This is a genomic window from Streptomyces maremycinicus (genome assembly GCF_001184025.1).
GTDB classification, from domain to species: domain Bacteria; phylum Actinomycetota; class Actinomycetes; order Streptomycetales; family Streptomycetaceae; genus Streptomyces; species Streptomyces maremycinicus.
Window position 1 is genome coordinate 56,870 of sequence record NZ_BBYG01000026.1, and the last position, 47,422, is coordinate 104,291.

Sequence of the window (47,422 nt, forward strand, 5' to 3'; positions counted from 1 at the left end):
GGCTCCTCCTCGCCCTCAGCGCTCTCTTCGGTCTCCCCGGTCGCCGCGACCGGCACGCCCACGTCATCGGATTCGTCGGACTCGTCGGACTCGCCCGAGGCGTCGGAGTCTTCGGCCGTGGCCTCGTCGTCCGCCTCCTCGACCGCCCCCCGGTCCTCGCCCTCGGCCGCCGTCCCGGCGTCCTTCGCGCCCTCGAAGTCCGCGCTGTCGTCGGTGTCCTCGAAGTCCTCGAAGTCCTCGACAGCGTCGGACTCCCGCACGGCGACCACTCCGGTCGACTCCGCGTCCTGCGCCGCGCGCGCGGCGGGCAGCGCGGGTGTGGGAGCCGCCTCTATCTCGAGCAGCCGGCGGCCCTCCAGGGCGCTGGCCCGCTCGGTCTCGGCCGTGGCGTAGCGGCGCAGCAGCGCGGCGTGCTCGTTGCGCAGGCCCGCCAGTTCGGTGCGCTTGGACCGCAGGCGCTGCTCCAGCTTGACGCGCAGCTCACGTGATTCGTCGAGGTCGCTCTCCAGTTCGGCGACCCGTTCCTCGAAGCGCCACTCGTCACTGGCACGCGCGCGTGCCAGATCGGCGACCTGTTTGCCGGCCTGCATGTCCCAGCGGCGCATCACGTACGCGCCGAGGATCGCCGTCGCCGCGGCGGCCGCGGCCAGACCTCGGAGCACCATGGGCTCCGTGAACACCCAGGGACCGAAGGCGCAGACAAGGGAAACGCCTGCGATAGCCGAGGGAGGCAGCAGCCTGTGCAAAGGCGGGGAATGGCGGTGACGTCCACGTGGCATGGCCAGAAACTTACCGCGCGTAGGCGAATGTTGGCGCCCCGCCCCGCAAAAACACGGTCATACCGAAGTCTTCACAGGGCATCAGGAAACAAGGCGGTCACGGAATTCGACAAGTAGCAAGATCATTTCTTGTCGAGGCGGACCGGACAGCCCTCTCGGACCCCGCCCGAGCCGCCCGACATCACCGCCTCCGACGCCCGACGACCGCGCCCCCGGATCCGCTGCCGCCCCGCCCCGGCACCCGACGACCGCGCCCCGGACGCCCGCCGCCGCCCCTCCTGACGTCCGGCGCACCGACGTCCGGCGCACCGTCGTCCGGCTCCCGCGACCGGACGCCGCTCAACGATCGCTCAGCCGCCCGCTGAGCCACTCCAGAGTGGGCGGGATCTCCCGCCGCCAGGTGTTGAAGTTGTGCCCGCCGCTTTCCAGGATGATCGACGAGATCCGGGTCGTTCCCGTGGCCTTCGCCAGCCCTATGAACTTCTGTGTGGCCTTGTAGTTGGATTCGCCGATCCTGCTGCTGGTGACGAGCAACGAGGTGGCCGGAGCGGAACGATTCTTCAGAAACCAGTGCAGATCGGCCTCGTTGCGCAGGGTCGCGTTCCCGTGGAACAGGTCACCCGTGGTCGGATCGCTCGGCGCCCTGTAGTACGCCGACAGGCCCGCGCCCGCCGCGTAGACCTCCGGGTGGTGCATCGCGAGCTTCAGCGCGCAGTAGCCGCCCGTGGAGTCCCCGACGATGCCCCAGCTGCCGGGCTTGCGACCCACCCGGTAGTGGGCGGTCACGGCGTCCGGCAGATCCCTGGCGAAGAACGACTCGGTCTGCGGGCCGCCCGGGATGTCCACGCACTCGGTGTCGCGCGGCGGCGCCACGGTCGGCCGCAGCATCACCAGGATCATCGGCTGCATCCGTCCGTCCTTGGCGAGTTGCCGCGCGGTGCGCGGGTAGTGCAGTTTGTCCACGAGCGCCTCCGCCGTTCCGGGGTAGCCCGTGAGGACGACGGCCGCGGGGAACGTACGCGTGCGGTACCGCGGGTCGAAGTACTCCGGCGGCAGGTACACGTACGCCGGCGTGGCTATGCGGGTCGTACGCCCGTTGACGGCGACCTTCTGGATCTGTCCGCCGTACTGCGGACGCCCGCTGCCGCCGCCGTCCACGCGCCGGGTGTCGACGACCCGCAGCGGCCCCGCCGGAGCGCCACCCGCCCCGTGGTCGACGACCACGCCCTGGTCGGTCTCCCGGCCGAACAGGTCCGCCCAGCTGGCGTAGAAGCCGAACGCCTGGTTGGCGGTGAGACCGACCGACACGAACAGCGCCAACTGGGTGGCGAGCAGCAGTCCGACCCGTCCGCTGACGGACCGCCAGCCGGTCCGGGCCAGCCGTGGCCACAGCCACACCGTGCCGACGAACAGCAGTACGGCGAACAGCACTGACAGCAGCAGCGTTTTGTCGCTCGTGAGCCCCATGCGGTGGTTTCCTGCCTGCTCTCCGTCCGGGATCGCGCCCGCTCCCCCGACTCCTTCGCGAGGGCTTGTCCCGGACTTTCCTTCGCCTTTTCAGTGGCTTTGAGGAGACGAGTGAACCTCTCTCCTCAAGACACCGTCCTAGAGGGCGCAATGTCGCCGGATGCCCGAATCGGGCCCGGGTCCAAGGTCTCTCGCGGAACTACGGGATGCGATGTCTGTCACTCAAGATGGGGAAATGTCGGGTGGGGTTCCGCACCGATCAAGCCGGGTGCGGCAGATAGTGCGAGGTCCGCGCCCCGAGTCGGTTCCCGCCCTCGTCGCCAGAGCCTGCGCCCTGGTGGGTCTGCTGGACGTCGCCGCGGGCGTCTTCCCGCGCTTCCGGCACAGCCGTATGCATTCCTTCGCCGAGGTACTGCCGGGCTCCTTCGGACCGTTCGCGGCCGCGCTGTCCCTCAGCGCGGGCGTCCTGCTCCTGCTGCTCGCCCACGGCCTCAGGCGGGGCAAGCGGCGCGCGTGGCGCGCGGCGGTGGTGCTGCTCCCGGCGGGCGCGGTGGCCCAGTTCGTGTACCGGCACTCGATCGTGGGCGCGCTCATCTCCGTCGCGCTGCTGGCACCGCTGCTGCTGCACCGCGACCAGTTCGCGGCGCTGCCCGACCCGCGCAGCCGCTGGCGCGCGCTCGCCAACTTCGTCCTCATGGGTGCCGGTTCCCTCGGTCTGGGGCTGGTCATCGTCAGCGTCCACCCCAACCGCCTGATCGGCGACCCGAGCCTGGCCGATCGCATTACGCACGTCCTGTACGGCCTCTTCGGCTTCGAGGGCCCGGTCGACTACCAGGGCAACACCTCCTGGACCGTCGCCTTCTCCCTCGGTGCCCTCGGCTGGATCACCGCGGCCACCACGATCTACCTCGCCTTCCGCCCCGAGCACCCGGCCGCGCGCCTCACGGAGGAGGACGAGGTGCGGCTTCGTGCCCTGCTGGACAAGCACGGCCGCCGCGACTCCCTGGGCCACTTCGCGCTGCGCCGCGACAAGGCCGTGGTCTTCTCCCCCAGCGGCAAGGCGGCGGTGACCTACCGCGTCGTCTCGGGCGTGATGCTCGCCAGCGGCGACCCCATCGGGGACGTCGAGGCGTGGCCCGGCGCCATCGAACGCTTCATGGACGAGGCGAAGGCCCACTCCTGGACGCCCGCCGTCATGGGCTGCTCGGAGACGGGCGGCGAGGTGTGGACCCGTGAGACCGGCCTCGACGCGCTCGAGCTGGGTGACGAGGCGGTGGTGGACGTAGCGGATTTCTCCCTGGCCGGACGCGCGATGCGCAACGTGCGCCAAATGGTCAAGCGCATCGAACGCGCCGGTTACGAGACCCGCGTACGGCGCGTCCGTGACCTCGGTGAGGCCGAGCTGGAGCGCATCCGTCGGGCCTCCGAGGACTGGCGTGGCACCGACACCGAGCGCGGCTTCTCGATGGCCCTGGGCCGCGTCGGCGACGCCGCCGACGGGGACTGCCTCATCGCCACCGCGCACAAGGCCGACGAGGTCCCCGGCGAGTACGGCGACCTGAAGGCGATCCTGCACTTCGTGCCCTGGGGCCCCGACGGCGCCTCCCTGGACCTGATGCGCCGCGACCGTTCGGCCGACCCGGGCATGAACGAACTCCTGATCGTCGCCGCCCTCCAGGCCGCCCCGAAGTTCGGCATCGCGCGTGTGTCGCTCAACTTCGCCATGTTCCGCGCGGCGCTGGCCCGCGGCGAGAAGATCGGCGCGGGCCCGGTCCTGCGGGCCTGGCGCGGGCTGCTGGTGTTCCTGTCGCGCTGGTTCCAGATCGAGTCGCTGTACAAGTTCAACGCCAAGTTCCAGCCGCGCTGGGAGCCCCGTTTCGTCGTCTACCGGGCCTCCGGCGACCTCCCCCGCATCGGCTTCGCCGCCATGCAGGCCGAGGGCTTCGTCAACCTCGCCCTTCCGATGCCGCGCTTCCTGCGCCGCCGTTCCACCGCGGCACGCGTGTGCACGCACGCGGTGGCGGAGCGGGACGTACGGGCGGCGTAGCCGCGGCGCCCCCGGCCGGCTGGCGTCGCCGCCCGCGGCACCCGGGACCGGCCCGGGGGAATGTTCCGCCGCCTCGCGGCCCCGGGGCTCGCACCCGGGCCGCACCGCGGCGCGGCCCCCTCCTGGGCCTACGCTGAACGCATGAGCAAGCAGAGCGGACGCGGGCGCGTCGTCGGCCTTCCGGAATGGGACCGCTGCGCGGTCATGGGGGTCGTCAACGTGACCCCCGACTCCTTCTCCGACGGCGGCCGCTGGTTCGACACGACGGCCGCCGTCAAACACGGCCTCCAGCTCGTCGCCGAGGGCGCGGACCTCGTGGACGTCGGCGGTGAGTCCACCCGCCCCGGTGCCAGCCGGGTCGACGAGGCCGAGGAGCTCCGCCGGGTCATCCCCGTGGTCCGCGGCCTCGCCTCCGAGGGTGTCGTCGTCTCCGTCGACACGATGCGCGCCTCCGTGGCCGCCCAGGCCCTCGCGGCCGGCGCCGCGCTCGTCAACGACGTCAGCGGCGGTCTCGCCGACCCGGCGATGATCCCGGCGGTCGCGGACACGGGCGCCCCCTTCGTCGTCATGCACTGGCGGGGCTTCCTGGAGGGCGGCAACGTCAGAGGCGTCTACGCCGACGTCGTCGCCGAGGTGGTGGACGAGCTGCACGCGCGCGTGGACGCCGTCCTGGCGGGCGGCATCTCCCCCGACCGCGTCGTCGTCGACCCGGGTCTCGGCTTCTCCAAGGAGGCCGATCACGACCTGTCCCTGCTGGCCCACCTGGACCGGCTGCACGCCCTCGGTCACCCGCTGCTCGTCGCGGCCTCCCGCAAGCGGTTCCTCGGCCGTGTCCTGGCCGGCCCGGAGGGCGCGCCGCCGCCCGCGCGCGAGCGCGACGCCGCCACCGCCGCCGTCTCGGCCCTCGCGGCGGAGGCGGGCGCCTGGGCGGTCCGTGTGCACGAGGTCCGCGCGACGGCGGACGCGGTACGGGTCGCCCGTGCCGTGGAACAGGCGCGCGAGGAGGGCGGCGCGCCGGGCGCGGGCGCACCCCGCCCGGCGCACACCGCCACGGGCGGACCCGGCTCACCGGACGCACCCACCGGCGGGCCCGGCACGAACGGCGCGGAAGGAGCCCGGTGAGCGCCCCCCACACCGACGTCGAGCAGGTCGAGGCGGCCAACACCGCCTTCTACGAGGCACTGGAGCAGGGCGACTTCGACGGAGTGTCGGCGCTCTGGCTCACCCCGGCCGACCTGGGCGTGGACGAGACGTACCACGACCCGGCGGACGTCGGCGTGGTCTCCTGCGTGCACCCCGGCTCGCCGGTGCTCACCGGCCGGGGCGAAGTGCTGCGGTCGTACGCGCTGATCATGGCGAGCACCGACTACATCCAGTTCTTCCTCACCGACGTGCACGTCTCCGTCACCGGCGACACGGCGCTGGTGAACTGCACCGAGAACATCCTCAGCGGCGGGCCCGCGCCGGAGGACGGCGAGGAGCTCGGGCCGCTGGTCGGCCAGCTGGTGGTGGCGACGAACGTGTTCCGCCGCACCTCCGACGGCTGGAAGCTGTGGTCCCACCACGCCTCCCCGGTCCTGACGGAGAACGAGGAGGCCGACGGCCCCGAGGACTCCGAGGGTGACGAGAACCCCTCCTGAGCGGGTAGGCGGTCCACAGGAGGGAAGCAGGAAGCCCTGGGGTGCCCCACAGGGACCAAGAAGTGGTTGGAATCACGAACCCGTGGGTAGGGGCGGCTACCAGCCCGTGAGCAGCCGGGTTCCGCGAGGAGAACGCCCGGTGAAAAGTCCTGGCTCCGGACCGGCCCGGCGTGGCCGGGGCCCGGGACTGTCGGTGCTCGCGGGTAGATTCGTTCGAGGCCGGGGTGCCGACCGCACCCGGACGCACCGGCCGAAACCGACGATTGCAGGAGTGATTCGCGTGGATCGTGTCGCGCTGCGCGGCCTCAAGGCCCGCGGGTACCACGGCGTGTTCCCCAAGGAACGCGAGGAGGGCCAGACCTTCATCGTGGACCTCGTGCTGGGCCTGGACACCCGACCGGCCGCGGCCGACGACGACCTGGCGAAGACCGTCCACTACGGCATCGTGGCGGAGGAGGTCGTGGCGGTCGTCCAGGGCGACGCCGTCGACCTCATCGAGACGCTCGCGGAGCGCATCGCCCAGGCCTGTCTGAAGCACGAAGGGGTCCAGGAGGTCGAGGTCTGCGTCCACAAACCGGACGCCCCGATCACGGTCCCCTTCGACGACGTGACCGTCACCATCACCCGGAGCCGAGTATGACCGCGTTCTTCACCGAGGGTCAGAGCGACCCGACCGTACAGCCGGTACCCGCCTCCGTCGTGGAGAAGGTCGACGCCGCCGACACCACCCTGCACAACCCCCAACGGGCCGTGATCGCCCTCGGCTCCAACCTCGGCAACCGTCTGGAGACCCTCCAGGGCGCCATCGACGCCCTGGAGGACACCCCCGGCGTCCGGGTCAAGGCCGTCTCCCCGGTGTACGAGACGGAGCCGTGGGGCGTCGAGCCCGGCAGCCAGCCCTCGTACTTCAACGCGGTGGTGGTGCTGAAGACGACCCTCCCGCCGTCCTCCCTGCTGGAGCGGGCGCACGCGGTCGAGGAGGCCTTCCACCGGGTGCGGGAGGAGCGCTGGGGCGCGCGCACCCTCGACGTCGACATCGTCGCGTACGCCGATGTCGTCGACGACGACCCGCAGCTCACCCTCCCCCACCCCCGCGCCCACGAACGCGCCTTCGTCCTCGCCCCGTGGCACGACGTGGAGCCCGAGGCCCAGCTGCCCGGCCGCGGCACGGTCGCCGGTCTGCTGGACGCCGTGACCCGCGAGGGCGTCGCGGCGCGCAAGGACCTGGAACTCCACCTGCCCGAGTAGTCGTTAAGGTCGACAGGACCACTGCCCGCGGGATGTCCATGCCCGCGGGCTCGGGGGAGTTGAAGGGACACCGTGAGAGAGCTGCGCATCAGGGTGCTGGCCGGCGTGTTCGGCGTGGCCGCGATCCTGTCCTGGGCCGGCGCCCGCCTCTGGAACTCGATCGGGACCCTGCCCAGCGTCCCGCTGGCCGCGCCCATCGTCCTCGCCCTGATCGCCGTGGTGCTCACCGCCACCGCGCTGTCGCTGCGCGCCCGGCTCAAGGCCCAGCGTGAGCGCCGCCCCGACGCCAAGGGCGTCGACCCGCTGATGGCGGCCCGCGCGGTCGTGTTCGGCCAGTCCAGCGCCCTGGTGGCCGCCCTCGTCTCCGGCATGTACGGCGGGACGGGCGTCTTCCTGCTGGAGTCCCTGGACATCCCCGCCCGCCGCGACCAGGCCATCTACGCCGGTTTCTCGGTCCTGGCGGGCATCGCGGTCATAGCGGCGGCCATCTTCCTGGAGCGCGTCTGCAAGCTGCCCGAGGACGACGACCAGGACAAGGGAGCGGCGTCACCGGCGTGACGGCGTGACGCTCCACCCGGGGCGCGGGCAGGCCCACCCCGCGCGTGGCAGCTCCTCAGCGGGCCATGACGGTGCGCGGCGGGCCCGTCAGCGGGCCATGATCAGGCTCATCGCCTCGTTGCGCGTCGCCGCGTCGCGCAGCTGGCCCCGCACCGCCGAGGTGATGGTCTTGGCGCCGGGCTTGCGGATGCCCCGCATCGACATGCACATGTGCTCGCACTCGATGACGACGATCACCCCGCGCGGCTCCAGGATCTCCATCAGGGAGTCGGCGATCTGCGTGGTGAGTCGTTCCTGCACCTGCGGACGGCGCGCGTAGACGTCCACCAGCCGGGCCAGCTTGGACAGGCCGGTGATCTTCCCCGAGGTGGACGGGATGTACCCGACGTGGGCGACGCCCCTGAACGGCACCAGATGGTGTTCGCAGGTGCTGAACACCTCGATGTCCTTCACGAGCACCATCTCGTCGTGCCCCAGGTCGAAGGTCGTCGTCAGCACGTCCTCGGGCTGCTGCCACAGACCGGCGAATATCTCCTTGTACGCCCGCGCAACCCGCGCCGGCGTCTCCCGGAGGCCCTCGCGGTCCGGGTCCTCGCCGACCGCGATCAGCAGCTCGCGTACGGCGTTCTCGGCGCGCTTCTCGTCGAACTCGCCGATGGCGCCCTCGCCGTCCAGCGTCACGGGGTCGGTCATGTGGTGCCTCGTTCCTGTGCGGGTCACGCGTGTGGGTCACGCGCCTCGTCGCGGCATCGACAGACGTCAGACGAAAATGCCGCGCCCCCCAGGCTAGAACCTGGGGGGCGCGGCATCCATTCCGGGCCTGGTGGGGCACCCGGGAGCCTGATCAGCTCTCGGGGCGGTCCTCCGGGGCCGGCTCGGTCACCGGGGTGGGTTCCACCGCGGTGGACTTCGCCGTGGAGATCGCCGGCGTCGCGCCGTTGGCACCGTTCGTCAGCGCGAGCTCCCTGGGGGAGAGCACCGGCGGACGGGTGGACGGCGTACGCCGCGAGGAGCCGGTCCAGGCGGGCCTCGCCGGACGCTTGACGATCGCGGAGAAGACCTCGGCGATCTGCTCCTTGTTCAGCGTCTCCTTCTCGAGCAGCTGAAGCACCAGGTTGTCGAGGACGTCGCGGTTCTCGACCAGGATCTCCCAGGCCTCGTTGTGCGCGTTCTCGATGAGCTTCTTGACTTCCTCGTCCACCAGCGCGGCGACCTCTTCCGAGTAGTCGCGCTGGTGAGCCATCTCACGGCCGAGGAACGGCTCGGTGTTGTCGCCGCCGAACTTGATCGCGCCCAGACGCTCGGTCATGCCGTACTGGGTGACCATCGCGCGGGCCGTGGCGGTGGCCTTCTCGATGTCGTTCGCGGCGCCGGTGGTCGGGTCGTGGAAGACCAGTTCCTCGGCGGCGCGGCCACCCAGCATGTACGCCAGCTGGTCGAGCATCTCGTTGCGCGTGGTCGAGTACTTGTCCTCGTCCGGCAGGACCATCGTGTAGCCGAGGGCCCGTCCGCGCGACAGGATCGTGATCTTGTGGACCGGGTCGGAGTTCGGGGAGGCCGCCGCGACCAGGGCGTGTCCGCCCTCGTGGTACGCGGTGATCTTCTTTTCCTTGTCCGACATGATCCGGGTCCGCTTCTGCGGGCCCGCCACGACGCGGTCGATGGCCTCGTCCAGCGAGTGGTTGTCGATGAGCTTCTTGTCGCTGCGCGCCGTGAGGAGCGCCGCTTCGTTCAGCACGTTCGACAGGTCCGCGCCGGTGAAGCCCGGGGTACGGCGGGCGACGGCCGACAGGTCGACGTCCGGGGCGACCGGCTTGCCCTTCTGGTGAACCTTGAGGATCTCCAGACGGCCCTGCATGTCCGGGCGGTCGACCGCGATCTGGCGGTCGAAACGGCCGGGCCGCAGCAGCGCGGGGTCGAGGATGTCGGGCCGGTTCGTGGCGGCGATGAGGATCACGCCGCCCTTCACGTCGAAGCCGTCCATCTCGACGAGCAGCTGGTTCAGCGTCTGCTCGCGCTCGTCGTGACCGCCGCCGAGGCCGGCGCCGCGATGGCGGCCGACCGCGTCGATCTCGTCGACGAAGACGATCGCCGGGGCGTTCGCCTTGGCCTGCTCGAACAGGTCACGGACCCGGGAGGCACCGACACCGACGAACATCTCGACGAAGTCGGAACCCGAGATCGAGTAGAAGGGAACGCCCGCCTCACCGGCGACGGCACGCGCGAGAAGCGTCTTGCCGGTACCGGGCGGGCCGTACAGGAGCACGCCCTTGGGGATCTTGGCGCCGACGGCCTGGAACTTCGCCGGTTCCTGGAGGAATTCCTTGATCTCGTGGAGTTCCTCGACCGCCTCGTCCGAGCCCGCGACGTCGGCGAAGGTCGTCTTCGGGGTGTCCTTGGTGATGAGCTTCGCCTTGGACTTCCCGAAGTTCATGACTCGGGAGCCGCCGCCCTGCATCTGATTCATCAGGAACAGGAAGACGACCACGATGAGGACGAAGGGGAGCAGGGACAGCAGGATCCCGACGAAGGCGTTCTGCTTCGTCGGCGAGACTGTGTATCCGTCCGGGATCTGCTTGTCCTGGTACTTGGTCTGAAGCGTGTTGGCAATGGTCACGCCCTGGTCGCCGATGTAGCTCGCCTGGATCTTCGAGCTGTCCTTGACCTTTTCGCCGTCCTTGAGCGTGACCTTGATGGTCTGCTCGTCACCGGTGGTGAGCTTGGCCGACTCGACCTTGTTGTCGTTGATCGCTGCAATGACCTGGCCGGTGTCCACCGTCTTGTAGCCGCCGGACGAGCCGACGACCTGCATCAACACGACCACGGCAAGGACGGCCAGCACGATCCACATGACCGGCCCACGGAAGTATCGCTTCACGTCCATCCATACGGAGCGGTGTCGCCCCGTCCCTCCTGCCATAGTGAGTTTGATAAGACAGTTCTTCTGACGGTACCCCAGCTTTGTCGCGCGGAGCCGCACGGGACGGCTGGCGCACCCGTCTGCATGCTCCAACGGCGAAAGGCCCGCCGGGGTTCCCGATCTTCGTACGGGGCTTGGGCCCTTCGGGTCTCAGCCGCCGTAGACGTGGGGCGCGAGCGTACCCACGAACGGGAGGTTGCGGTACTTCTCGGCGTAGTCGAGGCCGTAGCCGACGACGAACTCGTTGGGAATGTCGAAGCCGACCCACTCGACGTCGATGGCGACCTTGGCGGCCTCGGGCTTGCGCAGCAGCGTGCACACCTTGAGGGTGGCGGGCTCGCGCGAGCCGAGGTTGGAGATCAGCCAGGACAGCGTCAGACCGGAGTCGATGATGTCCTCGACGATCAGGACGTGACGGCCCTTGATGTCGGTGTCCAGGTCCTTGAGGATCCGTACGACCCCGGAGGACTGGGTGCCCGCGCCGTAGGACGACACGGCCATCCAGTCCATGGTGACGGGGGTGGACAGGGATCGGGCGAGGTCGGCCATGACCATCACGGCGCCCTTCAGGACACCGACGATGAGCAGGTCCTTGCCCGCGTATTCCGCATCGATCTTCGCGGCCAGTTCGACCAGCTTCGCGTCGATCTCTTCCTTGGTGATGAGCACCTCTTTGAGGTCGGTGCCCATGTCTTTCGCGTCCACCCGCATCACTTTCGGTTGTCCCACCGGCCACCGGGACCGCCCACGACCACGTAAGCGGTCCTGCCGGAGGGCCCGGATTCAGCCTTGCCGAATCACCAGTCTGCCACCCTGGCGCTGAGCGACGACTTTGCCGGGGAGATTGATGACCCCCTGGCCGCGCCAACCGGTGATCAGCCGGTCGACCTCCTCGATGTGCCGGGCGAAGAGGGAACCGGCCGGAGCGCCCGCCTCGATGGCGGCGCGGCGCAGGATCCGACGGCGCACGGCGGGCGGCAGGGCGTAGAGCTTGGCGCACTCCAGGAGACCGGCGGCGTCCCGTACCGAGGACTCGGCCTGGCCCGCCCAGGCGTCGAGGGCGTCGGCGTCGTCACGGGACAGCTGGGCCGTACGGGCGAGCGCCTCGACGACGCCCTTGCCGAGCGCCTTCTCCAGTGCGGGCAGTCCCTCGTGGCGCAGCCGGGAGCGGGTGTAGGCCGGGTCGGCGTTGTGCGGGTCGTCCCAGACGGGCAGGGACTGGACCATGCAGGCCTTGCGGGCGGTCTGCCGGTCGAGCTGGAGGAAGGGGCGGCGGTAGCGGCGGGCGGCCCCCGGGCCGCCGGAGACGGCCGCCATCCCGGACAGGGAGCGGATGCCGGAGCCGCGGGCGAGGCCGAGGAGGACGGTTTCGGCCTGGTCGTCGCGGGTGTGGCCGAGCAGGACCGCGACTGCGCCGTGCCGGACGGCGGCGTCGTCGAGGGCTGCGTAGCGCGCGTCACGGGCGGCGGCCTCGGGGCCGCCCTCGCGGCCCACGGTCACCGCCGTGGCCTCCACGGGGTCGAGGCCGAGTTCGCGCAGCCGCAGGACGACTTCCTCGGCGCGCAGGTCGGAGCCGGGCTGGAGGCCGTGGTCGACGGTGACACCGCCGGCCCGGATGCCCAGCCGGGGCGCCTCGAAGGCGAGGGCGGAGGCGAGCGCCATGGAGTCGGCGCCGCCGGAGCACGCCACGAACACGAGCGGCGGTGCCGGTCGCTCGCGGGAGTCCGTCTCGGGGGCGGGATGGTCGTTGAGGATGTCGTGGAGTACGCGGCGGACCGCCAGGCGTATCGCCGCGACCGCAGGATGGGGACCCACTGTCCGGTTCCCTTCATGAAGTTTTCGGGGTGAACCCGAGGTTCAGTCACGCAGAGTGTGTAGATGGTGACAGAACCCGGCCGTTCCCCGAGCATTGCACGCCTGCCCAGGGCTCACGGTCCCTCGGACGGGTGATTGAAGGGGCGTTCTCCTGCCGTCGGCCGGATTCGGTTCACCGTGTTCGTGGCCACCGTCTTTCCGGCGGGTTCCTCACTCGGCCTTGCGGTGCACGCGCGCGACCCACTCCGCCGGCTTGGCGATCTCGGCCTTGGTCGGAAGTGTGTTCGGGGAGGTCCAGACGCGGTTGAACCCGTCCATGCCCACCTCGTCGACGACGGCCCGTACGAAGCGCTCGCCGTCCCGGTACTGCTTGAGCTTGGCGTCCAGGCCGAGCAGCTTGCGCAGGGCGATGTCCAGTCGCGAGGCGCCCTTGGCGCGGCGCTGCTGGAACTTCTCACGGATCTCGGCGACGGACGCGACGACCTCGGGGCCCACTCCGTCCATGACGAAGTCGGCGTGTCCCTCCAGGAGCGACATGACGGCGGTGAGGCGGGCGAGGATCTCGCGCTGGGCGGGCGTCTGCACCAGTTCGACCAGGGAACGGCCGCCGTCGTCCTCCTCGCCCTCGGGCCGGCCGCCGGCGAGGGACTGGGCCGCGTCCCTGACCCGCTCCAGGAACGTCATGGGATCGACGTCGGTCTCGCCGAGGAACGACTGGATCTCGCCCTCGAGATGGTCGCGCAGCCAGGGCACGGCCGAGAACTGGGTGCGGTGCGTCTCCTCGTGGAGGCACACCCAGAGCCGGAAGTCGTGGGGCTCCACGTCGAGTTCGCGTTCCACGTGGACGATGTTCGGCGCGACGAGCAGCAGCCGCCCGCCGCCGTTGGCCCCGGCGGGGAGTTCGCGGGTGGCGGGGGCGAAGGTCTCGTACTGGCCGAGGACGCGGGAGGACAGGAACGACAGCAGCATGCCGAGTTCGACGCCGGTGACCTTGCCGCCGACGGCGCCGAGGACCGCGCCGCCGGGGGTGCTGCCGCGCCGTTCCTGCATCTTGTCGAGGAGGGGTTTGAGGATCTCGCGGAATCCCGCCACGTTCGCCGCCACCCAGCCGGGGCGGTCGACGACGAGGACCGGGGTGTCGTGGATCTCCTCGGTGCCCATACGAGTGAAGCCCCGGACGTGTCCCTCCGAGGCTTTGGCGTGTCGGCGCAGTTCCGCGACGACGGCACGGGCCTCGTCACGGCTGACCTCCGGTCCCGGCCGCACGAGCCGGGTCGCGGTCGCCACCGCGAGATTCCAGTCGACCATCCCCGAAGAAGCAGCGCCACCGATGCTCGTCATGCGTCAACCGTACGTGAGCACCGCCGTCGGGGGCAGGCCGCGGACGACCGGTCAGGGAGATGTCAGGGTCCGGGCCGGGGGCGGCCCGGGGGTGCCGGGGCCGCGCCCCCTCAGCGGCAGCCGCATCCCGCCAGCGCCGTCGCCGCGCGGTCCAGCGCCGCCTGGGCCGCCGCCGGGTCGCTCGTGCCGGCCGCCAGGAGCGCGAACGCGAGGAGGCGGCCGTCCTGGTCGACGACCGTGCCCGCGAGGGTGTTCACGCCGGTCAGGGTGCCGGTCTTGGCCCGGACGACACCGGCCGCGCCCTCGGTGTAGCGGCTGGTGAGGGTGCCGGTGAAGCCCGCGACGGGCAGGCCGGTGAGGACGGGCCGCAGCTCGGGGCGGGCGGCGTCGCCGGCCTTGACCAGGAGAGCCGTCAGGAGGTTCGCCGTGAGCCGGTCCTCGCGGTCGAGACCGCTGCCGTCCTTGATCCGGACGCCGGTCAACGGCAGCCCCAGCTTCTTCAGTTGCGCCTGGACGGCCTTGCCGGCGCCGGCGAAGTCGGGGCGGCCGCCGGTCGCGACGGCGGTCTGGCGGGCGAGCGCCTCGGCGATGTCGTTGTCGCTGTTGGTCAGCATCCGTTCGACCAGGACGGACAGCGGGGGCGAGGAGACCGTGGCGAGGGTCTGCGCGCGCGTGGTGGCCTTGGAGGGGCCGGGGGCGGAGGTCTTGACGCCCGCGGCCGCCAGGAACTCGGCGAACCGGCGGGTCGCGTCGGCCGCCGGGTCGCTCACCCGGGCCGTCGGGCCGCTGGTGGAGTCGTCGGTACGGCCCTCGTCCGCGGACAGGGCGGTGACCGGGGCGAGGTTGGGGTTGACCCCGATGGGGTGAATCCGGGTTCCGGCGAACAGCGTCGTGTCGTACGAGAGCGTCACCTCGGTGAGGCCGCGCTTCTTCAGCGCGGCCGCCGTGGAACGGGCGAGGGCGCGCAGGTCGGCCCAGCCCCCGGCGTCCGCGCGGGCCGTGAGGGTGGGGTCACCGCCGCCGACGAGGACGACCTCCCTGGTGTCGGGTTCCAGGGCGGCGCGGGTGGTGAGGCGGTGCTCGCCGCCCATCGCGGAGAGCGCGGCGACCGCGGTGGCGATCTTCGTGGTGGACGCCGGGGTCAGCGCCTGGTCGGCGCCGGAGCCGTACAGCCGCTTGCCGGTGGCCACGTCGACGACCACGGCGGTCCGCCGGGCTCCGAGGGCCGGATCGCCCAGGAGGGGGCCCAGGACGCCCGCGAGGCCCGTACCGGTCGGAAGACCGTCGGAGGCGGACTTCACGGCGTTGGTGGCGGCGCCCAGGCCCGTGAGGACGGAGGCGGCGCTCGGCGCCGGCCGCGGCGCTCCGGCCGCCGTGTCGGAGGTACCGGACGAATCGTCCGTACGGCCGTGATCTGTGCCACCCACCCGTTCCAGGGCGACGGCCCGGTCCCGCTCCGCCGTACGCTGACCGGTGGAGTCCCAAGGACCGGCGGCGGTCACCACACCGGCGGCCAGTGCCAGCCCGGCGGTCGCCGCACCCGCGGTGTACTGCCAGGACCTGGCGTTCGGACCGGCCTTCGTGATCCGCTCGAGCTGCGGCTTCGCCGCCTGTGTGAGCCGTGCGACCTGCGGCTTCGCGGCCGCCGTCACCCGTGCGAGACGAGGTCGTACGATCCCTGCGGCCCGTGCCAGACGCGGTCGTACGGCGTCCGTTACCCGCACCACGTGCGGTCTCGCGGCCCGCCAAAGCCTCAGCTCTGGCACGAACACCAGCCCCTTTCGCGATCACACAGCAGCGTGAGGGACACTTAACCACCAGAACTATGTGCTGATCATGGAGGAGCCACCGGTGGAGTTCGACGTCACGATCGAGATCCCGAAGGGTTCGCGGAACAAGTACGAGGTGGACCACGAGACCGGTCGGATCCGCCTGGACCGTCGACTCTTCACCTCGACCGCCTACCCGACCGACTACGGATTCGTCGAGAACACTCTCGGCGAGGACGGCGACCCGCTGGACGCGCTGGTCATCCTGGACGAGCCGACGTTCCCGGGCTGCCTGATCCGCTGCCGCGCGATCGGCATGTTCCGGATGACGGACGAGGCCGGCGGCGACGACAAGCTGCTCTGCGTCCCGTCGACCGACCCGCGCGTGGAGCACCTGCGGGACATCCACCACGTGTCGGAGTTCGACCGTCTGGAGATCCAGCACTTCTTCGAGGTCTACAAGGACCTGGAGCCCGGCAAGTCCGTCGAGGGCGCCGACTGGGTCGGCCGCACCGAGGCCGAGGCCGAGATCGAGCGGTCCTACAAGCGTTTCAAGGACCAGGGCGGCCACTGAGGCCGTTGTGGCCTCTGTCGCCTGATGTCACCGGAAGGGCCGCACGCGTACGCGTGCGGCCCTTCCGGCCGTCTGTGCGCATACTGAGGCCTACGGAAGGTGTCGTTCAGGGAGCGTTGCTGAGTGTCGGAGGCGGAGGACCGCAAGCCGCAGTCGGACGAGGCGAGGAGTGGCTTCGACCCCGAGATCACGTCCGAGTTCGCGATCCCGGCGGGGCTGGCCGCCCCCAGAACCGGCGGTGAGCCGGAGACCACGTCGGAGTTCGCCGTCCCGACCGGGCTGGACGTGAGCCCGCCCGCCGCCGCGGAGGGCGAGGGATCCGCGTTCAGCCCGCCGAGCACCTACAGCGCGCGCCAGGCCCCGACGGCCTTCACACCGGCCGAGGGCGTGCCGGTGGTCAGCCTGATCAAGGACCTGCCCTGGCAGGACCGGATGCGCACGATGCTGCGGATGCCGGTGGCCGACCGGCCCGCGCCGGAGCCGGGGCCGAAGGCGGAGGAGGGCGGTCCGGCCGTCCCGCGCGTGCTCGACCTGACCCTGCGCATCGGCGAGCTGCTGCTCGCGGGCGGGGAGGGCGCCGAGGACGTGGAGGCCGCGATGTTCGCGGTCTGCCGCTCGTACGGGCTCGACCGCTGCGAACCGAACGTCACCTTCACCCTGCTGTCGATCTCGTACCAGCCGTCCCTCGTGGAGGACCCGGTGACGGCGTCCCGGACGGTCCGCCGCCGGGGCACCGACTACACGCGCCTGGCGGCCGTCTTCCGGCTCGTGGACGACCTCAGCGACCCGGAGAGCCACCTCTCCCTGGAGGAGGCCTACCGGCGGCTCGCGGAGATGCGCCGCAACCGGCATCCGTACCCCGGCTGGGTGCTGACCTCGGCGAGCGGGCTGCTCGCCGGCGCGGCCTCGGTGCTGGTCGGCGGCGACCTGGTCGTGTTCGTGGCGGCGGCGCTCGGCGCGATGCTCGGTGACCGGCTGGCGTGGCTCTGCGCGGGGCGCGGGCTGCCGGAGTTCTACCAGTTCCTGGTCGCCGCGATGCCGCCGGCCGCGATAGGCATCGCGCTGACCCTGGGGCACGTCGACGTGAAGGCGTCCGCGGTCATCACCGGTGGGCTGTTCGCGCTGCTCCCGGGACGGGCGCTGGTGGCGGGCGTCCAGGACGGCCTGACCGGCTTCTACATCACCGCGGCCGCGCGTCTGCTGGAGGTCATGTACTTCTTCGTGGGCATCGTGGTGGGCGTGCTGGTGATGCTCTACGTCGGAGTGCAGCTCGGCGCGCATCTCAATCCGGACGCGGCCCTGGGCATCACCGAGCGGCCGCTGTGGCAGATCGGCGCGTCGATGCTGCTGTCGTTGACCTTCGCGGTGCTGCTCCAGCAGGAACGGTCCACCGTGCTGGCCGTCACGCTGAACGGCGGCGTGGCGTGGTCGGTGTACGGCGCGATGCACTACGCCGGGGAGATCTCGCCGGTCGCCTCCACGGCCGTCGCGGCGGGCGTGGTGGGTCTGTTCGGGCAGTTGCTCTCGCGCTACCGCTTCGCCTCCGCCCTGCCGTACACGACGGCGGCGATCGGGCCCCTGCTGCCGGGCTCGGCGACCTACTTCGGGCTGCTGGCCATCGCGCAGAACGAGGTGGACGCGGGCCTGGTGTCGATCACCAAGGCGGCGGCGCTGGCCATGGCCATCGCGATCGGCGTGAACCTCGGATCCGAGATCTCGCGGCTGTTCCTGCGGATCGGCTCCGCCGAGAAGCGGCGGGCCGCCAAGCGGACGCGGGGCTTCTGAGCCCCGCGCCCCTCCCCCGGGTCTAGTAGCCCTGCCCCTGGCCCTGGTTGTCGTAGGGGTAGCGGCCGTTCTGCGGAGCCCCGTACGGCTGCTGCTGGGGCTGCGGCTGCTGCGGCCAGTCGTCCTGGGGGTACTGCTGCTGCGGGTACGGCTGCTGCTGGCCGTAGTAGTCCTGCTGCCCGCCCGGGTGTTGCCCCTGGTTCTGGCCCTGACCCTGGCCGCCCTGGCCCTGGTGCTGACCCTGACCCTGACCCTGACCCTGGCCCTGGCCCTGCGGGTGTCCCTGGTGGCGGCCCTGGTTGCCGTACCGGTACTGCTCGTCGTACTGGTCGATCCGGCGGAGCTGGGTCGTCGCGTCGTCCATGACCGGGGCCTGCTGGTGCGGCCGCTGCTCGTGCGGCTGGTGCTGTCCGGGAGTGTGCGACGAGGGCTCCTGGGGGTCCTTCTTGGCCTTCGAGCGGGCCCGCAGGAACTCGATGATGATCGGGACCACGGAGACGAGGACGATCAGGATGAGGATCGCCTCGATGTTCTTCTTGACGAAGTCGATGTTGCCCAGCCAGGAACCGAGCAGCGTGACACCCGCGCCCCACAGGACGCCGCCGATGACGTTGAAGACCAGGAACGAGCGGTACCGCATGCCGCTGACGCCGGCGATGATCGGCGTGAACGTCCGCACGATGGGCACGAAGCGGGCCAGGACCAGGGACTTCGGGCCGTACTTCTCGAAGAACTCGTGCGCCTTGGTGACGTTCTCCTGCTTGAACAGGCGGGAGTCCGGCCGGTTGAAGAGCGACGGCCCGACCTTCTTGCCGAACATGTAGCCCGCCTGGTCGCCCAGGATCGCGGCGACGCAGATCAGCGCGACCGCACCCCACAGGGGGAAGTCCAGCTGGTTCGACGTGATCAGCAGACCGGCGGTGAACAGCAGGGAGTCGCCCGGCAGGAAGAACCCGATCAGCAGGCCGGACTCCGCGAAGACGATGAGCAACAGGCCCCAGAGACCGAAGTTGTCGAGCAGGTAATTGGGGTCCAGCCAGCTCGGTCCGAGGGCGATCGTCGTCACGGTTCCGGGCTCCTGAGGGGTGGGAGAAGGTACGGCGTCCATGGTGCAGCCGCACAAAGCTATCAACGCAATGTGTCCGCCCCAGGTTCCACGCATGCCTCCGGGATGCACTGTGGGCCCGCTGGGACGAAGCTGTGAGCCATGGGCATCGAAGACTACGGCGGCGGGCAGGGCCCCGAGCCGGACGTACTGGTCGTCACCACCAACGACGTACCCGGGTTCCGGGTGCAGCGGGTCCTCGGCGAGGTCTTCGGGCTGACCGTGCGCTCACGGCACCTGGGCAGCCAGATCGGCGCCGGCCTCAAGTCGATGATCGGCGGTGAGCTGAAGGGTCTGACGAAAACCCTCGTCGAGACCCGCAACCAGGCCATGGAACGCCTCGTCGAGCAGGCACGCGCGCGGGGAGCCAACGGCGTGCTGATGTTCCGCTTCGACGTGACGGAGGCGGCGGAGGTGGGCACGGAGGTGTGCGCCTACGGGACCGCGGTGGTCCTGGTCCCGGAGTGACGCCCGGCCGGGTCCCCGCCTGACCGCGAGGACCCGCCAGGGCCTGCCAGGTCCCTCCAAGGCCTGGGACGGCCCGACAGGGCCTGCGGGGACCCGCCAGGGCCGTCCTGCGCCGTCCTTCCGCCCGGCCCGCGACCCGTCCTACGCCGTGCGGCGGGCCGCGTTCGCCCTGATCGCCTCCTCGAGGTGCTCGGCGAGGCCCGGCCGCATCGCGTCGTAGAACGCCTTGAAGCGCTCGTCGGAGACGTACATCTCCCCCAGACAGCGGTGCATGTCGTACGGGCAGTCGTAGAACCACCTGCCGATGTGCTGCCGGTGTTCCTCGGCCATGTCCATGGCCGCCACCCCGGCCGGCGGCTCACCGTCGGCCATCAGGCCCGCGTAGCGCTCGCTCCAGTCGGCGACCTCGGCCTGGAGACGCTTCCAGTCCTCCTTGGTGTAGCGGGCGGCGCGGCGCTGCGACTCCGCGTAGGCCTCGGTGCCGCCCCAGCGCTGCTCCGCCTCCTCGGCGTACCGCTCGGGGTCCTTGTCGCCGAAGACCTCGAACCTCTCCTCGGGTGTGAGGTCGATACCCATCTCGCGTGCCTCCATCGCGTGTTCCACGGCCGCGGCCATCTTCTCCAGCTGCTCGATCCGGGCGGTCAGCAGTTCGTACTGGCGGCGCAGATGCGCTCGCGGGTCGGCCGCCGGATCGTCGAGCAGGGCCGCGACGTCCTCGAGCGGGAAGCCGAGCTCGCGGTAGAACAGGATCCGCTGGAGCCGGTCGAGGTCGGCGTCGTCGTAACGCCGGTGCCCCGCGTGGCTGCGCCCGCCGGGGACGAGCAGACCGATGTCGTCGTAATGGTGCAGCGTGCGCACCGTGACACCGGCGAATCCGGCGACCTGTCCTACGGAGTAGCCCACTTCGTCCGCTCCTTCCTCGGTACGCGCTCCACGGTGCGTCCTGACGTCACGTGAGGTGCAAGGCGATTCGGCCGCGGTGGCCGCCGTCCGGATGTCATGTCCGTTTTGCCCGCTTATCGTGAGCCCGTGGCCCAGGACACCGCACAGCAGCAGCCCAGCGTTCCGGCGCACCCGGCACGAGCCCTGCTGCCGTCGATCCTGCCCGCTCTCGTCATCGGCGTGCTGGCGAGCCTCGTGCTCCTGCTGGTGGAGGGGGCGGCCGAGCAGCTCCAGGACGTGCTGTGGCAGAACCTTCCGGACGCGCTGGGTGTGGGCAGGTACTCGGTCCTCTGGATGATGGTCATGCTCGTCTCGACCGGCGTGCTGGTGGGGCTGGTGGTGTGGAAGGTGCCGGGGCACGCAGGTCCCGACCCGGCCACGATGGGGCTGGACGCGCGCGTGCTGCCGCCGGTGGTCCTCCCCGGGCTGCTGGTGGCGACCGCGCTGATGCTGGCGGGCGGGCCGAGCCTGGGCCCGGAGAACCCGATCATCGCGGTGAACGTGGCGGTCGTCTTCTGGCTGGGCCACCGGCTCCGCCCGCGGACGCCGGGCGAGGCGTGGGTCGTCCTCGCGGAGGCGGCGACCATCGGCGCGCTGTTCGGTACGCCGGTGGCGGCGGCGCTGCTGATCTCCGAGGCGCTGGCGGGGCGCCAGACCAGGGGTCCGCTGTGGGACAGCGTCTTCGCGCCGCTGGTCGCCGCCGCGGCGGGCGCGATGACGACCACTCTGGTGGCCCATCCGAGCTTCGACATGCATCTGCCGCCGTTCGGACAGCCCGGCTGGGACGATCTGCTGGCGGCGGTCGTGGTCGCGTCGGCGGGCGCGCTGCTCGGCATGTGCGGCGTCTACGCCTTCCCGTACCTGCACCGCGCGTTCTCGCGGCTGCGGCACCCGATGCTGATCCTGCCGGCCGGCGGGGTCGTGCTGGGGCTGCTGGCGGCCGTGGGCGGCCATCTGACGCTCTTCAAGGGGCTGGACGAGGTCGCGGAGCTCTCCGCCGACCCCGACGGCTGGACGGCCGGGCAGTTCGCCACCATGACGGTGGTGAAGATGGCCGCGCTGGTCGTCGCCGCGACCTCCGGTTTCCGGGGCGGGCGCATCTTCCCGGCCGTGTTCGTGGGCTCCGCCCTCGGCCTCACCGCCCACGCGCTCGTGCCGGGCGTCCATCCGGCGGTGGGCGTGGCCACGGGCGTGCTGGGCGTCCTGCTGGCCATCACCCGCCAGGGCTGGGTGAGCCTTTTCGTCGCGGCCGTCCTGGTCGCCTCGCCCTCGATCATCGCGCTGCTGTGCATCGCCTCGCTGCCGGCCTGGCTGCTGGTGACGGGACGGCCGCAGATGCAGTTGCGCGAGGACGGAACTCCGGTCCGCTGACACCCGTTCGATCCTTCAGGAGGCAGTCCATGCCGTTGCACAAAGGTCCCCAGAAGCCCGACGAGCGCCCCTTGTCCGTCAACCCCTTCTACGGCGAGGCGAATCCGGTCAGCGGCATGCTGGAGGCGCCGCCCAAGCACCGGCTGCCGGACGGCCCGACCCCACCGAGCGCGGCGTACCAGCTGGTGCACGACGAGCTGATGCTGGACGGCAACTCACGGCTCAACCTGGCCACCTTCGTCACCACCTGGATGGAGCCGCAGGCCGGTCTCCTGATGGCGGAGTGCCGGGACAAGAACATGATCGACAAGGACGAGTACCCGCGCACCGCCGAGCTGGAGCGGCGCTGTGTGGCGATGCTCGCCGACCTGTGGAACGCGCCCGACCCGTCGGCGGCCGTGGGCTGTTCGACGACCGGTTCGAGCGAGGCGTGCATGCTCGCCGGGATGGCGCTGAAACGGCGGTGGGCGCAGCGTGCGGGCGACCGCTACCCGGGGGCCCGGCCGAATCTCGTGATGGGCGTCAACGTCCAGGTCTGCTGGGAGAAGTTCTGCAACTTCTGGGAGGTGGAGGCCCGGCTGGTCCCCATGGAGGGGGACCGCTTCCACCTCGACCCGCAGGCCGCGGCCGAGCTGTGCGACGAGAACACCATCGGGGTCGTCGGCATCCTCGGCTCCACCTTCGACGGGTCCTACGAGCCGATCTCCGAGCTGTGCGCGGCACTGGACGCCCTTCAGGAGCGGACCGGACTCGACGTCCCGGTGCACGTGGACGGCGCTTCCGGCGCGATGATCGCCCCCTTCCTCGACGAGGACCTGGTGTGGGACTTCCGTCTCGCGCGCGTGGCGTCCATCAACACCTCGGGGCACAAGTACGGGCTGGTGTACCCGGGCGTCGGCTGGGCGCTGTGGCGGGACAAGGAGGCCCTGCCGGAGGAGCTGGTCTTCCGGGTGAACTACCTGGGCGGTGACATGCCGACCTTCGCCCTCAACTTCTCGCGGCCGGGCGCCCAGGTCGTCGCGCAGTACTACACGCTGCTGCGGCTGGGCCGCGCGGGCTACCGCGCGGTGCAGCAGACCACGCGGGACGTGGCCCGGAGCATCGCCGACCGGGTGGAGGCGCTCGGCGACTTCCGGCTCCTCACCCGGGGCGACGAACTGCCGGTGTTCGCCTTCACGACGGCCCCGGACGTGACCTCGTACGACGTCTTCGACATCTCGCGGCGGATGCGTGAGAGCGGCTGGCTGGTGCCCGCGTACACCTTCCCGCCGAACCGGGAGGATCTGTCCGTCCTGCGGGTCGTGTGCAGAAACGGCTTCTCGGAGGACCTCGCCGACCTGTTCGTGGAGGACCTCAACCGGCTGCTGCCGGAACTGCGCCGGCAGTCGGGTCCGCTGACCCGGGACAAGAGCGCGGCGACCGGGTTCCACCACTAGTCCGTGTCCGCGTGGCCGGGGGCACGGAAGTCCGTGTTCGCGTGGTCGGGGGCACGGAAGTCCGTGTCCGCGTGGTCGGGGGCACGGAGCCCGGCCCCCGGCCACGCGAGCCCGTCGTCCGCTCGGCTCAGTGGCTCATGCGGGTGAACCTGCGGACCGCCAGGGGGAAGAAGATCGCCAGGAGGGCCAGGGGCCAGGCGACGGCCGCCCAGATGTGGGCCGCGTCGGGGCCCGCGGCGCCGAACAGGTCACGGGTCGCGGTCGCCGTCCGGGACATCGGGTTCCATTCGACGGCCGTACCCAGCCAGCCGGGCATGGAGGTCGGGGCGGCGAGGGCGTTCGAGAGGAAGCCGACCGGCCAGACGAGGATCTGCACGGCCTGTACCATCTCCGGTTTCCCGGCCACCAGCGCCAGATGGATGCCGATCCACAGCATCGCGAAGCGGAAGAGCAGGAGCAGCCCCACGGCGGCCAGGAAGGAGCCCGGGCCTCCCTGGGGACGCCAGCCGAGCGCGAGGCCGACGGCGATCAGCACGGCCAGGCCCACGGCCGACTGGAGCATGTCGGCCGCCGAACGGCCCACCAGGACCGCGCCGTCGGCCATCGGCATGGCGCGGAACCGGTCGATGACCCCCTTGTTGAGATCCTGGGTGACGGCGAGCATCGTGCCCTCCAGGCCGAAGGCCATGGTGAGCGCGAGCATGCCCGGCATCAGGTAGTCGAGGTAGTCGCCGCTCACCCCGCGGCCGCCGCCCACCAGGTAACCGAACATCAGCAGCAGCATCACGGGAAAGACGAGCCCGACGACCAGCCGCCCCGGCTGCCGTGCCCAGTGGGCGAGTTCGCGCCGGGTCATGGTCCAGGAATCGGTCAGCGCGTACGTAGTCACACGGTCTCCTTCGTACGGTCGTCGTGCCCGGTCAGGTGCAGGAACACCTCGTCCAGCGTGGGGCGGCGCAGGGCCACGTCCTCCGCCTCGACGCCGGCCTCCTCCAGCGCGCGGACGACGGCGGAGAGGGCGGCCATGCGGTCGGTGACGGGGGCGCTGAGCAGGCGGCGATCAGGGTCGACGGTGACGTCCGCCGCGGGCAGCGGCAGCAGTGCGAGGGCGGCGCCCAGCAGGCCCGCGTCGCGCAGGACGACGTCGATGCGGTCGCCGCCGGTCAGCGCCTTCAGTTCGTCGACCGTGCCGTCGGCTATCACCCGGCCCCGGTCGACGACGGAGATCCGGTCGGCGAGCTGGTCGGCCTCCTCCAGGTACTGGGTGGTGAGCACGACCGTCGTCCCGCCGCCGACCAGTGAGCGGACCGCGGACCACACCTCGGCGCGCCCGCGCGGGTCGAGGCCGGTGGTCGGCTCGTCCAGGAAGAGGACCTCGGGGTCGGTGCCGTCCCGGTTGCCGATGAGGGAGGCGGCCAGGTCCAGGCGGCGGCGCATGCCTCCGCTGAAGGCACGGACCGGTTTGCGTCCGGTCGCGGTGAGGTCGAAGCGCTCTAGCAGTTCGTCGGCGCGCACGCGCGCGTGGCGGGCGCCGAGGTGATGGAGGCGGCCGAACAGCTCCAGGTTCTGGCGGCCGCCCAACTCCTCGTCCAGGGCGGCGTGCTGGCCGAGCAGGCCGATGCGCAGGCGGACCTCCCTGGCCTGGCGCACGACGTCGTGTCCGGCCACCTCGACGCGTCCGGAGTCCGGCCGCAGCAGTGTGGACAGGATCCTGACCAGGGTCGTCTTGCCCGCGCCGTTCGGTCCGAGCACCCCGTGCACGGTGCCGCGGGCCACCGTGAGGTCGAGCCCGTCCAGCGCCTGGGTGTCGCCGTACCTCTTGCGTACTTCTTCGACGGTGATCGCCGTGTCGGCCACGAAAGTCCCCCCGACTCATCCACTAATCAAACTTGACTACTGCCAAAGTAACGCCACGCGTCAGGCTAGTCAAACTTGATCAGTGTGGATCAGCGAGGGGCAGTACGGATCCGCGCGGATCAGTGCGGATCAGCGAGCGTCCCCCGGATGCCGCTCCTCCGTGGCGTACGGGTTCTCCTCGCCCTCGGCGAGGACGCCGACGAACGGCTCGCCCTCCCCCGCGAAGGTGTACGCGCCGCCCTCGATCCGGGCGATCAGACCCCGCGTCCAGGCGGCCTCGGCGTCGGCCGTGTGGAGCCAGAGGTTCATGATCTCCCCGATGTGGCCCAGCTGCTCCGGCCCGTCCTCGGGGACGTAGTGCTCGGTGACGGCGGAGCGCCACTCCTCGATGCCGCGGATGCGCTCCTTCAGGAGCGCCGCGGCCTCCGCGCGCGGGAGGTCGACCACGAAGCCGATGGCCGCCGACTTCACGTCCGTCTTCTGGTCGTACGAGGTCAGCGCCTCGCGCAGCAGCCTGAAGTACTCCTCGGTACCGGCCTCGGTGATCTCGTACTCGGTGCGCGGCGGGCCGCCCGCGGTGGACGGGGCCGTCTCGTGCTCGCGCAGCAGCCCCTGTTTCGCCAGCTGCTTCAGGGCGTGGTAGATCGAGCCCGGCTTGGCGTTGGACCACTCGTGGGCGCCCCAGTACTCCAGGTCGCCGCGCACCTGGTAGCCGTGGGCCCGCCCGTGCTGACGCACGGCGCCCAGCACGAGAAGACGGATCGCAGACATGCGCCCAGGTTATGGCGTGGCGGACCCGCGCCCGTCAGGTGCCCGGGCCCGGGTCCGCCGACGCCGCCGAAGGGACGCCCTCAGGGCGCCGGGCGGCTCAGAACGGGAATCCGCTGCGGCCGTGCTGGACCGAGATCCACTTCGTGGTGGTGAAGGCCTCCAGGGTCGTCTCGCCGTTGAGGCGGCCGACGCCGGAGTTCTTCTCGCCGCCGAAGGGCACGATCGGCTCGTCGTGGACGGTGGCGTCGTTGACGTGGATCATGCCGGTCACGATCTGCTTGGCGAAGCGCACGCCCCGCTCGATGTCTCCGGTGTGGACCGCGCCGCTGAGGCCGTACGGCGTGTCGTTGGCGATGCGGACCGCCTCCTCCTCGCCGTCGAAGGTGTTGATGAAGACGACCGGACCGAAGACCTCCTGCTGGAGCAGGGCGGAGTCGGCGGGCAGACCGGCCAGCACGGACGGCTCGACGAGGTTGTCCGTGGTCGTGCCGTGCAGCAGGGCGGTCGCGCCCTCGGCGATCGCCTGCTCGACGACGCCGGTCACGGCCTCCGCCTGCTGGGAGTTGATCACCGGGCCGATGGCGGTCTGCGGGTCGCGCGGGTCGCCGGCCTTGAGGGTCTTCACCTTGGCGACGAACTTCTCGGTGAACTCGTCCGCGAGCGAGCGGTCGACCAGGATGCGGTTGGCGGCCATGCAGACCTGGCCCTGGTGGACGAAGCGGCTGAAGACGGCCGCGTCGACCGCGTAGTCGACATCGGCGTCGTCGAGGACGACGAAGGCGCTGTTGCCGCCGAGTTCGATGATGGACCGCTTGAAGTGCGAGGCGGCGACGGTGGCGACATGGCGGCCGACCTTGTCGGAACCGGTGAAGGAGATGACCCGCGGGATCGGGTGCTCCAGGAAGGCGTCGCCGATCTCGGCGATGTCGGTCACGACGACGTTCAGCAGGCCCGGGGGCAGACCGGCGTCCTCGAAGAGCTTGGCGATCACGGTGCCGCCGGCGATCGGGGTGTTCTGGTGCGGCTTGAGCACCACACCGTTGCCGAGGGCCAGCGCGGGGGCGACCGACTTCAGCGACAGCAGGAAGGGCACGTTGAACGGGCTGATCACCCCGACGACGCCGACCGGCTCCCGGTAGACGCGGTTCTCCTTGCCGTCGATCGGCGAGGGCAGGATGCGGCCCTCGGGACGCAGCGCCAGGTGGATCGACTCGCGCAGGAACTCCTTGGCGAGGTGCAGTTCGAAGGCGGCCTTGCCGAAGGTGCCGCCGGCCTCCGCGACGAGGACCTCGCTGATCTCCGCCTCTCGCTCCTCGACCAGCCGCAGCACCTTCTCGAACACCGAGCGGCGGGCGTAGGCATTGGTCGCGGCCCACTGCTTCTGGACGCGGGCCGCGGCACGGTAGGCGTCGTCGACCTCGTCGACGGTGGCTATGGTGATCGAGGCCAGCTTCTCGCCGTCGTAGGGATTGAAGTCGATGATGTCCCAGGACCCGGTCCCCGGACGCCACTTACCGTCGATGTACTGCTGGGCCAGGTCAGTGAAGTAGGACGACATGTGATCCCTCAATCCCCTGCTGCGATCGGCTGTGATCAGTCGGTATCACGATCTGATCACACGTCATCGTACGGGGGTTTCAAGGGAGTTGGGGCCGTTCTCCAGGTGCTCCAGGGGAATCCCTAGGACAGCTGGATCAGCCCGCGCAGGATGTCCCGGCTCTCGTCCGGTCCGGGGCTGTCCTGCTGGAGTTCCTTCAGCGCCTGCTCGTACTGCGCGACGTCCTCGCGCTTGTCGAGGTACAGGGCGCTGGTGAGCTGCTCCAGGTAGACGACGTCCTGGAGGTCGGACTCCGGGAAGCTCAGGATGGTGAAGGCGCCCGACTCACCGGAGTGCCCGCCGAAGCTGAACGGCATCACCTGAAGGCGCACGTTGGGGCGCTCGGAGATCTCGATCAGATGCTGGAGCTGTCCGCGCATGACCTCGCGGTCGCCGTACGGGCGGCGCAGCGCCGCCTCGTCGAGCACGATGTGGAAGTCGGGGGCGCTCTCGGCGACGAGGTACTTCTGCCGCTCCAGACGCAGCGCCACACGCCGGTCGATGTCGGCCGCGTTCGCGCCCTTCATGCCCCGGCTGACGACCGCGTGGGCGTACGCCTCGGTCTGGAGCAGGCCGTGCACGAACTGGACCTCGTACGCCCGGATCAGCGCGGCCGCGCCCTCCAGGCCGACGTAGGTGGGGAACCAGTTGGGCAGGACGTCCGAGTAACTGTGCCACCAGCCCGCCACGTTGGCCTCACGGGCGAGTCCCACGAGCGCCTGGCGCTCGGTGTCGTCCGTGATGCCGTACAGCGTCAGCAGGTCCTCCACGTCCCGGGTCTTGAAGCTCACCCGGCCCAGTTCCATCCGGCTGATCTTCGACTCCGAGGCCCTGATCGAGTATCCCGCCGCCTCGCGCGTGACGCCTCGCGCCTCGCGCAGTCGCCGTAGTTGCGAGCCGAGCAGCATCCGCCGCACCACCGATCCGGGCTCTCCCGCGCTCACGTTCGCCAGCCTCCCCAACCGTCTTAGGGGCCGCAGTCTGCCACTAAAACACTTCGAGCAGTACTCGTCCGATTACAGAGATGGAAAGAAGACAAAGGATACGTACAGCGCGATGCGAGGGAACAGTGAGGGGAAAGCAAGGGAAGTGGCCCTGATGGGCGAGAAGTTGGCGGAAAAAATGGCCAAGAAGCGGTACGGGCGGGTCCATTTCGGTCACGTGCACGTGCATCTGCCCTTGCATCCGCAGTGCGCATCCGAAACCATGGTCTCGCGCCACCGCTGCATCGCAACGACCGCGAATCCCGGGAGTGCCTCGCATGGGGACGAATGGATCGACCATGCTCGAGCCGTTACGGCAGGGCCTTCCGCCGCTTGATCCCGCGGCCGTGTCCAACGCCGCCTCGTGTGCCCTGCCCGCCCGCTTCGAAGCGGTGCGCGAGGCCCGGCAGTTCACCAAGAGGACCCTCGGACAGTGGGACGTCGGCGACCGGTTCGACGACGTCTGTCTGGTCGTCTCGGAGCTGGTGACCAACGCGCTGAGACACGGGCTGTCCTCCGACGACGTCCCGCACGTACCGGACCGGCAGCACCCGCCCGTGCGGCTGCACCTGATGCGCTGGACCGAGCGGCTCGTGTGCGCGGTGCGCGACCCCAGCCGGGAGAGCCCGCTGCCCCGCGAGAGCGACGACTTCTCGGCGGAGTCCGGCCGCGGTCTGTTCCTCGTCGACTCCTTCGCCGACGGCTGGGGCTGGCACCCGCTGTCCGGCAGCCTGGGCGGCAAGGTCGTCTGGGCGCTGTTCCGGCTGCGCACGCCTGCCGAATGACGAACCGCGGCGCGTTCTGACGCCGCGGTTCTACGCGCGTTGTCCGCCGTTTTCACGTGACAGTTCCGAAAATCCCGCCACGCGTGGACGTGGGGCGGAGGTCAGCGGAGGACAGGCGGAAACGGGCGGGGCGGGTGCGGGCGTCGCGGGCCGTCAGCTCGCGATCAGGTGGTCGAACTCGCCGTCCTTGATGCCGAGCAGCATCGCCTCGATCTCCGCGCGGGTGTAGACGAGCGCGGGACCGTCGGGGAAGCGCGAGTTGCGCACGGCCACGTCACCGCCCGGCAGCCGCGCGAACTCGACGCAGGAACCCTGCGAGTTGCTGTGCCGGCTCTTCTGCCAGGCAACCCCGTACAGCTGTGTGGCCGTCATGCCGTTGTACACGTCGTGCCCCCCGTCAACGTGGTGGTCCACAGGTCGCTCCCTGGTGGTGCACTGGCTCGTGTGGCCATTGGTGCCGTGGTCAACTGTCCCGGATCATAACCCCGTTCATGTGCAGCCGCATGAGCAGATGCACGTGCACGCGGGGTGCCTGCGTGGTTACAGCTTTGACGCCCGCTTTACCCGGCGTTCCGACCCGTGTGTCCAGGTCGGCGGTCGACGTCGGGTGCGGGCCAAAGTCGTCCGGATCGAACCACTCGTGCACTAGGAACAGACGCGTGGCACGGCCGTCCTGTTCCGCCGGCACGGATACGGATCGGTTCGCGGGCCCCCGGCGCGCGGCTCCGCGGCCGTCCGAAGCGAGCGGTTCCGGCGGATGTCCGGCATCCGCTCGGCACGGTAGGGCTTCCCCCCGGATGTGGCTCCGCCGGGGGTGCGCCAGGGCGGCGGGGCGGCCGGCGGTGATGCGGCCGGACACACCTCCGTCGTCCCGGCCGTCACCGAAACCGCCCCACACCTGTCCGTCCGAGGACGGCGCGACCCGTCCGTCTCCCCGGGCCGGAATCCGGGACGTCCCGCACGCCGGTGCGCGACGGCGACGGGCCGCCACTCCGGCGCAGGAGGGTCAGGTCGTCCGCGATGCGGGCCCGGGGCAGCCTCGCGCCGTACCGCCGACTCGGCCTGTTGCGGGGCCGACTGTGGTGCGGGACGACCGGCGCGAGTAGACGGCGCCGGTGAATCCGCTCGTACGCATGACGTTCGCCCCCTACGGAGACAGCAGGGCCATGAGTACGGGGGAACGCCCCGCGCAGGGGACGCGAGTGGACGCGGGGGGCGCGTACAGGACAGATGCTGGGGGGGGTGGGGCTGCGGTTGGGCCTGGGCGGGGCGGAGGTTGGCGCGGGGTGGGCCCGGGGGGGCCTGGCTTGTGGCGACCCGGGGCCCGCCAGAGTCGGTGGGCGCCGTGGCGGGCGGGGCCGGTGGGGTCGGGGTGAGTCGGGGTCGGGGCCGGTTGGCGTCGGGGTGAGTTGGGGCGCCGGTGGGCGCCGTGGCGGGTCGGGGCGCCGGTGGGCGTCGGGGTGAGTTGGGGTCGGTGGCGTCGGGATGGGTTGGGGTCAGTGGGGGGTGGTGCAGGGGAGGAGGGCCATTTCCCGGGCGGTTCTGATCGCTCGGGACAACCGGCGTTGCTGCTGGGCGGAGACGCGGGTGACGCGACGGCTGCGGATCTTGCCTCGGTCGGAGAGGAACTTCCGCAGGAGGTCGGTGTCCTTGTAGTCGATGTACGTGATCTTGGCTTGGTCGAGCGGGTTGGGGCGGGGCTCGGCGGCCCGGCGCTCGGTCTTGCGGGGCATGGGGTCAGACCTCCAGGAGGGTGTCGAAGGCGGGCGGCAACCGCTTCCAGGCGGCCCGGCCGGCGGCGTACTCGGCATCGGTGAGCAGGCAGGACTCGAGGAGGTGCGCCAGGCCGTCGCGGTCGAGCCCGGGAGACGTGAAGACCAGGTGCTGGCAGCGGTCGCCGTGCTCGGGGTGCCAGTCCAGCGCGGCGGCGGCGCGGCGCACCGGCGGGACCAGGTCCCAGGCCGCGTCGGGCAGGGACGCCAGCCACGGACCGGCCGACTCCACGCACAGCGCGCCGCCGGCCGCGTCCCAGTGGAGCAGGACGTCGGGCCTGTCGGCGAGCCAGAACCGCCCCCGGCTGCGGGCGGCGGCGCAGGTCAGATCCTCCAGTGCCGTGTACAACCGCTCCGGGTGGAAGGGGCGGCGCCGGTGCCAGACGAAGGTGCTCACCCCGTGCGCGTCGGCCTCGGCGGGCAGCAGCGCGCAGGCCGGGTGCTGGGCGGCGGCGGCCGACTCGACGTCGAAACCGGCCAACACCGCCCGGGCGAGGTCCGACCGTGCATCCGCACGGTCGGCGGCCCCGATCCGGACCTGGCGCGCCGTCGGGTGCAGCTGGGCCAGCAGTTCGCGGTCCTCGTCGTCGGCCTCCTCGGAGTCGACGACGGCCAGCACGGGCGCGTACTCCAGCTGGCGCGCGAAGGTGTCGGCGACCGTGCGCCGGTCGGTGGCGGCCGCGGCGAGGCCGCGGTCGGCGAGGTCGTCGCCGTTGCCGAGACAGGGCAGGAGCAACGCCGGGTCGACGGCGGTGACGACCCCGGTGACCGTGAGCCCGCCGGCCACGATCACCTCGGCCATCGCCTTGGGCTCGACGGAGTCCCACAGTTCGACGACCGCGAGCCGTGTGCCGCCGTCGTCGGCGAGGCGGCGCAGCTCGGGGACGAGGTCCTCGCGCAGGGCGCAGCAGGCGCAGTCGTCGACCAGCGGTGTCTCACCGGCGGAAAGGATGCCGGTGGCGTCGGCGACGGTCCGTACGACCGTGCCCGCCACGGCCGTCGAGAGGTCGTGGTGGAGGACGACGCTGCCCGGGACGTCGGCGAGCAGCCGCGCGACCGTCGTCCGGCGGGCGTCGGCGTGCAGTCCGCCGACGATCACGACCGACAGGCTCACGCCCCGCCCTCCTTGCCGTAGCGGCGCTCGAAGCGCTCGACCCGCCCGGCCGTGTCCAGGACGCGGGCGGTGCCGGTGTAGAAGGGGTGGCTGACGGAGGAGATCTCGACGTCGACGACGGGGTAGGTGTTGCCGTCCTCCCACTCGACGGTCTTGCCGCCGGTCGTGGCGGTCAGCGTCGAGCGGGTGAGGAAGGCGTGGTTCGCGGCGCGGTCACGGAAGACGACGGGACCGTAGGCGGGGTGGATTCCCTTGCGCATGACGGAGGTTCAGCGCTCCTCTCGGAAGTCGACGTGACGGCCGACGACGGGGTCGTACTTGCGCAGGGTCATGCGGTCCGGGTCGTTGCGGCGGTTCTTGCGCGTCACGTAGGTGTAGCCCGTTCCCACCGTGGACCGGAGCTTGATGACCGGGCGGAGTTCGTTGCGTGCCATGCTGATACCTTACTGAAAATGACATCCATTAGCATCACCGGCCCTGGCGCCGACCGAGGAGAGGTAAGTCACCCGTGTCCGCCCACTGCATGCTGACCGGCGCCCGGCCGGGCTTCGGCAACCGCATCTCCCACTCCCACCGGCGCACTTCGCGCCGCTTCGACCCGAACATCCAGTCCAAGCGCTACTGGTTGCCCAGCGAGGGCCGCCACGTACGGCTGCGACTGAGCACGAAGGGCATCAGGACCGTCGACACGATCGGTGTCGAGGCGGCCGTGGCGCGCATCCGCGCGCGGGGGGTGCGGGTCTGATGGCGAAGAAGAGCAAGATCGCGAAGAACCGCGCACGGCAGGAGACCGTCGCGCGGTACGCGGCGCGGCGGGCCGAGCTGAAGGAGATCATTCGGCGGCCGTCCTCGACGGCGGCCGAACGGGCTTCCGCGCAGCGCGAATTGCGCGCCCAGCCGCGGGACGCGTGCGCGACCCGGGTGCGCAACCGGGACCAGGTGGACGGGCGCCCGCGCGGGTACGTCCGTACCTTCGGCCTGTCGCGGGTGAATCTGCGGGAGCAGGCTCACGCGGGGCACCTGCCCGGAGTGCGGAAGTCGTCCTGGTAGTCACAGGCCGCCCCCGGTGTTCCGCGAGGGCTTGCTGGTAGCTTGCTGCGGTCCCCTACCGGTCCGTACGGCCTCACGGTCCGCGCGGTCGGCGGTCCGTGCGGTCGACCCGGTCGGCCGGCTACAGCTTGGGAGCTTGCAGTGACTTCGGCGATCCTCACGCGGAGCGCGTCCCGACGGCCGGTGCGGGCCACGGTCGTCGCCGTGGCCGCCGCGCTGGCGGGCGTGCTCGTGCTGACCGGGTGCAGTGACGACGGGGGGGCCGACGACGGCTCCTCGGCGACGCCCACGACGGCGACCGGGGGCACGAGCGGCGCGACGGACTCCGCGTCCGCCTCGGCCTCCGTCTCGGCCTCCGGCGAACTGGAGGGCAGCTGGCTCGCCACGACGGACGGCAAGGCCGTCGCCCTGATCATCACCGGCAAGCAGGCCGCCCTCTTCGTGACCGGCGGGACCGTGTGCAGCGGGACCGCGGGCGAGGAGGCGGGCATGCAGATGATCCACCTCAAGTGCACCAGCGGGAAGGGCGACCGGACGACCGGCATGGTCGACTCCGCCGACGCGAAGTCCCTGGAGGTCACCTGGTCCGGTGCGGTCGGCAAGGAGACCTTCACCAAGGCGGAGAGCGGCCAGTGGCCGTCGGGACTGCCGACCCCCGGCCTCGGATAGCGCCTCTCGGGCCCATCCCCGCCTCGGACAGCGCTTCTCGGGCCGATTCCTGGCCTCGACAGCGCCTCTCGGGCCGACTCCCGGCCTCGGACAGCGCCTCTCGGGCCCGTATCGGCTTGCCAAGGCTCGCGCCGCCCGGATGTTCGGGGTGCCACGGGAGCGGGGGCGCGCGACACGTGCACGCGCGCGTGCGTGATGATCCTTCGAGCACCGTCACGAAACCCTAGGGATCACTCATGCGCGCCGTTCCCCTGACCGTCACCGCTCTTGCCGCGGCCCTGCTCCTCACCGCCTGCGGAGGCGGGGACGACAGCGGCTCCGACACCGACGCGAGCAAGGCCTCCGAATCGACCGCCTCCGCCGGCGGCGCCTGCGCCGCCGGTGACCTCGGGCAGGAGGTCGGCCCCGTCAACGCCGCCCCCGCCGCGGGGGACAGCGGAAACGTCACCGTCACGCTCACCAACAAGGGTGCCGAGTGCACCCTGAACGGCTTCCCCACCGTCGACCTCACCTCCGACGGCGGCTCCGCGAGCGTGCCGAAGGACGAGGCCGCCGAGGCGCAGGCGCTGACCCTCCCGGCGCAGGGCACCGCCACCTTCACGATCACCTACGTGCGCGGCGCGGACGGCGGCGACGAGAGCCTCGCCGTCAAGACGGTGAAGTACGGCCTGCCGGGCGGCTCGGCCGACCAGAGCTTCCCCTGGTCGTACGGCGATGTCGCCCTCAAGAGCGGGAAGGTGCCGGACGCCACGGTCAGCGCCTTCCAGCAGGCGGGCGACTGATCAACCCGGCAGCGACCGGCCCACCCGGCGCCGGCCCCGCCCAGGTGTCACGGGAGCCGGCCGGGGGCGTCACGGCAGTCGTGGCCGGGACCGCATCCTGGCCCGGTCCGCCGCTTCGGAGCCCTCGTTCCAGCCCGCCTCGTCGGTGACTCCGCGCAGGCGGGTGGAGACCGTGGCGGGGAACATCCGGTCCGTCGCGGCGGTGACCGCGACCTCGCGGGAGGCGAGGACCGGCAGCAGCTCGTCGGTCACCTGGGTCTCGGCGGCGGCGGTGACCTCGCCCAGACGGGTGCCGATGCGGTGGGCGTAGGCGGCGAGGAAGGATTGCCGGAAGGTCTTGGTCCGCTTGCGGCCACCGGCCCGCTGGGCCGCCTCCGCCTTCGCCATCGCGGACTGCGCCTGCACCAGCAACGAGGTGTAGAGGAGCTCCACCGCCTCCAGATCGGCCTCGAAGCCGACGACCGTGGAGAAGGCGAAGGACTCGTTCCACACCGCCCGGCAGTGGTTCGCGTCGGCGACCGCGCCCAGCAGCACCGCCTTCGCCTGCTCGTACGGCGGCTCGACGCCGATCCGGCAGGCGCCGGGCGCGTCCGGGGAGGGCGCCTGGGCGTCGAGCAGGGCCTCGTCGACGCTGTGCCGGGCCATCAGCTCCTGCGCCTTCGCCGTGAGCGCCTCCGCCTCCTGCGGAAACCCGGTCGCCTCGGCCTTGGCGAGCAGCGCGCGGATACGGGTGAGCATGCGGGGATGCGAGCCCGGACGGGACTGCCGGTGCGCCTCGGGCTCCTGGAGGGGTTCGAGGGCGGGCAGGCGCAGCAGCAGGCGGTAGAGCTCCAGGACCGTGGTGGCGTGCGAGAAACGGTCGGTGGCGGGCGGGGGCGCTGTGTCGGCGGACAGCTCCTCCAGCTGGGCCGCCCAGCGCCGCCCGCGCGCCCGGTCGTCGCGCGACTGCGTCCGGATCAGCTGTGCCACCAGGTCCACGTGGACGTCGTCCAGCTCGCGCCGTACGAACCGTACGAGGTCGGCGGGCTGCCAGCCCCGGCGCCAGGCCGTCGCGACGAACTCCGTGCCCCGCCGGTTCAGTTCGGCGTCCGCCGCGCGGTCTGCGGCCAGGAGCGAGGCGCCGGTGTCGAGGGCGGTGTCGGCGGTGTCGTAGAGCGCGGTCCGGAAGGCCCGTTCGACGGTGCGGGCGCCGGGCCGGTCGTCGCCGGGCCGGTCGTCGCCGGGGGTGCCGTGGTCGGTGCCGCTGTCGTCGGTGCTGCCGTGGTCGGTGCTGCCGTGGTCGGTGCTGCTCACCGGTCGATCGTGTCACGGAGTAGGGCGCCGCGGCCGACGGGAGTGACAACCTCGGGTTGACACTCCTCCACTGTCAACCTACGGTTGACACATGACGTCTCCACGACCCGGCACCACCTCGTCCGTCCGTCTCGACGACCTCATCGACGCCATCAAGAAGGTGCACGACGAGCCGCTCGACCAGCTCCAGGACGCCGTCATCGCCGCCGATCACCTGGGCGATGTGGCGGACCATCTGATCGGCCACTTCGTCGACCAGGCCCGCCGCTCGGGCGCCTCCTGGACCGACATCGGCCGGAGCATGGGCGTCACCCGGCAGGCCGCCCAGAAGCGGTTCGTGCCGAAGGAGTCGGCCGGCCTCGACGCGAGCCAGGGCTTCGCCCGCTACACCCCCCGCGCGCGGAGCGTGGTCATGGCCGCCCACCACGCGTCCAGGACCGCCGGCAACGCCGAGGGCCTGCCCGCCCACCTCGTCCTCGGCCTGCTCGCCGAGCCGGAGGCCCTCGCGGCGAAGGCGATCACCGATCAGGGAGTCTCCCTGGAGGCGGTCCGCGAGGCCGCGACCGCCGCGTTGCCGCCGGCCGTGGAGGAGGTGCCCGAGCTGGTCCCCTACGGCCCGGACGCCAAGAAGGTCCTGGAACTCACGTTCCGCGAGGCGCTCCGCCTCGGCCACAACTACGTCGGCACCGAGCACCTCCTGCTGGCGCTGCTTGAGTTCGAGAACGGCGAGGGCGTTCTCAGCGGCCTCGGCGTCGACAAGCCCGGCACGGAGCGGTACGTCGCGAAGGTCCTGGCCACGATCTCGGTGACGCAGACGCAGATGCAGACGCAGGAGCAGGAAGAGGAACAGGAGCAATAGCAGGAGCAGTAGCAAGAGCAGTAGCAAGAGCACGGCCAGAAGCGCGGGCCGGGGCAGGGACACGTGCAGGGGCAGTAACCGGCGCGCGGGCCGGAGAAGGCACCGGGGCAGTGCCCGGTGCGCGGGCCGGGGCAGCGGTCCGGGAGCGGCAGCGGGAGCTAGGGCGGGAGTCGGGCACGCCGCCCGCGCATCGCACGGGTACGGCTTGCACAGCGGCGGGCGCGGTAGCGGGAGCTAGGGCGGGAGCGGTAGCGGGAGCGGGCGCCGCTGCCGTCGGGCCGTTGTCAGACCCCCCTGCCACACTCGCGGTATGGCCGACCGGTGGGCACTCGCTCCGGCCGAGGACGGTGGCGTGGAGCTCGCCCCCCTCGGTCCCGGCGGGCTGCCCACCGGTCCGGTGCTGCGGGAGGCGGACCTGGCCCGGGCCGTGCGCGAGCGGCCCGACGTCACCCGGTGGGTCTGGCGTTCCACGGCCGAGGTGTATCCGCGACTGCTCGCCACGGGGGTGCGAGTAGAGCGGTGCTACGACGTCGAGGACGCCGAGACCCTCCTCCTGGGCCACGAGGGGCGCTCGGGCGAGCCCCGCTCGGCGGCGGCCGCGCTGGCCCGGCTGCGCGGCGGCCCAGTACCGCCCGACCCACCGCAGCGCTCCGCCGTGCCCGGCGCGCAGTCCTCGCTGTTCGAGGCACAGGACACCGCCGTCCGGCTGCCGCTCGAAGACCTGCTCGCCGTCTACGCGGAGCAGCAGCGACGGCACGAACGGGCCGAACACCCGGCGCGGATGAGGCTGCTGACGGCGGCCGAGTCGGCAGGGATGCTGGTGGCGGCAGAGATGAACCGGGCCGGGCTGCCGTGGAGCGCGGAGGTGCACCGCACGGTCCTGCACGACCTGCTCGGCGAGCGGTACGCGGGCAGGGGTGAGCCCCGGCGGCTGGCCGAGCTGGCCGACGAGGTGTCGGCCGCCTTCGGGCGCCGGGTCCGTCCCGACCTGCCCGCCGACGTGGTGAAGGCCTTCGCGCAGGCCGGCATCCGGATCAAGTCCACCCGGCGCTGGGAGATCGAGTCCCTCGACCACCCGGCCGTGAAGCCGCTGATCGAGTACAAGAAGCTGTACCGCATCTGGGTGGCCCACGGGTGGTCCTGGCTCCAGGACTGGGTGCGGGACGGGCGGTTCCGGCCGGAGTTCCTCGCACACGGCACGGTCACCGGGCGCTGGGTGACCAACGGCGGGGGCGCCCTCCAGATCCCCAAGGTCATCCGGCGGGCCGTGGTCGCCGATCCGGGCTGGCGGCTCGTCGTCGCCGACGCCGACCAGATGGAACCACGCGTGCTGGCGGCGATCTCCCGTGATCCCGGGCTGATGGAGGTCGCCGGCCGGGAGAGCGACCTCTACCAGTCCGTCTCCGACCGCGCCTTCTCCGGTGACCGCGCCCAGGCGAAACTCGCCGTCCTCGGCGCGGTGTACGGCCAGACCTCCGGGGACGGTCTGAAGAACCTCGCCGCACTCCGCCGCCGCTTCCCGCGCGCGGTGGCGTACGTCGACGAGGCGGCCCGGGCGGGTGAGGAGGGACGGCTAGTGCGGACGTGGCTCGGCCGGACCTGCCCGCCGGCGACCGGCGCGGGGGACGAGGGCACGGAGGAGGCCGGCATCCCCGTCGACCCCGCCGACCTCGGCGGTCCTGGCGGCTCCGGCGGTCCTGGTGGTCCTGGTGGGGACGACGAACTCTCCGCCGACCGGCAGTGGGTGCCGGGGTACGCCTCGACCAACGCCCGCGCGCGTGGCCGGTTCGCCCGCAACTTCGTCGTCCAGGGCAGCGCCGCCGACTGGGCGCTGCTGCTGCTCGCCGCGCTACGGCGCACCTGTGCGGGGATGGCGGCCGAGCTGGTCTTCTTCCAGCACGACGAGGTGATCGTGCACTGTCCGGAGGAAGAGGCCGAAGCGGCCGTCGCCGCGATCCGGGAGGCGTCCGACCTCGCCGGACGGCTGACGTTCGGGGATTCACCGGTGCGGTTCCCGTTCACCACGGCGGTGGTGGAGTGCTATGCCGACGCGAAGTGAGCCTGGGGAGCGTGCCGGGGTGACCTGGCGGCGGTCGGCCGGTCTGGGTGGGCCTCATGGCCGGGGGCCGCTGCGGGGATGACGGGCGGGGTGACCAGGCGGAGGTCGACAGCCGGGCCGGCTTGGGTGAGCCTCACGGCCGGGGAGCTGCGGTTGGGGAGGGGCGGGGTGACCAGGCGGAGGTCGACAGCCGGGCCGGCTTGGGTGAGCCTCACGGCCGGGGGGCTGCGGGCGGGGAGGGGCGGTGAGGTCGGCGGCGTGCGGCGGCGGCGTATCGGCGGCGGCGCCCGCTGCGGGGATGACGGGGGGGGAGGTTGGCTGGTCGGGGCTGGGCGGGGCACGTCGTGTCGTATCGGCGGGGTGACCGGACTCCGGCGGACCGGGCCGGGAACGCGGCGGCGCCTCATCGGTGCACGTGAGGCCCGTGTCTCCGGCTTGCCCTGCTGGACAGGTCCTGGGCCGGCTCTGATCCCGGCGGGTCGCCCTTCGCCGACGCGGATCGCGCCGACGGGGACTTCGCCGACTCGGACTTCACCGACGGGGATTTCGTCGACTCGGGCTTCGCCCCTTCAGCGTTCGCCAGCTCGCGGGCGAAGTCACGGACGAGGTCGTGCGGGGTGTAGTGGCCATACGCGTGCTCCTCGAGGAGCGCCACGTCGACGAGCCGGTTCAGGGCCGCTTCGGCGCGGCGCTCGTCGGTGCCGGTGAGCCGGGCCAGGAGCGGGGCGTCGTACGCGGGCAGGTCCAGCGTGCCGATACGGCACAGGGCGAGGGCCGCGTCCCGGTCGGCCTGCCGTCTGGAGGCGGTGAGCGCGTCGTGGGCGACGGCCAGGGAACGGCGGACGCTGAGATCGTCGTACTCCAGCTGGGACAACCTGCTTGCCGTATGCGCCAGTTGACCGGCCAGCCCGTCCGGGGTGAGGGCACCGCGTGCGGCGAGCCTGGCGGCGACGACACGCAGCGCGAGCGGGAGCCGGCCGGTGAGACCGACGAGGGGATGGTTCGCGTCCAGAGCGGCGCGCCCCTCCCCCGGACCGGAGGCAGCGCGCAGCAAGGCCGCACTGTCCTCGCCGGACAGCGGTCCGAGCGGAAAGCGGAGGGCGCCGTCGAGCGCGGTCAGCGGTGAGCGGCTGGTGGCGATCACGGCGCAGCCGGGGCCGGCCGGCAGCAGCGGACGGACCTGGGAGGCGGTCGCGACATCGTCCAGCACGACGAGCGTGCGGGTCGGCGCGAGCAGGGTTCTCAGCAACGCGGCTGCGGCGTCCTGGTGTTCGGGGATGTGCCGGGGTTCGGTGCCGAGGTCGCGCAGCAGGGCGGTGAGCGCCTGGGGTGCGGTGAGGGGGGTCGTGCCGGGGGTGGCGCCGTGCAGGCGGAGGTAGAGCTGTCCACTGGAGAAACGTTCCTTCAAGGCGTGGGCGACGTGCAGCGCGAGCGCGCTCTTGCCCACGCCGGCCATACCGCTCAGGACAACGACCGGGCCGCCCGTGGCAAGGGTGCGGTGGATGCGCCGCAGGGTTTCGACGCGGCCGGTGAAGTGGGCGGGGGGTGGGGGCAGTTGTGCGGGACGGAGTGCGGACGGTGTCGGAGCCGAGGCCGGAGTCGGGGACGGTGTCGGAGCCGAGGCCGGAGTCGGGGACGGAGTCGAGGCCGAGGCCGAAGTTGAAGCCGAAGCCGTAGTCAGGGCTGAGGCCGAAGCCGAGGTCGAAGCCTGAGCCGGGACCGGGGCCGAAGTCAGGGCCTCCGCCGGAGCCGAGATCGAGGTCGAAGCCGGGGCCGAGGTCGAGGTCAGTGCCGGAGCCGAGGCCGATGTCAGTGCCGCAGCCGGGGAAGAGACCGGAGCCGCAGCCGGGGACAAGGGCGGAGCCGAGGCCGGAGTCGCGATCGAAGACCGGGGATCGGCTGGCATCGCGATCGAAGACCGGGGATCGGCTGGCGTCGGGGACAGGATCTGTACGTGGGCGTCGCGTATCGCCGGGCCCGGTTCGATGCCGAGTTCCTCGACGAGGCGGGCGCGCAGGTCGCGATGGACGGCGAGGGCCTCGGCCCGGCGGCCGGTGCGGTGCAGGGCGAGCATCAGCTGGCGGTGGTAGGCCTCGCGCAGCGGATGCTCGGCGGCCAGTGCCGTCAGCTCCGGGACGAGTCGCTCGAACCGCGTTTCGCCGACCGCGAGTTCGGCGTCGTAGCGCCACTCCAGCAGGAGCAGCCGGGCCTCCCGCAGGCGTCGCACGAAGGCATAGCCGCCCAGGTCGGACGGGAGTCCGCTCAGCGGAGTGCCCCGCCACAGCGCGAGTGCCGCCGCGCATTCGCGCCCGACACGTTCCCAGTTCCGGGCGGCGTGCGCGCCCCGGGCCGCGGCGACATGCCGCTCGAACACATGGACGTCGAGCTCACCGTGTTCGACCCGGAGCCGGTAGCCGGGCGGCACCGCGCGCAGCCGCTCGGGGTCGTCGAGCAGCCGGCGCAGCCGGGTGACGTGGTTGTGCAGCGAGGCCTGGGCGGACGTCGGCGGCGCGCCGCCCCACAGCGCCTCCTTGAGCGACTCCACCGGGACGATCCGGCCCGCGTCGAGGAGCAACGACGCCAGCAGGGCACGTACTTTCGGGCTGCGGACGATGTCGTAGGGAGGGACGCACGCCTCGCGGTCGGCGTCCTGTGTGTCGGCCGCGTACAGGACAGGCGGGCCCAGCAGTCCGAACCGCAGCCCGTACCGCCGCATCACGCCGCCCATCGCCTTTCCACGCCCGGTCCGCGCCGAGAGCCTGTATCCGGATCGCCTTGCAGAGTTGCCGTGCAGCGTGCCTTGAACTGCCGTACCGAGTTGCCGTGCAGCGTGCCTTGCGGAGTCGTTCCGCCCAGGCACTCCGCCGAGTCGTTCCGTCGAACCGCTCCGTCGAACCGCTCCGTCGAGGCGCTCCACCGAGGCGCAAGGCACCCCCGGGAGGACTCGGCCGCATCCTCGGGAACACCGGGTGACCAGCGACGACGCGACGTACCGTCGGCCACATGTTAGCGATCCGTTGGCGCGATCTGATGTGATCACATCATCGGAATCGGCCCGACGGTGCGCGCGTATCCACGCGCAACTCGGGGGAGTGTCGCCGCCGCGGCCGGATCCGGGGGCGCGCGGGGCCTCGGTCGGCGGAGGTGACCGACCGGGCCCTGCGCCCCGTTCCGTTCCGTGCCGGTCGCCGAGCGTCCCGACGGCTCCTCAGATGACCGGCGGCCTGCCCAGCCGGGTCAGCCGCCACACCGTCCGCCACTTCATGGGCCGGCGATGTCCGGCCGGGTTGCGCAGGCCCTCCGCGAATCCGCCGAACCATGCTTTGAGGCCGGCGAGCGACCGCGTGCGCAGGAGGGTGACGGCGATCCAGACGCCGAGGTGGACCGGGATGAGGAGCAGCGGAAGGTTGCGCCGGACCAGCCAGACCCGGTTCCGGGCCGTGACCCGGTGGTATATCGCGTGCCGTGCGGGCGACGTCTTGGGGTGTTGGAGGAGCAGCTCGGGCGCGTAGAGGATCTTCCAGCCCGCGTCGGTGGCCCGCCAGGCCAGGTCGGTCTCCTCGTGCGCGAAGAAGAACTCGGCGGGCCAGTCGCCGGTCTCCGCGAGCATGGCCATGCTCAGGGCGTGGCCGCCGCCGAGGAACCCGGTGACGTACCCGCCCTGCATCGGGTCCGAGGCGCCGACCCGCGGCACATGGCGGCGCTGGGTCTCGCCGTGCTCGTCGGCGATACGGAAGCCGACGATGCCGAGGCGCGGGTCGGCGGCGTACAGGTCGCGCACGCGGCTCAGCACATCGGCGTCCACGAGCAGCCCGTCGTCGTCCAGCTCGACCACGACGTCCACGTCGCCGTACTCCCTCAGCCGGGCGAGGGCGACGTTGCGGCCGCCGGGGCAGCCGAGGTTCTCGTCGACGTCGATGGTGGTGACCTCGCCGGGCAGGAAGAGACGGCCCGCGAAGTCGGGGAGTTCGCAGCCGTTGCCGACGATCACGATGCGGGCGGGTGCCAGGTCCTGCTTGGCCACCGACTCCAGCAGCGCGTCGACCTCGGCGGGCCGGTTGCCCATGGTCACCACGGCCACGGCGATCCTCGGCTCCGCCACGTCCCCGATGTCGCCCACGTCCCCCACGTCCCTCACGTCCCTCACTCCGTCCGGCCCTCGACGCGATCGCGCCCCGTCCACGCGCGGGCCCGTCGTTCACCTAGATGTTGCCTCAGGTGCGGGCGTTGCTCCGACGCCGCCTCATTTTGCTTCCGTTTTATGCCGGTTCTGCGTAAGCGGACCCCGCCGATCCTGTCCTGCTCACGCCGATGTCGGTGTACGTCGCCACTGGATACGTCGGCCCCGGACAGGTCGACTCAGCCGTACCGCTCTCAAGCGAGTCGGCTCAGCCACACCCCTCTCAACCGCGTCGGTTCAGCCGCGTCGGTTCAGCCGCGTCGGTTCTCCCTGCGCCGGACGAACTTGAGTCCCGACCAGTCCTCCCCCAGTGCGGCGACCTTGACGTCCACGAGGCCGAGGGGGAGGAAGAGGTCACGCAGGGCGTTCTCGGTGAGGTCGCTGACGTGTCCGGCCGCCTTGCGGGGCCAGGCGATCCAGAGCATGGCGTCGTCGGCGAGGTCGCGGACGAGGGCCGGGGTCTCGGCGGCGAGGGCGGCGTGGTCGCGGTAGAAGGCCACGGTGATGTCGGCGTCGCGGGGCCCGCCCGGGGCGAGGTGGACGCCGTCGGGCAGTCCGGGGACGTCCCAGCCGTCCGGGGCGTGCCGCAGTCGCACCCGGTGGCCGGGCCTGACGCCGAGCTTCCGGGCGAGCGGGGTGCCGGAGCAGCCGCCGGTCGCGGCCGAGTCGCTCACGGGCTCACCGTAGCCTCGGACCGGACCCGCACCCGGTCGGAACACCTCACCAGGAGGAAAAGCCGTGCCCTTCCGCTGTGCCGTGCTCGACGACTTCCAGAACGTCGCGACGACCCTCGCCGACTGGTCGGCACCCGCGTCGGGAGAGGAACTGGAGGTCGTCGCCTTCACCGGGCATATCGGCGACGAGGACGAACTCGCTGCGGCGCTGGCCGACTTCGACTGTGTGGTCACCCTGCGCGAGCGCGTCCCCTTCCCGGCGTCGCTGCTGGACCGCCTCCCCCGGCTGCGTCTGCTGATCGCCTCCGGCATGCGCAACTCGGTGATCGACTACCCGGCGGCGCAGGCGAACGGCGTGACGGTGTGCGGCACGGAGAGTTCCTCGACTCCGCCGGTGGAGCTGACGTGGGCGTTGCTGCTGGGCCTGGCCCGGGGCCTCGTCCAGGAGAGCACGGCCCTGCGGGAGGGCGGCCCCTGGCAGTCGACCGTCGGCGCCGACCTGCACGGGCGTCGGCTCGGACTGCTCGGTCTGGGGAAGATCGGGAGCGCGGTCGCCCGGGTGGGTCTCGCCTTCGGGATGGAGGTGAGCGCGTGGAGCCGGAACCTGACGGCGGAGCGGGCCGCGGAGGTGGGCGTGCGGCGGGCCGCCTCGAAGGAGCGGCTCCTCTCCGAGAGCGACTTCGTCTCGATCCACCTCGCCCTGAGCGACCGCACCCGGCGACTGCTCGGCCCCGCCGAACTGGCGCTGCTCAAGCCGACGGCGTACCTGGTGAACACCTCACGGGCGGCGATCGTCGACCAGGACGCGCTGCTGGCGGCGCTGCGCGAGGGCCGTATCGCGGGCGCGGGCGTCGACGTCTTCGACGTGGAGCCCCTCCCCGACGACCACCCTATGCGGACGGCTCCTCGCCTCCTGGCCACTCCCCACCTGGGGTACGTCTCCCGCGCGAACTACGAGCGGTACTACGGACAGGCGGTGGAGGCAATCCGGGCGTATCTGGCGGGAACGCCGGTACGGGTGCTGGGCTGACGCCGTGTCACGCCTCTTTTCCGTAGGGCCCGGAGCCGTGGGCCGGACGGAGTCCCAAAGCCTCGTCGACGGCGAGTGACGATTCGATCAGGCGTTCACGCGGAACGGCGGGGATCCGGAAGGCGTTTCCGGCGACCTCCGCCAGAAACGCGTCCGGCAGATCGACCGCGTCCTTCTCCACATCGTGGCCGAGGTCCCAACGCCAGACCCACTCACCGTCGCTCAGCACGGACGATCCACCCCGGACCCGCCCCTCCCCGGCCACCACGTCGGGACAACTCTCCGAGACGTCGAGGAGCGGACGCCCTGCCCTGAGGTAGGCGACCGCATCACTCACCGGACAGGACGCGGGCTTCCCCAGGGCCTCCTGGATGTCTTCGGCGTACACAGCAGGCCCTCGGGGTTCGAGCTGTCGACAGAACCCGACGAAATGCACCGCGCCTCACCCTCTTCGATGGCCGGCGGCGACCGGGCTGGTTCCCGACCGCTCGAGGCGGTAGGTGATGGACGGATCACACCTTTCGGAGGACGCGAGGCGGTGCGCGGGCGAGGTCTTCGTGCCCGCTCCCCCGGTGCCCGATCCGGGTCCCACTGAGACCGGAACCGAGACCAGCGCTGAGATCCTCGGCAGCGCCGCGCGCCCCGCGCGCCACGCCCCGCGCGCCGCGCGCAGAATCGTCCCCGCATCCGAGAAAAGCAAAAGCCCCAGGTCACGGCGAGTGAGTCCTGAGGCTTCGGCAGAGCCGCCTTCGGGATTCGAACCCGAGACCTACGCATTACGAGTGCGTTGCTCTGGCCATCTGAGCTAAGGCGGCGCGCTGTCCACACCATGGTGCGATCAGCAACGTCGGTAAGTCTACACAGTTTCCAGGGGTGCTCCGAACAGGCCCCGGGAGCGGTCCTCCCGGGGCCCGCGACGGCGCCTACGTGCAGCGCTTGCCGGCCGCCGGAGGGGTTCCGTGGAGCAGATAGGTGTCGATCGCGGAGTCGACGCAGGCGCTGCCGCGGCCGTACGCGGTGTGGCCGTCGCCCACGTAGGTGAGGAGACGGCCCGAGGCGAGCTGGCCGGCGAGGGACTTGGCCCAGCGGTACGGGGTCGCCGGGTCGCGGGTCGTGCCGACGACGACGATCGGGGCGGCCCCCTTCGCCTCGATGCGGTGCGGCTCGCCCGTGGGCCGCACCGGCCAGTAGGCGCAGTTCAAGGAGGCCCAGGCGAGGCCCTCGCCGAAGACCGGGGACGCCTTCTCGAAGGACGGCAGCGCCTTCTCGACCTGGCCGGGGGTGGAGAAGGCCGCGGGGAGGTCGAGGCAGTTCACGGCCGCGTTGGCGGCCATCAGATTGGCGTAGCGGCCGTCGGCCTCCCGCTCGTAGTAGCTGTCGGACAGGGCGAGCAGGCCCGCGCCGTCCTTGTCCTTGATCGCCGAGGTCAGCGCCTCGCGCAGCTGCTCCCAGGTGCTCTCGTCGTACATCGCCGCGATCACGCCGGTGGTGGCGAGCGCCTCGCCGAGCTTGCGGCCGTCCGGGTCGCCGGTGGGGATCGGGCGGGTGTCGAGGGCGCGGAAGAATGCCTTGAGGTTCGCGCCGACCTTGGCGGGAGCCGTGCCCTTGGCGCCGAGCGGGCAGTCGGACCGCGTGGCGCAGTCCTTCGCGAACGACTGGAACGCCGTCTCGAACCCCGCGGTCTGGTCCAGGTTCAGTCGGCGGGCGGGCAGCGAGGGGTCCATCGCGCCGTCCAGGACGAGCCGGCCCACCCGGTTCGGGAACAGCCCCGCGTACGTCGCGCCCAGGAACGTCCCGTACGACGCCCCCACGTACGTCAGCTTCCTGTCGCCCAGGACCGCGCGCAAGATGTCCATGTCACGGGCCGCCTCCACCGTGGAGACGTGCCGCAGCAGCCGCGCCGAGTGGGCGCCGCAGCTCTCCGCGAACTCCTTGTACGCGTCGACGAGTTCGGCGGTCTCCCGCTGGTCGTCGGGGGTGGTGTCCGTCTGGGTGTAGGTGTCCATCGCACGCCCGTCGAGGCACTTCACCGGCTCGCTGCGGGCCACGCCCCGCGGGTCGACGGCGACCATGTCGTAGCGGGCACGCACCCCGGCGGGGTAGCCGATCCCGGCGTACTGCTGGAGGTAGCCGACCGCCGAGCCACCCGGTCCGCCCGGGTTCACCAGCAGTGAGCCGAGCCGCTTGCCGGGGCCCGTCGCCTTCTTGCGGGCGACCGCGAGCCGGACGTCACCGCCGCCCGGATCGGCGTAGTCGAGCGGCGCCTTCAGCGTGGCGCACTCGAAGCCGGGCACACCGCAGGCACGCCAGCTCAGCTTCTGCCCGTAGTACGGCGCGAGCGCCGACGGCGTGGCCCGCGGCAGCGCGACGAGCGCCGCCACCGCCGTGGAACCGGCGGAGCTGGTCGTCTCCGCGGCGGAACAGCCGGAGACGAGCAGCGCGGCGAGCGAGAGGACGGTGACGCCGGTACGGGACCTGCGGGGGGAGCGCCTGAGGTACATCCAGCGAGCGTAACTCTGCGCGATGAACCGAACGCCGTGCGTACGCGAACGGACACGGACGAGTGACGCCGTCAACTCAAGATCGACGTCGACCGTCAACCCAAGATCGAATTCGCACGTCCACCCGAGACCGACGTCGACCGGTCGACGTCACCGCCGACCCGTTCGTCAGCCCGCTCTC

General features: G+C 71.7%; 45 protein-coding genes and 1 tRNA gene (1 of these 46 only partly in view). 19 read left to right on the top strand and 27 right to left on the bottom strand.

All coding sequences use genetic code 11. The features are described 5' to 3' along the window. A protein-coding gene (locus AOQ37_RS36360; RefSeq protein WP_062651176.1) for a hypothetical protein crosses the window boundary here: on the bottom strand, window positions 1-779 show its 5' portion. It extends 925 nt beyond the left edge of the window; 779 of the gene's 1,704 nt are visible here — the first part of the coding sequence; its start codon is at window positions 777-779; its stop codon lies beyond the left edge, outside the window. 339 nt (window positions 780-1,118) lie between these two features. Next, window positions 1,119-2,246, bottom strand: a complete 1,128-nt coding sequence (locus AOQ37_RS36365) for an alpha/beta hydrolase (protein ID WP_062651177.1) — start codon at window positions 2,244-2,246, stop codon at window positions 1,119-1,121. Window positions 2,247-2,481: 235 nt separating this feature from the next. Between AOQ37_RS36365 and AOQ37_RS36370 the strand changes: the two genes are divergently transcribed. The 6 genes from AOQ37_RS36370 to AOQ37_RS36395 all read left to right on the top strand — a co-directional run bounded on the left by AOQ37_RS36370 (window position 2,482) and on the right by AOQ37_RS36395 (window position 7,739). Next, complete coding sequence (locus tag AOQ37_RS36370; protein ID WP_062651178.1) at window positions 2,482-4,293, top strand: phosphatidylglycerol lysyltransferase domain-containing protein; 1,812 nt, start codon at window positions 2,482-2,484, stop codon at window positions 4,291-4,293. A gap of 141 nt (window positions 4,294-4,434) precedes the next feature. Further along, window positions 4,435-5,415, top strand: a complete 981-nt coding sequence (gene folP / locus AOQ37_RS36375) for a dihydropteroate synthase (RefSeq protein ID WP_062651261.1) — start codon at window positions 4,435-4,437, stop codon at window positions 5,413-5,415. Further along, the gene (locus AOQ37_RS36380; protein WP_062651179.1) at window positions 5,412-5,933 is read left to right on the top strand and encodes a nuclear transport factor 2 family protein; all 522 of its coding nucleotides are present in this window, start codon (window positions 5,412-5,414) and stop codon (window positions 5,931-5,933) included. The genes folP and AOQ37_RS36380 overlap by 4 nt, the downstream gene beginning before the upstream one ends. Window positions 5,934-6,213: 280 nt before the next feature. Then, complete coding sequence (gene folB, locus AOQ37_RS36385) at window positions 6,214-6,573, top strand: dihydroneopterin aldolase (RefSeq protein WP_062651180.1); 360 nt, start codon at window positions 6,214-6,216, stop codon at window positions 6,571-6,573. Further along, entirely contained in the window at window positions 6,570-7,181 is a 612-nt protein-coding gene (gene folK / locus AOQ37_RS36390; protein ID WP_062651181.1) for a 2-amino-4-hydroxy-6-hydroxymethyldihydropteridine diphosphokinase, read from the top strand. Before folB ends, folK begins: the two co-directional genes overlap by 4 nt. 72 nt (window positions 7,182-7,253) lie before the next feature. Further along, a complete protein-coding gene (locus tag AOQ37_RS36395; protein WP_062651183.1) occupies window positions 7,254-7,739 on the top strand; it encodes a DUF3180 domain-containing protein in 486 nt (161 codons plus the stop codon). A gap of 87 nt (window positions 7,740-7,826) precedes the next feature. On the opposite strand, the gene folE is transcribed toward AOQ37_RS36395, so the two are convergent. The 6 genes from folE to dacB form a co-directional block, all read right to left on the bottom strand. Beyond that, entirely contained in the window at window positions 7,827-8,432 is a 606-nt protein-coding gene (gene folE, locus AOQ37_RS36400) for a GTP cyclohydrolase I FolE (RefSeq protein ID WP_020132503.1), read from the bottom strand. Window positions 8,433-8,583: 151 nt separating this feature from the next. Then, a complete protein-coding gene (ftsH, locus tag AOQ37_RS36405) occupies window positions 8,584-10,623 on the bottom strand; it encodes an ATP-dependent zinc metalloprotease FtsH (protein ID WP_062651184.1) in 2,040 nt (679 codons plus the stop codon). Window positions 10,624-10,809: 186 nt separating this feature from the next. Continuing rightward, complete coding sequence (gene hpt / locus AOQ37_RS36410) at window positions 10,810-11,370, bottom strand: hypoxanthine phosphoribosyltransferase (protein ID WP_057601282.1); 561 nt, start codon at window positions 11,368-11,370, stop codon at window positions 10,810-10,812. Window positions 11,371-11,442: 72 nt separating this feature from the next. Then, on the bottom strand, window positions 11,443-12,474 hold the full coding sequence (gene tilS / locus AOQ37_RS36415) for a tRNA lysidine(34) synthetase TilS (RefSeq protein ID WP_062651186.1): 1,032 nt from the start codon (window positions 12,472-12,474) through the stop codon (window positions 11,443-11,445). A 210-nt stretch (window positions 12,475-12,684) separates the two neighbouring features. After that, window positions 12,685-13,815, bottom strand: a complete 1,131-nt coding sequence (locus tag AOQ37_RS36420) for an Rv3626c family coenzyme F420 biosynthesis-associated protein (protein ID WP_078890555.1) — start codon at window positions 13,813-13,815, stop codon at window positions 12,685-12,687. Window positions 13,816-13,925: 110 nt separating this feature from the next. After that, complete coding sequence (dacB, locus tag AOQ37_RS36425) at window positions 13,926-15,587, bottom strand: D-alanyl-D-alanine carboxypeptidase/D-alanyl-D-alanine endopeptidase (RefSeq protein ID WP_078890556.1); 1,662 nt, start codon at window positions 15,585-15,587, stop codon at window positions 13,926-13,928. Between the two features lie 79 nt (window positions 15,588-15,666). Here dacB and AOQ37_RS36430 point away from each other — a divergent pair, with 79 nt between their 5' ends. Both AOQ37_RS36430 and AOQ37_RS36435 read left to right on the top strand, forming a co-directional pair. Continuing rightward, window positions 15,667-16,158 (top strand): inorganic diphosphatase, encoded by a 492-nt coding sequence (locus AOQ37_RS36430; protein WP_003975424.1) that lies wholly within the window; start codon window positions 15,667-15,669, stop codon window positions 16,156-16,158. A gap of 123 nt (window positions 16,159-16,281) precedes the next feature. Beyond that, window positions 16,282-17,943, top strand: a complete 1,662-nt coding sequence (locus tag AOQ37_RS36435; RefSeq protein WP_062651193.1) for a threonine/serine exporter family protein — start codon at window positions 16,282-16,284, stop codon at window positions 17,941-17,943. A 22-nt stretch (window positions 17,944-17,965) separates the two neighbouring features. On the opposite strand, the gene AOQ37_RS36440 is transcribed toward AOQ37_RS36435, so the two are convergent. Next, window positions 17,966-19,009 (bottom strand): DedA family protein, encoded by a 1,044-nt coding sequence (locus AOQ37_RS36440; RefSeq protein ID WP_062651195.1) that lies wholly within the window; start codon window positions 19,007-19,009, stop codon window positions 17,966-17,968. Window positions 19,010-19,150: 141 nt separating this feature from the next. Here AOQ37_RS36440 and AOQ37_RS36445 point away from each other — a divergent pair, with 141 nt between their 5' ends. Beyond that, window positions 19,151-19,516 (top strand): YbjQ family protein, encoded by a 366-nt coding sequence (locus AOQ37_RS36445; protein ID WP_062651197.1) that lies wholly within the window; start codon window positions 19,151-19,153, stop codon window positions 19,514-19,516. A 141-nt stretch (window positions 19,517-19,657) separates the two neighbouring features. On the opposite strand, the gene AOQ37_RS36450 is transcribed toward AOQ37_RS36445, so the two are convergent. Further along, complete coding sequence (locus AOQ37_RS36450) at window positions 19,658-20,419, bottom strand: MerR family transcriptional regulator (protein ID WP_062651199.1); 762 nt, start codon at window positions 20,417-20,419, stop codon at window positions 19,658-19,660. A 126-nt stretch (window positions 20,420-20,545) separates the two neighbouring features. Between AOQ37_RS36450 and AOQ37_RS36455 the strand changes: the two genes are divergently transcribed. Both AOQ37_RS36455 and gad read left to right on the top strand, forming a co-directional pair. After that, window positions 20,546-21,829, top strand: a complete 1,284-nt coding sequence (locus tag AOQ37_RS36455; protein ID WP_062651201.1) for an ion channel protein — start codon at window positions 20,546-20,548, stop codon at window positions 21,827-21,829. A 29-nt stretch (window positions 21,830-21,858) separates the two neighbouring features. Further along, window positions 21,859-23,265 (top strand): glutamate decarboxylase, encoded by a 1,407-nt coding sequence (gad, locus tag AOQ37_RS36460; RefSeq protein WP_062651203.1) that lies wholly within the window; start codon window positions 21,859-21,861, stop codon window positions 23,263-23,265. A gap of 127 nt (window positions 23,266-23,392) precedes the next feature. On the opposite strand, the gene AOQ37_RS36465 is transcribed toward gad, so the two are convergent. From AOQ37_RS36465 to AOQ37_RS36485, 5 genes are all read right to left on the bottom strand, one after another. Then, window positions 23,393-24,154, bottom strand: a complete 762-nt coding sequence (locus tag AOQ37_RS36465) for an ABC transporter permease (protein ID WP_062651205.1) — start codon at window positions 24,152-24,154, stop codon at window positions 23,393-23,395. Beyond that, a complete protein-coding gene (locus AOQ37_RS36470) occupies window positions 24,151-25,122 on the bottom strand; it encodes an ATP-binding cassette domain-containing protein (RefSeq protein ID WP_062651207.1) in 972 nt (323 codons plus the stop codon). Before AOQ37_RS36470 ends, AOQ37_RS36465 begins: the two co-directional genes overlap by 4 nt. 129 nt (window positions 25,123-25,251) lie before the next feature. Further along, entirely contained in the window at window positions 25,252-25,893 is a 642-nt protein-coding gene (locus AOQ37_RS36475) for a PadR family transcriptional regulator (protein ID WP_062651210.1), read from the bottom strand. Between the two features lie 97 nt (window positions 25,894-25,990). Further along, complete coding sequence (locus AOQ37_RS36480) at window positions 25,991-27,451, bottom strand: aldehyde dehydrogenase family protein (RefSeq protein ID WP_062651212.1); 1,461 nt, start codon at window positions 27,449-27,451, stop codon at window positions 25,991-25,993. A gap of 122 nt (window positions 27,452-27,573) precedes the next feature. Continuing rightward, the gene (locus AOQ37_RS36485) at window positions 27,574-28,410 is read right to left on the bottom strand and encodes a Sco1979 family transcriptional regulator (RefSeq protein WP_510185332.1); all 837 of its coding nucleotides are present in this window, start codon (window positions 28,408-28,410) and stop codon (window positions 27,574-27,576) included. A 362-nt stretch (window positions 28,411-28,772) separates the two neighbouring features. Between AOQ37_RS36485 and AOQ37_RS36490 the strand changes: the two genes are divergently transcribed. Further along, on the top strand, window positions 28,773-29,258 hold the full coding sequence (locus tag AOQ37_RS36490) for an ATP-binding protein (protein WP_062651213.1): 486 nt from the start codon (window positions 28,773-28,775) through the stop codon (window positions 29,256-29,258). 153 nt (window positions 29,259-29,411) lie between these two features. Here the strand turns inward: AOQ37_RS36490 and AOQ37_RS36495 are convergent, their stop codons facing one another. The 5 genes from AOQ37_RS36495 to rpmG all read right to left on the bottom strand — a co-directional run bounded on the left by AOQ37_RS36495 (window position 29,412) and on the right by rpmG (window position 32,578). Next, window positions 29,412-29,630 carry a DUF397 domain-containing protein gene (locus AOQ37_RS36495; protein WP_052183895.1) on the bottom strand — a complete coding sequence of 73 codons (219 nt, stop codon included), beginning with the start codon at window positions 29,628-29,630 and terminating at the stop codon, window positions 29,412-29,414. A gap of 1,124 nt (window positions 29,631-30,754) precedes the next feature. Then, window positions 30,755-30,991: a 30S ribosomal protein S18 gene (gene rpsR / locus AOQ37_RS36505; RefSeq protein ID WP_062651217.1), complete on the bottom strand. Its 237-nt coding sequence runs from the start codon at window positions 30,989-30,991 to the stop codon at window positions 30,755-30,757. A gap of 4 nt (window positions 30,992-30,995) precedes the next feature. Continuing rightward, entirely contained in the window at window positions 30,996-32,144 is a 1,149-nt protein-coding gene (locus AOQ37_RS36510) for a CobW family GTP-binding protein (RefSeq protein ID WP_062651219.1), read from the bottom strand. After that, entirely contained in the window at window positions 32,141-32,404 is a 264-nt protein-coding gene (locus AOQ37_RS36515) for a type B 50S ribosomal protein L31 (RefSeq protein WP_062651221.1), read from the bottom strand. Before AOQ37_RS36515 ends, AOQ37_RS36510 begins: the two co-directional genes overlap by 4 nt. A 9-nt stretch (window positions 32,405-32,413) precedes the next feature. After that, the gene (gene rpmG / locus AOQ37_RS36520; RefSeq protein WP_062651223.1) at window positions 32,414-32,578 is read right to left on the bottom strand and encodes a 50S ribosomal protein L33; all 165 of its coding nucleotides are present in this window, start codon (window positions 32,576-32,578) and stop codon (window positions 32,414-32,416) included. Window positions 32,579-32,652: 74 nt separating this feature from the next. Here rpmG and rpmB point away from each other — a divergent pair, with 74 nt between their 5' ends. The 4 genes from rpmB to AOQ37_RS36540 all read left to right on the top strand — a co-directional run bounded on the left by rpmB (window position 32,653) and on the right by AOQ37_RS36540 (window position 34,645). Then, entirely contained in the window at window positions 32,653-32,889 is a 237-nt protein-coding gene (gene rpmB, locus AOQ37_RS36525) for a 50S ribosomal protein L28 (RefSeq protein WP_062651224.1), read from the top strand. Next, window positions 32,889-33,194 carry a 30S ribosomal protein S14 gene (rpsN, locus tag AOQ37_RS36530; protein WP_062651227.1) on the top strand — a complete coding sequence of 102 codons (306 nt, stop codon included), beginning with the start codon at window positions 32,889-32,891 and terminating at the stop codon, window positions 33,192-33,194. Before rpmB ends, rpsN begins: the two co-directional genes overlap by 1 nt. A 141-nt stretch (window positions 33,195-33,335) precedes the next feature. Then, window positions 33,336-33,863 carry a hypothetical protein gene (locus tag AOQ37_RS36535; protein ID WP_062651229.1) on the top strand — a complete coding sequence of 176 codons (528 nt, stop codon included), beginning with the start codon at window positions 33,336-33,338 and terminating at the stop codon, window positions 33,861-33,863. A gap of 236 nt (window positions 33,864-34,099) precedes the next feature. Then, window positions 34,100-34,645 carry a DUF4232 domain-containing protein gene (locus AOQ37_RS36540; protein WP_062651231.1) on the top strand — a complete coding sequence of 182 codons (546 nt, stop codon included), beginning with the start codon at window positions 34,100-34,102 and terminating at the stop codon, window positions 34,643-34,645. A 69-nt stretch (window positions 34,646-34,714) separates the two neighbouring features. Here AOQ37_RS36540 and AOQ37_RS36545 read toward each other — a convergent pair whose 3' ends face one another. Then, a complete protein-coding gene (locus tag AOQ37_RS36545; RefSeq protein WP_062651233.1) occupies window positions 34,715-35,938 on the bottom strand; it encodes a DUF2786 domain-containing protein in 1,224 nt (407 codons plus the stop codon). A gap of 91 nt (window positions 35,939-36,029) precedes the next feature. Here AOQ37_RS36545 and AOQ37_RS36550 point away from each other — a divergent pair, with 91 nt between their 5' ends. Both AOQ37_RS36550 and AOQ37_RS36555 read left to right on the top strand, forming a co-directional pair. Continuing rightward, complete coding sequence (locus tag AOQ37_RS36550) at window positions 36,030-36,797, top strand: Clp protease N-terminal domain-containing protein (protein WP_062651235.1); 768 nt, start codon at window positions 36,030-36,032, stop codon at window positions 36,795-36,797. Between the two features lie 310 nt (window positions 36,798-37,107). After that, a complete protein-coding gene (locus tag AOQ37_RS36555) occupies window positions 37,108-38,856 on the top strand; it encodes a bifunctional 3'-5' exonuclease/DNA polymerase (protein WP_062651237.1) in 1,749 nt (582 codons plus the stop codon). Between the two features lie 403 nt (window positions 38,857-39,259). Here the strand turns inward: AOQ37_RS36555 and AOQ37_RS39355 are convergent, their stop codons facing one another. The 3 genes from AOQ37_RS39355 to AOQ37_RS36570 form a co-directional block, all read right to left on the bottom strand. Then, the gene (locus AOQ37_RS39355) at window positions 39,260-41,584 is read right to left on the bottom strand and encodes an AfsR/SARP family transcriptional regulator (protein ID WP_078890558.1); all 2,325 of its coding nucleotides are present in this window, start codon (window positions 41,582-41,584) and stop codon (window positions 39,260-39,262) included. Window positions 41,585-42,064: 480 nt separating this feature from the next. Further along, complete coding sequence (locus tag AOQ37_RS36565; protein WP_062651265.1) at window positions 42,065-42,958, bottom strand: glycosyltransferase family 2 protein; 894 nt, start codon at window positions 42,956-42,958, stop codon at window positions 42,065-42,067. 329 nt (window positions 42,959-43,287) lie between these two features. Further along, window positions 43,288-43,710, bottom strand: a complete 423-nt coding sequence (locus AOQ37_RS36570) for a hypothetical protein (RefSeq protein ID WP_062651239.1) — start codon at window positions 43,708-43,710, stop codon at window positions 43,288-43,290. Window positions 43,711-43,774: 64 nt separating this feature from the next. Here AOQ37_RS36570 and AOQ37_RS36575 point away from each other — a divergent pair, with 64 nt between their 5' ends. After that, entirely contained in the window at window positions 43,775-44,740 is a 966-nt protein-coding gene (locus AOQ37_RS36575; RefSeq protein WP_062651241.1) for a D-2-hydroxyacid dehydrogenase family protein, read from the top strand. Between the two features lie 7 nt (window positions 44,741-44,747). Here AOQ37_RS36575 and AOQ37_RS36580 read toward each other — a convergent pair whose 3' ends face one another. The 3 genes from AOQ37_RS36580 to AOQ37_RS36590 all read right to left on the bottom strand — a co-directional run bounded on the left by AOQ37_RS36580 (window position 44,748) and on the right by AOQ37_RS36590 (window position 47,241). Next, window positions 44,748-45,176, bottom strand: a complete 429-nt coding sequence (locus AOQ37_RS36580) for a hypothetical protein (protein ID WP_159401429.1) — start codon at window positions 45,174-45,176, stop codon at window positions 44,748-44,750. 305 nt (window positions 45,177-45,481) lie between these two features. After that, window positions 45,482-45,555: transfer RNA gene (locus tag AOQ37_RS36585), tRNA-Thr, on the bottom strand. Window positions 45,556-45,663: 108 nt separating this feature from the next. Further along, window positions 45,664-47,241, bottom strand: a complete 1,578-nt coding sequence (locus tag AOQ37_RS36590) for an alpha/beta hydrolase (RefSeq protein WP_062651245.1) — start codon at window positions 47,239-47,241, stop codon at window positions 45,664-45,666. Between the last annotated feature and the right edge of the window lie 181 nt (window positions 47,242-47,422).

What these genes read in the sequence shown, in the direction of transcription:
- rpsR (WP_062651217.1), bottom strand. Translation starts at nt 30,991, where the DNA reads ATGCCCCGCAAGACCGAGCGCCGGGCCGCCGAGCCCCGCCCCAACCCG.
- AOQ37_RS36370 (WP_062651178.1), top strand. Translation starts at nt 2,482, where the DNA reads ATGTCGGGTGGGGTTCCGCACCGATCAAGCCGGGTGCGGCAGATAGTG.
- ftsH (WP_062651184.1), bottom strand. Translation starts at nt 10,623, where the DNA reads ATGGACGTGAAGCGATACTTCCGTGGGCCGGTCATGTGGATCGTGCTG.
- AOQ37_RS36550 (WP_062651235.1), top strand. Translation starts at nt 36,030, where the DNA reads ATGACGTCTCCACGACCCGGCACCACCTCGTCCGTCCGTCTCGACGAC.
- AOQ37_RS39355 (WP_078890558.1), bottom strand. Translation starts at nt 41,584, where the DNA reads ATGGGCGGCGTGATGCGGCGGTACGGGCTGCGGTTCGGACTGCTGGGC.
- hpt (WP_057601282.1), bottom strand. Translation starts at nt 11,370, where the DNA reads ATGCGGGTGGACGCGAAAGACATGGGCACCGACCTCAAAGAGGTGCTC.
- folP (WP_062651261.1), top strand. Translation starts at nt 4,435, where the DNA reads ATGAGCAAGCAGAGCGGACGCGGGCGCGTCGTCGGCCTTCCGGAATGG.
- AOQ37_RS36555 (WP_062651237.1), top strand. Translation starts at nt 37,108, where the DNA reads ATGGCCGACCGGTGGGCACTCGCTCCGGCCGAGGACGGTGGCGTGGAG.
- AOQ37_RS36495 (WP_052183895.1), bottom strand. Translation starts at nt 29,630, where the DNA reads ATGACGGCCACACAGCTGTACGGGGTTGCCTGGCAGAAGAGCCGGCAC.
- gad (WP_062651203.1), top strand. Translation starts at nt 21,859, where the DNA reads ATGCCGTTGCACAAAGGTCCCCAGAAGCCCGACGAGCGCCCCTTGTCC.
- folK (WP_062651181.1), top strand. Translation starts at nt 6,570, where the DNA reads ATGACCGCGTTCTTCACCGAGGGTCAGAGCGACCCGACCGTACAGCCG.
- AOQ37_RS36475 (WP_062651210.1), bottom strand. Translation starts at nt 25,893, where the DNA reads ATGTCTGCGATCCGTCTTCTCGTGCTGGGCGCCGTGCGTCAGCACGGG.
- AOQ37_RS36420 (WP_078890555.1), bottom strand. Translation starts at nt 13,815, where the DNA reads ATGACGAGCATCGGTGGCGCTGCTTCTTCGGGGATGGTCGACTGGAAT.
- rpmG (WP_062651223.1), bottom strand. Translation starts at nt 32,578, where the DNA reads ATGGCACGCAACGAACTCCGCCCGGTCATCAAGCTCCGGTCCACGGTG.
- AOQ37_RS36540 (WP_062651231.1), top strand. Translation starts at nt 34,100, where the DNA reads ATGCGCGCCGTTCCCCTGACCGTCACCGCTCTTGCCGCGGCCCTGCTC.
- AOQ37_RS36365 (WP_062651177.1), bottom strand. Translation starts at nt 2,246, where the DNA reads ATGGGGCTCACGAGCGACAAAACGCTGCTGCTGTCAGTGCTGTTCGCC.
- AOQ37_RS36490 (WP_062651213.1), top strand. Translation starts at nt 28,773, where the DNA reads ATGCTCGAGCCGTTACGGCAGGGCCTTCCGCCGCTTGATCCCGCGGCC.
- AOQ37_RS36515 (WP_062651221.1), bottom strand. Translation starts at nt 32,404, where the DNA reads ATGCGCAAGGGAATCCACCCCGCCTACGGTCCCGTCGTCTTCCGTGAC.
- AOQ37_RS36480 (WP_062651212.1), bottom strand. Translation starts at nt 27,451, where the DNA reads ATGTCGTCCTACTTCACTGACCTGGCCCAGCAGTACATCGACGGTAAG.
- folE (WP_020132503.1), bottom strand. Translation starts at nt 8,432, where the DNA reads ATGACCGACCCCGTGACGCTGGACGGCGAGGGCGCCATCGGCGAGTTC.
- AOQ37_RS36590 (WP_062651245.1), bottom strand. Translation starts at nt 47,241, where the DNA reads ATGTACCTCAGGCGCTCCCCCCGCAGGTCCCGTACCGGCGTCACCGTC.
- AOQ37_RS36445 (WP_062651197.1), top strand. Translation starts at nt 19,151, where the DNA reads ATGGGCATCGAAGACTACGGCGGCGGGCAGGGCCCCGAGCCGGACGTA.
- rpsN (WP_062651227.1), top strand. Translation starts at nt 32,889, where the DNA reads ATGGCGAAGAAGAGCAAGATCGCGAAGAACCGCGCACGGCAGGAGACC.